The sequence below is a fragment of the Rhizobium sp. IBUN genome, assembly GCF_000510625.1.
Lineage (GTDB): Bacteria > Pseudomonadota > Alphaproteobacteria > Rhizobiales > Rhizobiaceae > Rhizobium > Rhizobium altiplani.
Genome location: NZ_AZNV01000007.1, coordinates 113,506 through 170,935, shown reverse-complemented (window position 1 = coordinate 170,935; position 57,430 = coordinate 113,506). Strand labels below are relative to the sequence as shown.

Sequence of the window (57,430 nt, the reverse complement as noted above, 5' to 3'; positions counted from 1 at the left end):
CTGGAGATATTCCTCCACCCGTTGCATCTTGTCGCGCGTGTATTCGAGACTTGACCCCTGCGGCGTGGTCAGGCGCATCATCACCATCGCGCGGTCTTCGTTCGGCGTCAGCTCGCTTCGAACCGTCTGGAAAGCAAGAACAGCGGCACCGGCAAAAAGCAACGAAGCGACGATGACCACAAGCGGTGCATTCAGGCAGGCGTGCAGCGACCATCGGTAGGCGTCGGCGAACCACGTTCCGAAACGGCCAAGAAGGCCATGGTCCTCAAGCATCTCCTTCGTCAGTATCCGTGAAGCCAACATCGGACATAGCGTCAGGGCAACGATGGATGAGAGGCCAACCGAGAAAGCCAGCACGAAGCCGAATTCGCGGAACAGACCACCCACCTGCCCCGGCAGGAAGGAAAGCGGAATAAAGACCGCTGCAAGCGTCGCGGTCGTGGCGATGACAGCAAAGAACACTTCGCGCGCGCCGAGCACGGCAGCCGCTCGAGGTCCCATGCCTTCCGAACGGCGGCGAACGATGTTTTCGAGAACGACGATCGCGTCGTCAACGACAAGGCCGGTCGCCAACACGATCGCTAGCAGCGTCAGGATGTTGATCGAGAAGCCGACGAGATAGACCGCTGCCAGGGTTCCGATCAGCGCAACCGGCATGCTGACGGCAGGGATGATCGTCGCACGCCAGTCCCGCAGAAAGAGATAGATGACGCCGGTGACGATGACCGCGGCCAGGATGAGCGCCAGCACCACTTCATGGATCGCGCCCTGGATGAAGACGGCGTCATCGCTGGTGATGGCGATCCGCGTGCCTTCGGGAAGCGTTCTTGAAAGCTCGGCCACGGCGTCCTTGATGCCGTTGGAGATGTTCAGCGTATTCGATTGTGCCTGGCGGATGACGCCGAGGCCGATGCCGGGAACGCCGTTCGAGCGCAGCGCCGTCTGCCCGTCGCGCGGTCCGAGGGTAACATTTGCCACATCGCCGAGACGCACGTGGTTCTGCAGGATGACGTTGGAGAAATCCTCCGGCGTCTGCAAACTTGCCATCGCGCGGACAACGATCGTCTGCGTCGGGCTCTTTAGCGATCCGGCCGGCACGTCGAGAGCAGCGCTGGAAAGCGCCTTCGTCAGATCGCCAACGGTCAGCCCGCGACTGGCCAGTTCGCTCTGGTTCACGTCGACGCGGAAGACCTTCTCCTGGTCGCCGTAGGTTTCGACATCGGCAACGCCATCGACCGAGGCAAGCCGGTCGATGACCTGGTTCTCGACGAGAAGCGTCAGATCGTCCATGTTCAGTTTCGACGACGTAACGGCAAGACGCATGATCGGCTGAGAATCGGAATCCGCCTTGACGATCTGCGGCGCATCCGCCTCTTCGGGAAGGCGGTCGGCGATACGGCCGATGGCATCTCGCACGTCGTTTGCCGCTACCGCGAGATCGACGGAGTCAGAGAATTCGAGCGTCACCCGGCTCTGGCCGAACTGAGAACTGGACGAAATGGATTTGAGGCCGCTGACGCGTGCGGCCGCGCCCTCGATCACCTTCGTCAGTTCCTGGTCGATAGTCTGTGGCGAGGCACCGTCGAAAGTCGTGCGCACCGTCACCACGGGTCGGTCGACATCGGGCAGTTCGCGCACTTCGATCCCGGCATAGGCTGCAAGGCCGGCAACGATCATCAGGGCGTTGAAGACAAGCGCAAGGATCGGGCGCCTGACAAACAGCGCGGTGAAGGTCTGTTTGCCGGAAGCCGGCTTCTCCTGCATCTCGGTCACGGTCATTGCGTGACTGGCTCCGAATTCGACGCCACTTCGCCGGCCACCCGTACCGCGCCGCCTTCACGGACACGCTGCAGCCCTTCGGTGACGATTGCATCGCCATCGTCCAGATCGGCCTTGACGAGAATATAATCGGGATTGCGCTGCACGATGCTGACACGCACCTTGCCGGACTTGCGGTCGACGACCTGCCAGACGAACGCGCCTTGCGAATCCCACTGGACTGAGAGCGGATCGACCGCGGGATACTGGTCGCCGCCAAACCTCATCCCGACATTGAACGACATGCCGGCGCGCAGTTCGTCCGATGCGTTGTCGATTCGGGCCCGCACGCGCATTGTCCGGCTGGCGGCGTCAATGCGGTTGTCGATTGCCTCGACCGCGCCCGAGAATACCCGACCTGGCCGTGCCACCGACGTTGCCTCCACGGGCTGGCCGACCGTGATCGTGTTGGCGAAGCGTTCCGGCACCCAGTAGTCGACCAGGATTTCGGTCCGGTCGTCGAGGGTCGCGACCGGCGTCGTCGTCGAAACGTTGTCGCCGACGTTGACCGGGATGATGCCGACAATGCCATCGATCGGCGCGACAATGCTGCGACGCTCGAGATTGAGTTCGGCGGCCTGCAGTTGAAGGCGTGCGCCTTGCTCGGCGATTTCGGCGTCGAAGACATCCATGCGCGACACGCTGGATTTGATGTTGTGGTAGAGGCTGGATTTCTCGACGGCGCTTTTCAGCGCCACATCGGCCTGACCGCGAGCGATGACCTGCTCTTCGCTGTCTAGCTTTGCAAGCACCTGCCCCTTGGTGATCCTGTCGCCCGACTTGATCAGGATCTCGCGAATTGTCCCGCTTGCCTGCGGCATCACCACCACGGAGCGGATGGCGTCGCCCGTGCCGATGGCACTCAGCCGATCATTGACGACACCACGAACGACGGCCTGCGTGGCGACCAGAACGGGCGCGTTTGCTCCGCCGCTGCGACGTCTCGATTGCCCTTCCTCGCTCCCCACCGGCTTCGGTGCAGCCTCACCGGGCGCCAACTTTGAAACCTCTGAAAAGCCGGCCTTCCGTAGCGTCTCGCCAGCCACTGGCACGAAGAAAACCCATCCAGCAAAGCCGGCCGCAATCACGACAAGGCAAACTATAAACTGCTTCCAAAATGGCATTCACGTCTCCAGAGGGACTCGAGGCTAGTCCAGGGTCTATCGAAAGAGGCGTTCGCAGGACAAATTGCCGCGCGTCTGCGACAATATTGTCTCTTTGCCGATCACCAGCAAGCGAATTGCTCCAGCATTACTGAATTGTAATTCAAGACTGAGTAACTCTCGACCGCCGCCTGCCGTGTTGTAGAATTTCATCGTCAACGTCAAATGACGATTTTGTTTTCTGAGTTTCATTGACGATACTTGCGCGCGACCGAGGCCGCCCCTTACAGCGCACATAGGCAATTCCCGGGCAGGCCTGCTCGAATGCACTGCATAAGCTGAGGACAGCGGGTGCGGGGCGGAATGAAAGCAGAACATCTTTTCTGGTCTTTCGATCCCGAATCACTACATTACGCGCCATGAGCAATAGTTTCGACGATATCCCCTTCTTCGATGAAGAGCCGGGCGAGCCGCCGCGCAAGCAGCCAGCCCCTGCCGCTCCCGCCGCCGGAGGGCTCGCCGCCCGTGCCATGGCAGCTCGCGATGGCGGCAGGCGCCCCGATTATCTTTCCGGCCTGAACCCGGAGCAGACCGAAGCCGTCGAGACACTGGAAGGCCCCGTACTCGTGCTCGCCGGTGCAGGCACCGGCAAGACGCGCGTGTTGACGACGCGCATCGCCCATATCCTGAACACTGGACGCGCTTTCCCCTCGCAGATCCTTGCCGTGACCTTCACCAACAAGGCCGCCCGCGAGATGAAGGAACGTATTGCCGTGCTCGTCGGCGGCGCCGTCGAGGGCATGCCCTGGCTCGGCACCTTTCACTCGATCGGCGTCAAGCTTCTGCGCCGCCATGCCGAACTCGTAAACCTGCGCTCCGACTTCACGATCCTCGACACCGATGATGTCGTCCGGCTGATCAAGCAGCTGATCCAGGCGGAAGGCCTCGATGACAAGCGCTGGCCTGCCAAGCAGTTCGCCGGAATGATCGATGGCTGGAAGAACAAGGGCCTCGGCCCTGGCGACATTCCAGAGGGCGACGCCCGCGCCTTTGCCAACGGCAAGGGCCGCGAACTCTACTTTGCCTATCAGCAACGGCTCTCGACGCTGAACGCCTGCGATTTCGGCGATCTCCTGATGCACCCGATCGCGATCTTCCGGAAAAATCCGGATCTTCTCAAGGAGTATCACGGCCGCTTCCGCTACATCCTTGTCGACGAGTATCAGGACACCAACACAGCCCAGTACATGTGGTTGCGGCTGCTTGCCCAGCGCCCGAAGGGCGAGCCGCAGAACGTCTGCTGCGTCGGCGACGACGACCAGTCGATCTATGGCTGGCGCGGTGCCGAGGTGGACAACATCCTCCGCTTCGAGAAGGACTTCCCGGGCGCCAAGGTCATCAAGCTGGAGCGCAACTATCGTTCGACGGCGCATATCCTTGGCGCCGCCGGCCACCTGATCGCTCACAATGAAGGCCGCCTCGGCAAGACGCTTTTCACCGACCGCAGCGACCCCGATGACATCAAGGTCCAGGTGCACGCATCCTGGGATTCAGAGGTGGAAGCCAGGGAAATCGGCGAGGAGATCGAGCAACTTCAACGCGGCGACGCCAATGGAAAGCGGCATTTGCTCAACGACATGGCGATCCTCGTGCGCGCCTCATTCCAGATGCGCGAGTTCGAAGACCGCTTCGTGACGCTCGGCCTCAACTACCGAGTCATCGGCGGCCCGCGCTTCTACGAGCGCCTCGAAATCCGCGATGCCATGGCCTACTTCCGCCTCGTCGCCCAGCCTGCCGACGACCTCGCCTTCGAGCGCATCATCAACACCCCGAAGCGCGGTCTTGGCGATACGACGGTGCGCGCCCTCCACGATTATGCCCGCGCCCGCGACATTCCGATGCTGGCCGCAGCCGCCGACATGATCGAAACCGACGAGCTGAAGCCGAAGGCGCGCAAAGCTCTCTTCGACGTCGTCCAATCATTCCGCCGCTGGCAGGAAATGCTGGAAAACACCCCGCACACTGAGCTTGCCGAGCAGATCCTTGAAGAGTCGGGTTACACCGACATGTGGAAGAACGACAAGTCGGCGGACGCGCCGACCCGTCTCGAAAACCTGAAGGAACTCATTCGCTCGATGGAGAGCTTCGAGTCGATGCGTGGTTTCCTCGAGCACGTCGCGCTTGTCATGGACGCCGAGCAGAACGAAAACCTCGACGCCGTCTCGATCATGACGTTGCATTCCGCCAAGGGCCTGGAGTTCGATACCGTCTTCCTGCCGGGCTGGGAGGAGGGCCTGTTCCCGCACCAACGTTCACTGGACGAAAGCGGCCGCGCCGGCCTCGAGGAAGAACGCCGCCTTGCCTATGTCGGCATCACCCGCGCCAAGCGCCGCTGCCACATCTGGTTCGTCTCCAACCGGCGCATCCACGGTCTCTGGCAGTCGACCATCCCTTCGCGGTTCCTCGACGAACTGCCGGAAATGCATGTCGAGGTGGCGGAAGCCGAGCAGAGCTACGGCGGCTATGGTCGCGGTGGCTACGGCCAGTCCCGTTTCGACAAGGCTGACCCCTTCGCCAACTCCTATTCGACGCCCGGCTGGAAGCGTGCCCAGCAGAACAAGACGGACGCCACCCGCGACAACTGGGGCACACGTTCTGGCCACGCCGTCGAACGCATCGGCTACGGCGAAAGCGGCCCGCGCAGCCGCACCATCGATGGCGAACTCGTGGCGAAATCAACCGCCGCCGAGCCCTCGAAATTCAAGACCGGCGATCGCGTCTTCCACCTCAAATTCGGCAACGGCAACATCGTGGAGATCGAGGGCAACAAGCTGACGATCGAATTCGACCGGGCAGGCCAGAAGCGGGTCTTGGATGGGTTTGTGGAGAGGGTTTCCTGAAGCGGAACCGTCAACTAACTGACCTCGGATAACTCGCCGACTACTGCAGCAAACGACAGCGCGGCTCGCCTCACCCTTTCGTGACTTCGTTTACCGTCCCGCGTCCCGCATACTGAACTCCCGCGCGTACTGACCGCGGGAGAGAAGGAGGACGCAGATGAAACGTTATTCGCTGCCTCTGATCGTAGCCTCGCTCATGATTGCCGTGTTGAGCAGTCCGACCGTCGCATTTGCCTGCAGCAAGATCATCCTAGGGACCTGATCCCGCAGGTACACGAACGACTACCGACAAGCGAGGAAGTCCGAATTCATGGAGCGGGCGTGGCGCCCGCTCATCCCAGGATCGGCATCGATCCCAGCCCCAGTATGTCGTTGAGCAATGCGAGCCCGATCCCGGCGGCGACGACCGCGATTCCGATCAGGAACAGGCGCCTCGCCCGATCGTACTTGGCCGCAATCAGCGAGTCCCTGGCCAGCAGATCGGCGAAGACCTTGACCTGCAAGGCAATCCCTACCGTCAGCAGCAACATCGGCAGGATATCGATCCGGCTCCAGTCGTTCGGATTCGAAGCCCAGCGGCTCATGAAACTCAGGGAAAAACCGAGAATGATGCCGGCTGCCGTCAGTGACCCGTTGCGAAAGGTCGCATCGATCTTCTCCTCTGAACCGGGCTCGGTCGTTGGCTTTCGCTCCAGCTGATCCTCTGCAGCCATCAGGCACAGCCTTCCGCGGCAAATGTCGCACCACGCTCTTCAAGCAGGCGCCGCAACACGCTTCGATGGCAGCGGTTTTCGTTCTCGCAGTAACAGCCGATTGAAAAATGACTGGCATGCGAAAGCGTGGCGAGCAGGTCCAGCACATGGCTCGCCTCCGGCACTTTCATTTCCTTCGTGAAGCTGCGCACGAAGGCCGTCCACTCGGCGTCGGTCGTCGCGGCCTTCGCTTCCGTCACAAGGGCCTGGCTCGGCGAAAGCACCGGCAGCCAGACGTCATAGTAGTTGCGGCTGGAAAACTCTTCCTTCGGCACGCCCCGTGGCGGCCGGCGGACGGTACCGATCCGCACCCCCTCGCCTTCTGCCCGCGGCGAACCCAATTGCACGACCCTGATTGCCACGACGCCCTCCATCGACCTGTCGCGATATTTACCGCAACGGCCGCCGCCTCACCAGCCTCCAGAGGGATGATCCGTCACCAGATCCCAGGCACCAGGCGCCATTGGACCTCGCTGCGGTACTCGGCATAGCCGACCAGATTGCCCACCAAATACCTCTCCTCATCTAGGAGGCGGGCGACCAGACCACCAATGACGGGAGGCAACACAAGCAGACCCCAATAGGAACCCAGCGCCAAGGGCACGCCAAAAAACATCGCCAGCGCCGCGGCATACATCGGATGGCGCACCACGCCGTAGAGGCCGGTCGAAATCACCCGCTGCCCCGCCGTCACGCCGACTGTCGCCGCGGCAAACGAATTCTGCCGGAGCACGAAGAAGCAGCCGATAAAGCCGACCGCGATCAATGCATTGCCGAGAAGCAAGATCGGGGCCGGAACGACTGACCAACCGAACCTGTGGTCGAGCGCCGAAACCACGAAGAGCGCAAGAATTGCGATGCTGTTAAAGGACTGTATGCGCTTCTGCGATGGCTCGCGTTCCGCCTCCGGCCCGACACTCATGCGTTTCCGGACCAACTCCGGGTCGCGCCTGACGAAATAGGCCGTGAGGACTGCGCACCACCCGCAGAAATGCAAGAGAAACACCCAGCCTTGCCAGTAAGACAGGGATCCCGCCGCGAGGAAAATCATGACCAGCATGACGAGACAGAATTTGGCCGTCGCGACTGTCGCCTGTCGCCCGAGACTCTGAACGCTGCTCATCATCATCACTCACTCGCACTGTCGCGGGCACAAGGTCTCCTATCTCTAGATTGGCCTGACTGAGCGCGCGTCAATGGCATGAATCGCACGAGGATCGGGAAACCGATCTTCGCGCATCAAGTGAAGGTTTACGAATCATGCTTAAAAGCCGACGAACAACGCTGCGCCTCCACACATGCGACAACAAACCGAAAGTCTCATCATGAGCGACTCCGATATCTTCGACCTGTCACCGATCGCGATGTGGATCGAGGATTTCAGCGGGGTCAAGGCGCAGTTCGATCGCTGGCGCGCTGAGGGCGTCGAAGACATCCGAGCTTACCTTAGAGAAGACACAACGCGCGTCGCCGCCTGCTCACAGCTCATCCGCGTGCTGCGCGTCAACCGCAAGACACTCGAACTCTTCGGGGCTAACGATCTCGACCACCTGGTCGCCAATCTCGGCCTGGTGTTTCGCGACGAGATGCTCGAAAGCCACGTCAACGAATTGGCCGAACTCTGGGATGGCAAGACCGAATTCGCCAGCAGCGCGGTCAACTATACACTGTCCGGTCGCAGGCTCGATATCCAGCTCCGTGGTTCGGTGCTGCCGGGCCATGAGCAGTCGCTTGCGCAGATAATGCTGACAACGGAAGATGTCACCGCACGCGAGGAAGCGCGCCGCAAGGAGCGCGAAAATCGCCGCTACGCCGAAGGCATCTTCGAGCATTCGCCGGTCTCGCTCTGGGTCGAGGATTTCAGCCAGATCAAACTGCTGCTTGAGAATGTCCGCGATCGCGGCATCGACGATTTCAGGGTTTTCACCGATGTCCATCCCGAGTTCGTGCGTCAGTGCATGAGCGAGATCCGGGTGATCGACGTCAACCAGGCAACCCTCGACCTGTTCTGCGCACCCGACCGGCATACACTTCTGCAGCGCATTGGCGATGTCTTCCGCGACGACATGGAAAAACACTTCCGCGAACAGCTGATCGAGCTTTGGAACGGCCGGCTCTTTCATCAGCGCGAAGTGATCAACTACGCCCTCGACGGCTCCGAGCGCTACGTCCTTCTGCAATTCTCCGTCCTTCCCGGCCACGAAGGCGACTGGGCACTTGTGCAGGTAGCCCTCACCGACATCACAGCGCGCAAGAAGGCCGAAGCTTACCTCGAATATCTCGGCAAGCACGACGTCCTGACCAAGCTTCACAATCGCGCCTTCTACGTGGACGAGCTGAACAGGCTCGAACGCAAGTCGCTGCGGCCGGTCTCGGCTGTCGTCATCGATCTCAACGGCCTGAAGGAGGCCAACGACCAGCTGGGGCACGATGCCGGCGATGCGCTGCTGCGGCGTCTCGGCGAAGTCCTGAATGGCGCTGCCACACAGCCAAACCATGCTGCCCGCATCGGCGGCGACGAGTTTGCGGTGCTGATGCCCGGCGCCGACAAGCAGGCTGTCGCCGCAATGGTCGAGACCATCGGCGAGCTGCTGAAGATCAACAATCAGTTCTACTCCAATGCTCCGCTCAGCATATCGCTCGGTGTCGCGACAAGCGAGCCGGGGGAAACGATGGAAGCCATGGTGCGGCGTGCCGACATTGCGATGTACGCGCAGAAACGCGCCTATCACGCCAGCCGCAAGACAGAAGGACAAGGCAGCGTCGCGGCGGATGAAAAGTCCGCTTCGGCGGCCTGACCATTTCCCCGGCGCAGGAAATCTCTCCACGGTACTGGACACGCCGGCGCAAGAACCGCCCGCGTCAGCACATGTTCGCAGGGGCGAACCACCCGCCGCAACGCACAATAAAAATCGTTTGAATACTACCAATTTGGTTTCAAATGGATATATGAGCCTTGTGGCTTGCTGCATGCCTCCTCCCAAGCGCCTTGCCGAGCCACCGCCGGCCCGCCGTTTCGACGGCTTCAAGAGAAAATTTCCGGCGCAACAAGAACAAGAGGTACAAGACTGTGGCTGGTATCATCACCAACAGTGCCGCGACGACGCGCCCGGCATCGGCTTCCCCGGCAGCGAGCTATCAATTTGCCCTCGTGGCCCTGACATCGTTGTTTTTCATGTGGGGTTTCATCACCTGCCTGAACGACATTCTCATTCCGCACCTGAAGAACGTCTTCCAGCTGAATTACACGCAATCGATGCTGATCCAGCTCTGCTTCTTCGGCGCATACTTCATCGTCTCCCTGCCCGCCGGCGCGCTCGTCAAGCGCATCAGCTACAAGTGGGGGATCGTGACGGGCCTGATCATTTCCGCCATCGGTTGCGCGCTCTTCATTCCGGCCGCAAGCTACCGTGTCTATGCACTCTTCCTCGGCGCCCTCTTCGTGCTGGCAACTGGGATCACCGTGCTTCAGGTCGCGGCAAACCCGTATGTCACGGTCCTCGGTCCACCCGACACTGCCGCAAGCCGCCTGACCTTGACACAGGCCTTCAACTCCCTCGGCACGACACTTGCCCCGATGTTCGGCGCAGTCCTGATCCTGTCTGCGACAGCGGCCGCCGTCGCGGGTGCCACTCCGGAACAACTCGACGCCGTCAGGCTTGCCGAAGCGAGCGCTGTGGAGTTCCCCTATATGCTGCTGGCTGTCGCCTTCCTGTTACTCGCCGCGCTCTTTGCAGCCCTCAAGCTCCCCCAGGTTGAAGGTGCGGAAGATATTGAGCCGATCACCGGCGGCGGCTCGGCCTGGCAGTATCGCCATCTCGTGCTCGGCGCAGTCGGCATCTTCCTCTATGTCGGCGCGGAGGTCAGCATCGGCAGCTTCCTGGTCAACTTCATGAGCCAGCCGGATATCGCAGGCTTTTCGGAAGCCGAGGCCGCCCATCATGTATCCTACTTCTGGGGCGGCGCGATGATCGGCCGGTTCATTGGTGCTATCGTGATGCGCTACGTCGATGACGGCAAGGCCTTGGCCTTCAATGCAGCCGCGGTCATCCTGTTGCTGTTACTCACCGTCTTCTCGGGCGGTCACGTCGCCATGTGGTCGGTCCTCGCAATCGGCCTCTTCAACTCGATCATGTTCCCAACGATCTTCAGTCTCGCACTGTACGGCCTTGGAAAATACACGAGCCAAGGCTCTGGAATCCTTTGCCTGGCAATCGTCGGCGGCGCCTTGCTGCCGCTTTTGCAAGGCGCCCTTGCCGACACGATCGGCATACATCTCGCCTTCCTGATGCCGGTTCTGTGCTATGCTTACATTGCCTTTTATGGGCTGAAGGGGCACCGGCCGACCTGACCATTTCAAGGCCCGCTTCGCCGCCCATGCGGCGAAGCGTTTCGGCGCTTGCGCCGTCCCTCGGCCCTTGGCATGTTGCAGTGCAAATCGAGGGAGTCGCACCGATGAAAGCCTTGCTTCTAGTCGATATTCAGAATGGCTTTTGCCCGGGCGGCAACCTGCCGGTGCCGGATGGCGACCAAGTGGTTCCCATCGCAAACCGCCTGATCGAGAGCGGCAAGTATGACCTGATCGTCGCCTCCCAGGACTGGCATCCTGCCGGCCATGGAAGCTTTGCCTCATCTCATCCCGGCAAGCAGCCGTTCGAATTAGGGACGCTCTCCGGCAAGCCGCAGATGATGTGGCCGGACCATTGCGTTCAAGGAACGGTGGACGCTGAACTGCATCCCGACCTCAAGACGGGCGAGATCGATCTCATCCTCCAGAAAGGCGAGAATCGCGGTGTCGACAGCTACTCGGCATTCCGCGACAACGATCAGGACGCCCTCACCGGGCTCGCCGACTTTCTCGAGGGGCAGGATGTCACGGAACTCGACGTTTGCGGTCTCGCAACCGACTATTGCGTGAAGTTCTCCGTCCTCGATGCGACCGAAATGATGCCCGGAGTGCGGGTTCGCTTTGTCGAGGATGCCAGCCGTGGGATCACGCCCGAAGGTGTTGCGATCGCGGTCAAGGAAATGCGCGAGCACGGCATCGACATCGTCACCAGCGGACAAATTTTGGAAGGCTGATCACTCCGTCGCAGTCCGCTGCAACTGATAGACGTCCTCGGAAAAGTCATCCATGCGTCTGGCAAGCGCGACTTGCGCATCCTCGAGCCCCTTCTTGTAGTAAGCGGCGCCAACTTCCTTCGCGAAAAACTCGAGAACAAACTCCGCTTTCAGGAGGCCGATCGGCTGGTCCAACTCCCTGTTGAAATAGTGCTGGATCCGCGCAATGAGTTCGGCCTTTTCCTCTTTCGATAGTTCGATCCCGGTCATCGTTGGTCCTCGAGAGGCAATCAGTCGCGTGTGCATCGTTCAGCGAAATCGATCGGTCAATCAAGGAAATTTGCTTGCGGCGGATACCGCCCGTCCTTAGACGGGGACAAAATTCCAGAAGGATTATCGCCTATGAGTCGCGCTGATTTTTTCGACGGCTTGCGCGGTGGCTCAGCCATTGCGATGGCCTCGGCCCCGTTCGGGGCATTGTTTGGAGCGCTCGCAGTCGATAACGGCATGTCGCTCGCGGAAGTGACCTTCATGAGCGCCACGGTCTATGCCGGCGCGAGCCAGATGGTCGGCCTCGAACTGTTTGGCCATAACGTCCAGGCGTGGCTGATCGTCGCCTCCATCCTGGCCGTCAACTTTCGCCATGTCCTCTATTCGGCGGCCATCGCCCCTTACATCAAGCACTTCTCGCCGCTCCAGAAATTCTTCACCTTTTTCCTGCTGGTCGATCCGCAGTTTGCCGAAACGCTGAAGCGCGGCGAAGCAGGCAAGCCGGTCACCTTTGTCTGGTACCTCGGGTTCGGCATCATCATCTACATCCCCTGGGTCCTGGTAAGCCTGCTCGGCGGGCTCCTCGGCAACTACATCGGCGACCCGAAGTTGATCGGTCTCGACATCCTGCTGCCGGCCTATTTCCTCGGAATCGTCCTGGATTTCCGCCATCGCGACAACTTTCTGCCGGTCGCCGCAGTCAGTGCGGTCGCCTCCGTTGTCGCCTATCACTATGTGGGCTCGCCTTGGCACGTCAGCCTGGGTGCCGCTGCGGGCATCATCCTTGCCGCCCTGTTCCCGCCGCCGCCCCACGAGCAGGAACTCGAATCCGATCTGCACGAGGTATGACGATGGCCTTCGATCTTCATATGGCACTCGTGATCGTCGCCGCGGCGGTTGCAACCTACGCAACCCGCATCGGCGGCTATATCCTCATCACCACGATGAAGCGCATTCCGCCACGCATGGAGGCGGCACTTGCTGCGGTCCCAGCTGCAGTCTTGACGACGCTTGTCGCGCCGGCCTTCTTCATCGGCGGCTGGGATTCGAAGCTGGCCCTGCTCGTCGCACTCGTCGTTGGCCTGCGGGCCTCGCACACCTGGATGCTGATTGTCGCCTGGCTCTTTGTTCTGGGCTGGCGTCACACGATCGGCATGTGACGCCGTCGGCGGCGAGCAAGGCCGCCTGGCTCAATATTCCAGCGGCAAGGTCGCGTTCTCCAGCCACGCCTTGACGTCGTGGTCGTGGATCAGCGGCATCAGCGCCTCCCGCGTGCGCTCATGATAATTGTTCAGCCAATGCAACTCGTCATGGTTCAGAAGTTCTGGAATGACGAGGCTGCGATCGATCGGGCAGAAGGTCAGCGTCTCGAATCCGAGCATTGGCGTGTCGCCGCCATCGATTGCCTCTGCCTCGCGGACATAGATCAGGTTCTCGATGCGGATGCCGAAAGCGCCAGGACGGTAGTAGCCGGGCTCGTTCGAGAGGATCATCCCCGGCAGTAATTCCTGCGTTGATAACCTGGCGATGCGCTGCGGACCTTCATGCACCGAAAGGTAGGACCCGACACCGTGGCCGGTGCCATGGGCGAAATCGGCCCCCGCCCGCCAGAGCGCGATGCGGGCCAGCGGATCGAGATCGCAGCCGCGCGTGCCTTTCGGAAAACGCGCGGTGCTGATCTGGATCATGCCCTTCAGCACCAGCGTGAAGAAGCGCTTGTGCTCCTCGGTGACCGAACCGATCCCGACGGTGCGGGTAATGTCCGTCGTGCCGTTGATGTACTGGGCGCCGGAGTCGATCAGGAAAAGCTCTCCGGCTTCCAGCTTGCGGTTCGTTTCCGTCGTGACGCGATAGTGCATGATCGCCGCGTGCTCGCCGGCTCCGGAAATCGTATCGAACGAAATGTCCTTCAGCGGGTTCTGCATGCTCTGCCCGACACGGGCGCGCGCTGCTTCCAGCTTCTCCGCCACGTCGATCTCCGTCACGGTCCCGGGCTTGATCTGCGACAGCCAGTAGAGAAACTCGACCATCGCTGCGCCATCCTGCAGATGCGCGGCCGCGGAACCGTTAATCTCGACGTTGTTCTTCACCGCTCGCGGAAGCTTTGCGGGATCGTTCCCTTCCACGACCTCGCCACCTCCCTTGCGAATGATCTCCGCCAGGGCATACGAGGTGAGGTCCGGATCCACGAGGACGCGACCACCGTCCTTTGCGACAGCCGACAGTTTCTTTTCGAGCTCCGACGGCGGAAGCTGCATGCACATCTGAGCGAGATAGGCTTCGGGTTCGATACCGGTCTTGCGCTTGTCGAGGAAGACGTCCGCCTTGCCGTCGGCATAGATGATCGCCCGCGCCAGCGGGTGCGGCGTGTGCGGCACATCGGCACCGCGGATATTGAAGATCCAGGCGACCGAAGACGGATCCGCGATCAGCGCCGCCTTGAGGTTCTTCTTTGCAAGATCGGCCGCGACCGTTGCGATCTTGTCGGTTGCGAGCACGCCCGCCTGGACGATGTTCTGGATTGTCACCTGCCCCAACGGCTCCTGCGGCCGGTCGCTCCAGAGCTTGTCCAGAGGATTGTGAGGCAGGACAACGAGCGAACCGCCAATTTCGGCAAGCGCCTTTTCAAGTCGCCGCACCTCCGCGCCGGAGTGCAGCCAGGGATCGATGCCAAGACGCAAGCCCTTGGAGCCATTCCTTGCAAGCCAGGCATGAGGCGGCTCGTTCACAAGGTCACCACCGGTGAAGACCGCGTTGTCGACTTGCTCGGCAAGTTGCGTCACGTAGCGCCCGTCCACGAAGACAATCGCCTCCGAACGCGTCACCAGCGCGACCCCCGCCGAGCCCGTGAAACCCGTCAGCCACGACAAGCGTTCCGAGCAAGCGGGCACGTATTCGCCGTTGAACTCGTCGGCGCGCGGCACCAGAAAGGCGTCGATGCCAAGCGCATCAAAGCTTGCGCGCAAGGCCGAAACGCGATCGCGGCCGAATTGTGGCGTCGAGGTGACTTCGAAAGACTGGAACATGCTCAATAACCCGTTTTTTTGGACGATCCCCTCAGCGAAGAGATTCGGCTATGTTATCGGAATTTCAGGAGAATACGAGAAATTGCGACGCGATACCTGAGTGAGAGCCGCGCAATAATTCGGCGGAAATGAGGCGCCGATTCGCAAACTGGCACGCTTTATGCATTCTCTGCATGGCTCCCATGAATGAAACCCTCTCCCTCAGCTTTTCTAAATCGCTATATAGGCGCCATCAGAAGGGTTCGAGACGAACCTGAAACGAAACAAAAGGAATTTGGATATGACTGCCCCTCTGTCGCGCTTCGCTTACAGCAGCCCGGTGCAGGCTGGCGAGCGCCAGACTGTGCGTCACATCATCGGCTCGCGCCGTCCGCTGCATGAGGACACCCTCAAGCTGCTCGGCGCCGGCCAAAGGGTTACGCGCCATCAGGTCGCAACCAGCTACGCGTTCTGAGCAACTCGCCGCTCCCTTCTCCTCCTCCCTCACGGGATCGGCGATCAGAACAGTAGAAGCCCGCTCGAGCGCTCCTCCTCCTTCGAGCTCGCGGGCACTGACCGGGAAACTGGTCTCAAGGCGGTGCCATTGGCACCGCCTTTTCTTTTGCCTTCATCTCAAGGGCGGTCGAGATGGATCGTCACCCAACCCTTTCGCCAGATCGTGCGGACATGCCGCAGGTGCGCACCATTATAGGCGGCAAGCACCTTCCAGCGTTGGGCGGCCAGAATGCCGGAGAGGATGACCGAGCCCCCCGGCGCCAGGTGGTTGACGAGCTGCGGCGCCATCTTGATCAGCGGTCGCGCGAGGATGTTGGCGATGATGAGATCGAAGGGACCATGTGTGGAAAAGGCCGTCGAGTGAAAACCCGGCGCTGTTGCCGTCGAGATACCGGACGCAATCCCGTTGCTTCTGATGTTCTCGGCCGCGACCCGAGTTGCGAGCGGGTCGATATCGGTGGCGAGAACGGGAATGTTACGCAGCTTCCTCACGGCAATCGCCAGAACGCCGCTGCCGGTTCCAAGGTCGAGCGCATTCCGCACGGAGCGGGAACGAAGAACGCGATCGATCGTCTCCAGGCAGCCGGCCGTCGTGCCGTGGTGACCGGTACCGAACGCCTGGCCCGCATCGATCTCGATCGCAATGTCGCCGGGCCGCACCTTGTCGCGGTCGTGCGAGCCATGGACGAGGAACCGCCCTGCCCGAACCGGCTTCAGCCCCTCGAGTGACCTGGCGACCCAATCGACGTCAGGGATCACCTCGCGTTCGACCTTTGCGTCGGGAAAGCTCGTCTTCAGAGCGTCCTCGACACGCGCGCGAACCTGCGCCTCGTCTTCACGCATCATGTAGACGGAGGCTTCCCAAATGTCCTTCTTCTCGTCGATTTCAGTCGTCGCGATCGCGAAGTCTTCTTCGCCGAAGACCTCGGACAGCAGGTCCAGAATCTCACCGGCCCGCACTTCGGTCGTCGTCACATAAAGGCGTATTTCACTCACAATCACTCTTTCTTTTATAGGGCACCATCGATCCAGGGCGGCGACTGCGTATCATATCCGGAAACACCGTGAAGCAATTTTTGTCGGAATGCAGGTATCCGCAAAAGCACCGGGACGGCAAGATTGCGGATCGCGATTGCCATCGGATGTTTCATTGTGATCAGCGATGTCAATTGATGGGTCTGCTTCAGCACCGTCGTCACCGCAGGCATCCTGAGCACCGCATACTCCTGCTCCCGCCCCTCCGAGATCAGCCAGGCCAACCAGCATGCGTCTTCGATGCCGAGGTTCATCCCCCGCGCCCCGGCAGGCGAATGGATGTGCGCAGCATCCCCGGCAAGGAAAACGTTGCCCTTAGCCATTACCTCGGCACGGCGAAAGTGAATGCGAAAATCGGACGCCCAGACCCGTTCAGCAATGGGCGCGGGATGCTCGATGCGGCTCTCGAAATCGGGAAGCGTCGAAATGTAGCGGAGAACATCGCGCGTCACAGGCAAGCGCCCGATCATGCCGGGATCGAACAGGCTGATCTCGGCATAGCTGGGATCGACCGGTCCGGCGTAGCGAAAATCCGCCAGGTAAAAGCTGCTCTCCAGCACCTGCCCGGGGAAACCGAGGCCGAGGGCTTCTCGCACCGTTGAATGGGACCCGTCGGCCGCGATCACGATATCGAAATCCGCGGTTTCGACCGAGCCATCCAGCTTCTTTAGCGTCACCTTCGTTTCCGAAAGATCGCCGGAAACCGCCTCCACGACGGTTTGCCACTCCGGAACGATCTCATAGTCGGAAAGCTTGCCGAGCAGCAGCCGCTCGGTATGCCCTTGCGCCAGCGCGTGGATGGCACTGTAGGGACCGGGAACCTCCGTGGTGTCGATGTCGGCAAGGACCTTGCCTTTGGCGGCGATCCGGAAGTGCTGGATCTGCTGCGCTTCTTGCAGGATCGTGTCCGTCACACGCGAAGGTGAAAGCAGCGTCAGCGTTCTGGCATTGATGCCGAGAGCACGGCTTTCCGTTAGGGGCACCGGTCCGGCGTCGCTATCGACGATGCGCGGGAGGTGGCCGCGGCGGGCGAGTTCAAGAGCAGCAGTCAGACCAGTCGCACCGGCTCCGGCGATCAAGATGCTGCGATGCCCTGACGCCATGCCGTCATCCCTTGCTGACGAGGTTCTCCAGTTTCTTTACAGCCGTATCGGGATTTTCGCCATAGGCGATAGTACCTGAGAACCGCCCTTCCGAATCGAGCAGGAAGACAGAAGCCGTGTGATCCATCGTGTAGTCGCCGTTCGGATTGCTTTCGTCCACCGGAACCTTCTTGGCGTAGACGCGATAACCCTTGATGACATCTGCAATCTTGTCGGGCGCGCCTGATATACCGACGATGCGCTTGGACACGTTGGAAACGTATTCGTTCATCACCTCAGGCGTGTCGCGCTCCGGATCGACGGTCACGAAGTAGGCCTGCAGCTTCTTGCCATCCGGATCGACCTTCTCCAGCCAACCGTTCATCTCAAAGAGCGTTGTCGGGCAGACCTCCGGACAATGGGTGAAGCCAAAGAAGAGCGCCGTCGGCTTGCCCCGGAACGCCTGCTCGGTGATCGGCTTGCCGTCCTGGGCAACGAGCGTGAACGGCACGCCGAACGGCCCCTCGGAAACGGCCTCCTTCGTCTTGGTGACATTAAGCGTCAGCCAGCCGAGAATGCCGGCCATCAGCAGCACCGCAACCCACACCGCAATGCGGACAGTCTTCATCGATCGAACCTCAAAGATCGGGATTATTCCCGTTTGTCGGGTGATATCGCCTCCTGCTTCGGGGCGCAATTCAACATCACGTTTCCCAGTGGCGACCGATTGCCCCACCAGCACACGGAAAAGGCGAAATCAGTTTCACAAAAACCAAAATCTTCAAACACTTAGCAGATAAAACAAAGACGGTTGCAATCTTTGAGGGTTAGCAAATACTTAAAAGTACATATCTATATTTAGGAATGGATAGAACATTCTACGTTCTCGTGACATGAGGTCCACCCGGCATTTCAATCCCCGGCTATCCGCGTGAGCGCAAGACGCACACCGCGTTTCATCGCGGAGGGGGATGATCATCAATGACTGATATGAAAGTGCGCAAGAACCTCTCCGTAGGCCAACGGCTGGGGACACTTGCCGGCGCGGCGTTCATTGGCTTCGGCTCGATGCTTGCAGTTGGCTGGTATCAAAATTCGAGCGCCGACGCGGCTTTGAGACAAGCCAACGAAATCCAGGCCAGCGTCGACCAGATTAACGAGATGCGCGCCGCAAACCTCACCCTCATTCTTGCCGCCATGGACACCATCGTTGACCGTGGCGATCGCGCCGTGATGCCCGAACGCCTGAAGCTGATGAACGAGGCGATCGGCGAGCTGCAGAGCAGCTCCAAGGAGATGCACCGCCTGGGCGAAGAGCTGAACGCCGGAAGTCTACTGTCCACGTATGACGCAGACGTGGCGTCTCTGGGGAAAAGTGTCGTCGGAGACTTGAAATCTGCTGTCGAAGCCGGCGCGCCGGACAGTGAATTTGACAAACTGGACGACGCCATCGACGGTGGCGGCGACAAGGTGGGTGCGACGCTGGACAAGCTCGCACGCGAAGGCGGCGAATTGGCCAAGGCGCGGATCGACGAGGCGAACGCAATCTCGGAGCGGGCGATACTGATCCAGCTGGCACTTGGCATCGTCGCCATCCTGACAATGGGCACCCTGCAACACATTCATGGCGGTTCCATCCGTCGCGGTATCGAGGGTGTGCGAAAAAGCATGCAGGGCATCATGCGCGGCGATCTCAATAGCCTTGTCCCCGCCACTGACCGGGGCGATGAGATCGGCGACATGGCACGCGCAGCGGAGAGCTTCCGGCTTGCCGCAATCGAGAAGCAGGAATTGCAGGCGCGTAGCGACAGCGAACGCCAGCAGAGCGACGCCGAGCGCCGCAGCCGTGAAGCAGCGAAGCTCGCGGACGCCGAAGCGCTCAACGATGCAGTCCATGCGTTGGGCGACGGCCTTACGCGGCTCGCGGGCGGCGACGTGACAGTCACCATCAATCAGCCGTTCACGGCAGAGCTTGAGCGCTTGCGCACCGACTTCAATCACACCACGGCGACGCTCCGCCAGACAATGGCCGGGATCGCCCAAAACGGGACTTCCATCCAGGCAAACAGCCAGCAGATGCGCTCGGCAGCAGACGACCTCGCCAAGCGTACGGAACAGCAGGCGGCCTCGCTGGAGGAAACCTCCGCGGCGCTCGACCAGATCACCGCAACGGTTCGCAACGCCACCAACCGTGCCGAGGAAGTCGGCCACATGGTTACCCACACCCGGCAGAATACCGCGAAATCAGATGTGGTCGTGACCGACGCCATGGCCGCGATGGAGCGAATCGCGACCGCCTCGCGCGAGATCGGAACAATCATCAACGTCATCGATGAGATCGCCTTCCAAACCAACCTCCTCGCCCTCAACGCGGGCGTCGAAGCTGCTCGCGCCGGCGAAGCCGGCAAGGGCTTTGCTGTCGTAGCACAGGAAGTACGCGAACTCGCCGGCCGCGCGGCCGGTGCCGCCAAGGATATCAAGGCCTTGATCGGAAAATCCGGCGCCGAGGTGAAGGCCGGCGGCGAACTCGTAACGGCGGCCGGCGAAGCCCTGCGCCAGATCGGCGAAGATGTTTTGCGCATCGACGAGCATGTTAAATCAATCGTAACCTCTGCACGCGAACAATCTACCGGACTGAACGAAATCAATACGGCCATCAGCCAGATGGACCAGGTCACGCAGAAAAACGCGGCCATGGTGGAAGAAACGAACGCAGCAAGTCACGCGCTCGCCACCGATGCCGACAGCCTGATCCACCTGATCCAGACGTTCAAGATCGGCGAAGGCATGAATGCCCGTTCCACGCCGCGGGAAGCCACCGCAGTCTCGCATCCGAAACCATCTCCCGCACGAAGCCTTATCGGCAAGGTCGCGGGCGCATTCAGCGGCGGCGCAACCGCCAGAGCCATGGCCGCACCGGCCGGAGACAACTGGGAAGAATTCTGATCATGAACAATACCGTCATCAACCAGACCGGCTCGCATCTCGAGATCGTTTCCTTCCATCTCGGCGAGCAGGAATTCTGCATCGACATCATGGCGATCCGCGAAATCCGCGGTTGGGCGCCCGTCACGCCGATGCCGCACACGCCGCCCTACGTCCTCGGTCTCATCAACCTTCGTGGCGCGGTGATCCCGGTCATCGACATGGCCTGCCGCCTCGGCATGAAGATGACCGAGCCATCGGAGCGCTCCGCCATTATCGTCACCGACATTGCCGGCAAGCTCGTCGGCCTGCTGGTCGAGCAGGTCTCCGACATGATGACCATCAAGAGCGAAGACTTGCAGCCGGCACCGGAGATCATCCCGGAAGCCCAGCGCGCCTTCTGCCGCGGCATCGTCGCCCTGGAAAAGACCATGGTCTGCTTCCTGAACCTCGACACCGTAATCGCCGACGAATTGGCACAGGCGGCTTGACGCGACCAGCGCAGCATAACCGCGAAGAAATTTTCGAACCGCTCGCATCCAACCGTTGCGAGCTGTTTTTTCTGTACGGTCATTGTTAGGGCCGCATTGCAGGCTATCTCCTCATCGCATTGTCCGACGTGGCTTCGAGTGAACGAAGTGCGCGAACGGGCGTTCGAATGGTTGTCAGAAGAACAACGGGGTACGCAGAATGCGCGAGGCGAAAACCCGTCACACCGGAGGATGCGGCTGCGGTGCGGTCCGATACAGAATTGACGAGGCGCCGCTGGCGAGCGGCATCTGCCACTGCCAGACATGCCGAAAGGTCGCTTCGGCTCCTACGCTTCCGTTCGTCACCTTTCCCGTGCGAACGCTGGTATACGAACAGGGCGCCCCTCGGGCATTTGCCTCCTCGAGAGGCGTTGTCCGGACATTTTGCGGCTCATGCGGTTCCCCGATCGGCTATCAGAACGATGCCGACCCGGACCTGATCGACATCATGACAGTCAGCCTCGACGACCCGGATGAGTACCATCCGACCTTTCACGTCTGGACGTCTGAAAAGGTGTCCTGGGATGTGATCTGCGACGAGCTGCCGGCACATCCCAAGAGCCGCGCCTAGCGCGTCGAGGCGTGTTGCTATTGCGGCTTGCCGTTCTTCCACGTGACATTCTGGCCGTATAGCGGGATGGTCGAAATCGCCATCTTCGCCGAGCCATCAGTCAGTTCGCGGGAGTGGGCGAGATAGACCAGCGTGTCGTTCTTCTTGTCGTAGATCCGGTTGACGACCAGCTTCTTCCAGATCAGCGACATGCCCGTCTTGAACACCTCGTCGCCGCCCTCCGACAGATTGATGTCGCCAATCTCGATCGGCCCCGTCTGCCGGCAGGAGATGGAGTTGTTCGAGGGGTCTTCGAACCAGTTGCCGTTCTTCACGCGATCGATAACGCTGCGGTCGAAATAAGTGACGTGGCAAGTCACGCCCTTCACCTGCGGGTCGGCCACCGCATCGATGATGATGTCGTTGCCAATCCAGTCGACCCCGACCTTGCCGACGACGTCGGCTGAGGCAGCGCCGGCACTAAGGCCGATGAGTGAAGCAGCGGCAAGCGTGATGTAACTCTTTCTGGACATGACGGTTCCCTGATTGCATCCGCATCTTAGGTAAGCGCGCCTGATGCCTTTACAAGGAAGTGTTCACGCCTTCCTGCAGGTGCAGGCCTCATACCCGGTCGACGTCAGCCTGCCAGGCTTCATGCCTATCAGAGCGGGAATGGCGTTCACGGCAGCCGCCCCGACAGCCCTTGCCATCGCGATCGCCGCATGCGCGCAAACGGCGGCGTCCTCGGCGGCATTGTGATGCGCAAAACGCAGGCCGAGATGCTCGGCGATCATGTTGAGCCGGTGCGAGAGGAAATGCGGCCAGATCCGCTGGGCCATCTTCAGGCTGCAGAGATAGGTCAGCTCCGGATAGGACTGCCGATAGAGATCGAGGCTCGCGCGCCAGACGCTGAAATCGAAAGCCGCATTGTGCGCAATCATTGTCGCACCTCGGAAGTCGTCGTGGAATTCGTCCATCACTTCCGGAAACGCCTGCGCGTCCTCGACATGCTCAGGCCGGATGCCGTGAATGGCGATGTTCATTCCGGAGAACCGCATCTCCTTCGGCCGGATCAGACGCTCCTCGACGCGGGTAACCTTGCCGTCCTCAATCCATGCCAGTCCCACCGAACAGGCGCTGCCGCGTTGTTCGTTGGCGGTTTCGAAGTCAATGGCGATGGTTTTCAACGAGGTTTCCGATTCGATAGCATGGATCTGGCATAACCTCCCCACCCTCTCCGCGCAAATCCGGCTGTTGACATCCGCAAGCGGATTGCGAAATCATGGCGCATGACCGGATTGATGACCATTGTACTTACGCGGACGACCACCCTTGCAGGGTTGGCGGGAGCGATGGTGCGTTAGAAGCAGTCCGTCATCCCCTAAACCCTGCCGAGGCGAGCAGGGTTCGGGAACCGGCTCTCCTCAAACTGAGAAGGAGAGTTGCATGCAGAAGAATCCAAACCCCAGAGAAATACCTGCCGGACTGTCGATCCGAGCCATCAGTCCGTCCGACACCGAGGCATTGACGGCGCTGGTCAATCTGCCGGGCTTCCGCGCCGGTACCTTGCGTCCACCCTACCAGCGCATTGAAGAGACCCGCCGCCATGTCGAAAACAGCAATCCGGATGCAATGCGTCTGGTCGCAACTATCGACGAGCAGATCGTCGGCGACATCGGCATGACCCGTTACCACGGCCGCCGCAATCACGTCGCCTGCATCGGCATGGGCGTGCATGACGACTTTACCGGTCGCGGCATCGGCAGCGCGATGCTCGCGGCCGTCATCGATGCCGCCGACAACTGGCTGAACATCATGCGCCTGGAGTTGACTGTTTACACAGACAACGACGCCGCCATCGCCCTTTACAGGAAGTTCGGTTTCGAAGAGGAAGGCATACTCCGTGCTTTCGCCTTCCGCGCCGGCAGCTACGTCGATGCTTACGCGATGGCGCGCATCAAGCGGTAGAGGAACGCTCCGAGGTCGGTGGCAGCCGATCCCTCATCCGCTGATCAGGGCCAGCCACTCGTCCTCGTCCATCGTCTGGACACCGAGTTCACGTGCCTTGTCGAGCTTCGAGCCGGCGCCTGGTCCGGCAACCACGATGTCGGTTTGCTTTGACACCGAGCCTGCGACCTTGGCGCCGAGGCTTTCAGCCCGCGCCTTGGCTTCGTCGCGCGTGAACTTCTCCAGCGAACCGGTGAAGACCACAGTCTTGCCGGCGACTGGGCTGTCTGCAGCAGCAACCTTCTCTGCAGGCAAGGGCGTCCCGTCATTCAGTTCGGCGAGCAGTCGCGAGATCACCTCGACATTGCGTGGTTCCTTGTAGAATTCGACGATCGCGCGCGCGACGATCTCACCGATGCCTTCGATGGCGTTGAGGTCGTTCCAGGGATCGCCCGAGAGCGGCGCGGCAGCTTTCATCGCTGCTTCGAAGTCGGCATAGGTGCCGTAGGAGCGTGCCAGAAGCTTGGCTGTCGTCTCGCCGACGTGCCGGATGCCGAGCGCGTAAATGAACCGGTGCAGCGCGATGCTCCGCCGCTCGTTGATCGCCGTATAGAGCTTTCCGACGCTGACCTTGCCGAAACCTTCGATATTTTCAAGCTTTGTCAGCGAGCCGGCCTGCCGCTTCTCAAGCGTGAAAATATCTGGCGCGGTACGGATCTGCAGCGCCGGATCGTCGCTCTCGAAGAAGAAGTCGACCTGCTTCGATCCCAGGCCCTCGATATCGAAGGCATTGCGCGAAACAAAGTGCTTCAGATGCTCGGTGGCCTGCGCACGGCAAATGAAGCCACCGGTGCAGCGCGTTACGGAGTCGAGCTTGCCTGTCTTTTCGTTCTTCTCCCGCACCGCATGGCTGCTGCAGACCGGGCATTTTTGCGGGAATTCATAGCGGGCGGCATCAGCGGGGCGCTTCTCCATGACAACATCGAGCACCTGCGGGATAACGTCTCCGGCCCGCTGCACGATGACCGTGTCACCGATCCGAATGTCGTGCCCGACGTCGCGGATGCGTTCGCCCGAGTTCCCGATGCCTTCGATGTAATCGGCGTTATGCAGGGTCGCATTGGTTACGACGACGCCGCCGACCGTAATTGGCGTCAGCCGTGCAACTGGCGTCAGGGCGCCGGTGCGACCCACCTGGATATCGATGTTCTCGACAGTCGTGAAAGCCTGCTCGGCCGGGAACTTATGTGCCGTCGCCCAGCGCGGACTGCGGGAGCGGAATCCGAGCCGTTGCTGCAGATCCAGGCTGTCGACCTTGTAGACGACACCGTCGATATCATAGTCCAGGTCCGGTCGCTTCAGGCCGATATCTTCGTAGTGGGCTAAAATATCGGCGACGGAATTTAGCCGCTTCATCAGGGGATTGACCGGAAAGCCCCAGCTCTTGAACACCTCGACCATACCAAACTGTGTGTCGGAGGGCATGTCGGATATCTCACCCCAGGCATAGGCGAAGAACTTCAATTTGCGGCTCGCGGTCACTTTGGCGTCGAGCTGCCGCAGCGATCCGGCTGCCGTGTTGCGCGGATTGACGTAGGTCTGCTTCCCCTCGGCTTCCATCTGCTTGTTGAGCGCCAGGAAGTCGCTCTTGGCCATGTAGACCTCGCCGCGCACCTCGACGACTGCTGGTGCCCCCGCCGGCAGCGTCTGGGGAATTTCCTTGATCGTGCGGATGTTGGCCGTGACGTTTTCGCCGGTCGTGCCGTCGCCGCGCGTTGCAGCGCTCACCATCCTGCCGTTCTCATAGCGAATCGACATAGAGAGGCCGTCGATCTTCGGCTCCGCGGTAAAGGCAATCGACTGGTCCGGCAGACGGCCGAGGAAGCGATAGACACTCGCCACGAAGTCCTGCACATCCTCCTGCGAGAACGTGTTGTCGAGCGATAGCATCGGCCGTGCATGCACAACGGGCGCGAACGTTACCGAAGGCGCGATACCGACACGCCGCGACGGACTGTCCTCGCGAATGAGTTCCGGAAAGCGCGCCTCGATCGCGTCGTTGCGACGCTTCAGTGCATCATATTCGGCATCGGAAATCGCCGGGCGATCCTCGCCGTGATAAAGCTCGTCGTTGCGGGCGATCTCCTTGGCGAGCCGCTCAAGCTCGGCGGCGGCATCTTCGATCGTCAGGGCATCAACGGCTATGGCTTGGGTCGACATACGGCTCTCGCTCCACGGAATCTGGAGTCGGTTTTAGAGCAAAATGAATGGATTGAAAGAGAGCGAGAGGTCCTCGTTCGCCCTCTCCCCAATTCGGTGATTAGGAAATCAGCCGTTCCCGGCCAGCAGCCGGGCCGCTGCCGCCCTCGCCTCTTCCGTCACCGAGGCACCCGCCAGCATGCGTGCGATTTCTTCCGTCCGGTCGCCAGGCGCCATCGTCGCGACGCGAGTCGCGATCTTCTCCGAGCCTTCGGCGGCCGGTCCCTTCGAAATCAGCAGGTGCGTCGCCGCACGCGCGGCGACCTGCGGCGCATGTGTGACCGACAGCACCTGCACCCGGTCGGAGAGCCGCTTCAGCCGCTGACCGATCGCATCCGCAACCGCACCACCGACGCCGGTATCGATTTCGTCGAAGACGAGCGTCGGCGCAGAACCGCGATCGGCAAGCGCAACCTTCAGAGCGAGCAGGAAGCGCGAAAGCTCGCCGCCGGAAGCTACCTTCATGATCGAACCAGGACGTGTGCCCGGGTTGGTCTGAACGTGGAACTCCACCAGGTCGATACCCTCCGAGGTCGCGTCATCAGGATTGGTGGTAATCTCCACCATGAAGCGCGCGCGCTCAAGCTTCAGCGCCGGCAGTTCCGCCATGACGGCAGCAGCCAAGGCGTCTCCGGCATGATGACGCTTGTCGGAAAGCGTGCGCGCCGCTGCGTCGTAGTTTGCCTTGCCAACACCGACCTCGGCTTCAAGCTTGGCAAGCTTTTCCTCGCCGGCATCGACGTCGGCAAGATCGCTGATCATGCGAACCGCCAGCGCTGGCAGTTCGGTCACCGGAACGGAGTATTTGCGGGAGGCAGCGCGCAAGGCAAACAGGCGTTCCTCTACACGCTCCAGCTCCTTCGGATCGTATTCCGTCTTCCTCAGCGCAGCCTCGACTTCCATCTGCGCATTGGAGAGCTGGTCCAGAGCGGCATCCAGAAGCGCCACCGTATCTTCCAGCAAGCCCGGCGCCTCGTGGCTCTTGCGCTCCAGCCTGCGCACCAGCGAGGCGATATGTGGCACGGGGGAAGCATTGCCGTTGAGGAATTCGGAAGCCTCGGCGATATCGCCGGCGATCCGCTCGGCCTTCATCATCTTCTGGCGACGATCGGCGAGCTCGTCCTCTTCTCCGTCTTGCGGTGAAAGCTTCTCGAGCTCCTCTACGGAAGCGCGGAGGTAGTCGGCCTCACGAGCAGCATTCGCCACCTTTTCGCGCTGCTTCTTGAGCGTCCGCTCGGTATCGCGCCAGATGCGGTACAGATTGGAGACTCCGGCAGCATCTTCGTTCACGCCTGCGAAAGCGTCGAGCAGGATCCGGTGCGCATGCGCATCGACCAAGGCACGATCGTCGTGCTGGCCATGGATCTCGACCAGCATCTGCCCGACCTGGCGCATGAGCTGAACGCTGAGCGGCTGGTCGTTGACGTAAGCCTTGGTACGGCCATCAGCGTTCTGGACACGGCGAAAGATAAGATCGCCGTCATCATCGATGCCGTTTTCGCGCAGCAGCTTCCGGGCGCTGTGGTCCGCGCCGACGTCGAACACAGCCGTAACCTGCCCCTTGTCCTCGCCGTGGCGAACAAGACCGCCATCTCCGCGCCCGCCAAGCGCGAGCGACAGGCTATCGAGCAGGATGGATTTGCCAGCGCCGGTCTCCCCGGTCAGCACCGAGAGGCCGGTCTCGAAGGCGAGATCCAGCCGCTCGATCAGGACGATATCGCGGATCGAAAGCTGGATCAGCATTGGCCTCAGGTACCGAGCAGGAGTTTCTTGCCTGCGGCAGCAATCCACGAACCGGGGTTTTCACGCGGCTCGGTGCCACCACTCTTCAGCAGCTTGAAGGAGTCCGCATACCACTGACTGTCAGGATAGTTGTGGCCGAGAACCGCGGCTGCCGTCTGTGCTTCCTCAACGATGCCCATTGCGTAATAGGCTTCGACAAGGCGCGCAAGCGCTTCTTCGATCTGGTTGGTATTCGGATATTTCTCGACAACCGTGCGGAAGCGTGAGATCGCCGCCAGGTATTCCTTGCGCTCCATGTAGTAACGGCCGACCTGCATTTCCTTGCCTGCCATCTGGTCGCGTGCGAAGCGGATTTTCGCCTGCGCGTCGTCGACGTATTCCGAATCCGGATAGTTGTCGATGACGGCCTGCATGGCCTCGACGGTCTTGGCGGCCGCGCGCTGGTCCTGCGTGACGTCCACGATCTGCTTCGAATAGGTCAGACCGATCAGATACTGCACGTAGGGAGCGTCCTTCGACTTCGGATACTGCGCCATATAGCGGTTGCCCGAAGCGAGAGCGTCGTCCAGACGGCCCTGGCGATACTTGACGAAGGTGCTCATCACGAGCGCCTTTCGCGCCCATTCTGAGAACGGGTTTTCGCGGTCGATTGCGTCGAACTTGCGCGCCGCCTCGGCCATGTTGCCGGCCTTCATGTTGGCGAGGCCCTGGGTATAGAGGACATCCGGCGGATCGTTCTCGAGGCCGAGCTTGGTGATATCGATATCGGGGTCCGACTGGCATCCGGAAATTAAGGCACCTGCGCTCAGCACCAAGAGCGATGCGAACAAAGCGCGCGCTGTCTTCATCATACTATCAGACCCTGCATAACCCATCGGAATATCCCAACGCCGCCATCCCTCAACGGCAGCCACGCCTTGCTGGCGTTTCTAGCCACAAATGTGGAGCCAGAGCAACGCAATGATGATGCATTAACGCATTTTTGTGGCGATGCAGGCGATAAACGCCGGTTTTACACTGCGAATGCTGCATCTCGTGCTACTAAGCATCTGCGGCAGCACATCTATCGGGGAATCATCGTCAGCCTGCTCCCCATAAAGAAACCGCCTCCCGAAGGAGGCGGCCCTGGCCTAATAAATGCGATGGAGGTCATGCCGACCAGGGAGCAAATTCCGGCGCGTTGACCCGGATGAAATCCCGAGCCGCAACACGCTGGCGCGGCGCAGAGGTCTCGACCACTTCATAGGCGGTCGGGTCGCTGAGCAACGCCTTGAGAGCATTAGCATTCATCTTGTGACCGCCGCGGTAGGACCGATAGCAGCCGATGAAAGGAGCACCGGCGAGCGCCAAGTCGCCAACCGCATCGAGTGCCTTGTGGCGCACGAACTCGTCCTTGGCGTAGCGCAGGCCTTCGACGTTGATAACGGTATTGTCGTCCGATATGACGACCGAATTCTCAAGCGACGAACCAAGCGCGTGGCCGGAGGCCCAAAGACGCTCGACATCGCGCATGAAGCCGAAGGTACGGGCACGCGACAGCTCGGACTTGAACGTCGCAGCCGTCATGTCGCCTTCCCACTTCTGTCGGCCGATCAGCGGGCAGTCGAAATCGATCTCAACCTCAAAGCGCATGCCGTCATAGGGACGGAACTCGCTCCACGAACCACCATGCTCGATGCGAACCGGCTTGGTGACGCGGATGTAGCGACGCTTGACGCCAAGCGATACCAGGCCAACCTGTTCGATCGCCTCGATAAAGGGCATCGAGCTGCCATCCATGATGGGCATTTCGGAACCGTGAACTTCGATCAGGACGTTGTCGAGACCAAGCGCGTAGACAGCGGCCATGACATGCTCGATCGTCGCGACCGAGCGCGCCGGCGAGAAACCAAGAACGGTGCAGAGATCTGTATTGCCGACCTGAGAAGACACGGCACGATATTCGGAAACCTCACCGTTGTCGTGCATGCGATTGAAGACAACGCCTGTGTCAGCTTCTGCCGGGTTGAAGGTAATCGAAACGTCAGCACCGGAATGAACGCCGATGCCCGAGAGCGTAATCGGGCGCGATACTGTCGTCTGAAAACCCAACATGCCAATAACCATAAATTTTTGCCTTTATTATCCCTGGTGATCCGCATCGGCTAACATGCCGAACCATCCGCCAGGGGTCATTTCACTCCGTCTGAGCCCCGCGATAAAGCGCAAGAAGACGGTTCCTTGAGCACATACATACGTGCGCCCGGGTTCCAATCCAAATCACTGTTTCTTTCGCATTGTTACGAAAGCATGCCTTTGAAATAACAACGCAATTCGTGCCGAATTCAGAGCTTTGAAACGGCAATGCCCGGGAGCGTACTCCCGGGCATCCTTGTGGCGATTCTGTCCCTTGCCTCAGTTCGACTGGCGGCGCAGGAACGCAGGAATTTCAAGCTGATCGTCTTCCTGCATCATGCGAGCTTGCGGAACGCTTCGGCCCTGATCGTCGAGATTTCCGCGACGCGGCGCATAGAGGCTGGCTTCCGGAGAAAGCTGTCGGCGCTGCTGCGATGCCGCAGCCGGAGCCGAGGTCATCTCTGGCGCAACTTCCTCTTCGCGGCGACCAAGTGAGTTGGTGATCCGCTTCAGGAGCCCCATCGGGCCACGCTCTTCGTGGGCGTGAGACGGAGCGGCCGGCTGCGAGCGACGGTCGATCTCGGCCTGCACGACCGGCGGAAAGTCTTCCACCTTCGGCATGCGAACGGCCTGCTGGGCGGCCATCGGCTGCTGCATGACCGGAGCCGGCTGGCTCATGACAGGCTGCGGAGCCGGCTGGCTGATAACAGGCGCGTGAACGGGAGCCTGCTGAACCGGGGCTGGGCGAATGACGGGAGCGGCTTCCGGAGCAGCGAAGATCTTGCTCTGTGGGCGGAAGGTCTCCTGCATTGCCGGCTGCTGCACCGGAGCTGCAGCACGCGGAGCGTGGATCTCGAGCTCGCGCTCCATCTCGGCCTCGGCCATGCGGATTGCCTGTGCAACCGAGTCGACCGGCTTGGGTGCCTGCTGCATGACAGGTGCAGGCTGAACAGCGGCCGGAGCCGAAGCAACGGCCGCGGAAGGACGCACGATCGGCTTGGCTGCCGGCTGGAAGGTCTTTCCTGCCGCGGCATTGATCGCACGATCGATACCGGTAGCAACAACGGAAACGCGGATGATGCCTTCGAGCGACTCGTCGAACGTCGCGCCGAGGATGATGTTTGCGTCCGGATCGACTTCCTCGCGGATGCGGGTCGCAGCTTCGTCGACTTCGAAGAGGGTCAGGTCGCGACCGCCGGTGATCGAGATCAGCAGGCCCTGCGCGCCCTTCATCGACGTTTCGTCGAGCAGTGGGTTGGCGATTGCAGCTTCGGCAGCCTGCATCGCGCGGCCCTGGCCGGATGCTTCGCCGGTGCCCATCATCGCGCGGCCCATTTCGCGCATGACCGAACGGACGTCGGCGAAGTCGAGGTTGATGAGACCTTCCTTCACCATCAGGTCGGTGATGCAGGCAACGCCGGAGTAGAGTACCTGGTCAGCCATCGCGAAAGCGTCGGCAAAGGTCGTCTTGTCGTTGGCAATGCGGAAGAGGTTCTGGTTCGGAATGACGATCAGCGTGTCGACCGACTTTTGCAGCTCTTCGATTCCGGCTTCGGCCAGACGCATGCGGCGACCGCCCTCGAAGTGGAAAGGCTTGGTAACGACGCCGACCGTGAGGATGCCCTTGTTTCGAGCCGCCTGAGCGACAACAGGAGCAGCGCCGGTGCCGGTGCCGCCGCCCATGCCGGCGGTGACGAAGCACATGTGCGTACCGTTCAGGTGATCGATGATTTCATCGATGCACTCTTCGGCTGCGGCACGGCCGACTTCCGGCTGCGAACCAGCACCGAGACCTTCAGTGACGTTGGCGCCGAGCTGGATGATGCGCTCCGCCTTGGTCATCGTCAGGGCCTGAGCATCCGTGTTGGCAACGACGAAGTCGACGCCCTGGAGGCCAGCGGAGATCATGTTGTTGACAGCGTTGCCGCCGCCGCCGCCAACACCGAACACGGTGATACGCGGCTTAAGCTCAGTGATATCCGGCTTTTGCAGCTTGATAGTCATGTTACCGTTCCTTCTCTTTATGGCCGCATCGCCACGCCGGCCAATTCACTCAATTGTCAGAAGCTTTCTTTCAACCACTGCCCCATGCGGGCAAAGCGGCTGGTATTTCCCCCAAGCGACATGAGCAGACCGCTCTGTGACGCATGTGTTTCCTGGTCCGCGACCTGCGGATAGATCATCAGACCGACGGCCGTCGAAAAGGCTGGGCCCTTCGCTGCAGTCGGCAGGCCCGAGACGCCCATCGGACGACCGATTCTGACGTTGCGGGCAAGAATGCGACGCGCAACTTCGGCAAGGCCGGTCAGCTGGCTCGCACCACCCGTCAGCACGACGCGCTTGCCGACGATCGGGCTGAAGCCCGAGCGCTGGATGCGGTCGCGGATCAATTCCATGGTTTCCTCGATACGGGCGCTGACAATGCGCGATACCAAAGCGCGCGGCACTTGCGTCGGCAGGTCGCGTTCGTCTTCGCCGATCGGCGGGATCGAGATCAACTCGCGCTCGTCCGAGGAGTTCGGCATTGCGGAAGCATGAACGACCTTGAGGCGCTCGGCATCTTCGATACGGGTCGAAAGGCCGCGGGCGAGGTCCGTAGTGACGTGATGGCCGCCGAGGCTAACGGCATCCGTGTGCACGAGCTTACCTTCTGCAAAGACCGAAATCGTCGTCGTTCCGCCCCCCATATCGATCGCCGCGCAACCCAGCTCGACTTCATCGTCGACGAGAGCTGCCAGACCGGAAGCATACGGCGTCGCAACGATTCCCTCAACCGAGAGGTGAGCGCGATTGACGCTGAGCTCGAGATTTTTAAGCGCGGTACGCTCAGCGGTGACGACGTGCATGTCGACGCCGAGAACGTCACCGTACATCGACAAGGGATCTCGGATACCGCGTTCGCCGTCGAGCGAGAAGCCGGTTGCCAGCGAATGCAGCACGGCACGATCCTGGCGCAGCGACTGCTGGCAGGCTGCCGACAGAACCTTCTTGAGGTCGTTCAGTTCGACTTCCTGGCCACCGAGATCGATGGTTGCGGTGTAGATGTCGCTCGTCAGACGACCGGCCGTGACGTTAACGATCAGGCTTTCGACCGTCAGGCCGGCCATGCGCTCGGCGGCATCGACAGCAAGGCGAATCACGCTTTCCAGCGCATCGAGGTCGGAAATCGCGCCGGTCTTGATGCCGCGCGAACGCTGGTGGCCAATCCCAATGATTTCAATGTTGTGCGTGCGGCCGGGCAGCACCTGGCTTTCCTCGCGAGGCGTCAGGCGGCCGATCATGCAGACGACCTTCGTCGATCCGATGTCGAGCACCGAAACGACGTGGGACCGCTTCGACGAAAGCGGCTTCAGGCGCGGCAATCCGAAATGGGACGAACCGAACAAGCTCATATATTTTGCCCCGCCTTCTTCAAATCCTTGGTCCGCTGATCAAGCACAAGTTGCCGGCGCGCCATGGCTTCCGGCGTCAACTGAATTGCCGTGCGGTCGGTGAGCCTGAGATCGACCGCAGCGATGTCGCGCTCCAGAAGGTCCTGCTCCTTCATGAACTTCGACAGCCGCGCCAGAGCCAGATCGACATCGTCTTCCGGCAACTTCACCGCAACGCCGTTGTCCATGTGCAGATCCCAGCGGCGACCCGACACCCAGACGTAGGCCTTTACCCGCGCCCTGATCTCCGGCCACTTCGCAAATTCGGTTTCGAGCGAGGTTGCGGCAACTTCAGCACCGCGACCAACCACCAGCGGCAACTGCGAAAACTTGTTGTCACGCAGCGGAGCGATGACCGAGCCACCCTTCTCCACGAGAGAGAGCTCCTGGCCATGCTGCCAGATGGCGTAAGCCTGGCGCTCCGTGAGCTTTACCTCGACCGTCTTCGGATAGACCTTGCGAACTTCGACATTCTCGACCCAGGGAAGCTTCGCGATCTTCTGACGCGCAGCATCGACATCGAGCGCCACGAGCGAGGTCGTACCGTCCAGCCCCAACAACTGCAGGATCTCGATTTCGGAGGTCTCGGAATTGCCGGACACCTTCACGTCATCAATCGCAAAGCCTGCAGCCGTCGTCGTCGCCTGCGCAACCGCTTCGGTGTGACCACCGAGCGACATGCCGTAGAGACCCGTCGCCGCAAAGAATGCCAACGCGGATACCGTCCCAACGTGAGCCGGAATATGGATGCGGCCACTTCCGAGGCTGACAAGAAAGCGCACAACGCGACGCAGCGGGCGCGGCAGAACCAACCGACCATCACCCTCGGGAAACGAGAGCTCCGCCTGATGACTTGGGCGCCCTATTCTTTTGACCGTCACCGAGAACAAGAAGCGTCCTCCACCATCCAACGGAGAAATTCACCAAACGTGTAGCCGGCATGACCGGCCATTTCGGGCACCAGGGAGGTTGGAGTCATGCCTGGCTGAGTATTGATTTCCAGCCAGATGATTTCACCATCTTCGGAGAAGCGATCGTCGTAACGAAAGTCGGAGCGACTCACGCCACGGCAACCAATTGCTTGATGCGCCCTTAACGCCAATGATTGTATTTTTTGGTAAATATTCGGTGAAATTTCCGCCGGAATGACGTGTTTCGATCCACCTGCCACGTACTTGGCATCGTAGTCGTAGAAGCCATGCCCGACCGGCACGATTTCGGTGACGCCGAGCACCTGATCGCCCATCACACCGCAGGTCAGCTCTCGACCGTAGATGTAGCGCTCGACAAGAACCTGCTCGCCATAGCGCCATTCCGGAGAGCTGATGATTTGCGGAGGATGGGATTGATCTTCCTGAACGATCACTACGCCGAAGCTGGAACCCTCGCGCACAGGCTTCACGACGTAGGGAGGCTTCATCGGGTGCTCCGCCGGAAAGGCGAATCGATTGATCACCTCGGATTGAGCAACCGGAATGCCGACAGCGGCTGCAACGCCTTTGGCCTTCTCCTTGTCCATGGCGAGCGCTGATGCAAGCACCCCGGAGTGCGTATAGGGAATCTCGAGATATTCCAGGACGCCCTGGATCGTGCCATCCTCGCCATAGGGGCCATGCAGCGCATTGAAGACGACATCGGGCCGCAAGGCAGCAAGCTTGGCAGACACATCGCGATCGACGTCAATCCGCGTCACCTGGAAGCCCTCAGCCTCGAGAGCGTCCGCGCACGCCGTCCCGGAGGAAAGGCTTACCGGCCTCTCCGAGGAAAACCCGCCCATCAGGACAGCGACATGCTTGCGACTCATCAACACCCCCAAAAATAACCTGCACTCTGAATTTCGACGCTTGCACCAAGCTTGTTTCCGTCCGAATCTCGCTCGGTGACGCAGGTGTATTAGAGCCTGATTATGGTTAATGAAGTGTTTACTTTCGTTAATTTTTGCCTCGAACGCCCCTCCGGAGGAAGGCCGTGCAACGTTCAGAAAACCCCACGACAACGGCGGCTTTCGTGCAGCATCCCATCGGGAATCCGCACCAGTTCGATGGCTTTTCCGCCCGTCAGCTTTGAGGTTCGGCCACCCGGAAGCGCTGAATCGTCGGAAAAATGCAAAGCGTGCTAATTTTTTTTGCGTTTGTTACTCGGTGGGCATTTGCGCCGAATTAAAATTGCGTTAAGAGCCGCCTGCCTCCCAAGGGCAACGGTGTAATCCCAATTGGAATGAAAATGTCAGACGCGATATCAAGATTATCGCCGACGCCCGCTTTATCGAACAATGCGCAAGTCAACTCGCCGGCGCGTGTTCTGATCGCGAGCCTTGTCGGCACCACGATCGAATTCTTCGATTTTTACGTTTACGCCACAGCCGCCGTGCTGATCTTCCCGACGCTGTTCTTCCCGAACAGTGATCCGACGACGGCCCTGCTTGCTTCCTTTGCAACCTTCTCGATCGCCTTCTTCGCCCGTCCACTGGGCGCCGTGGTGTTCGGCCATTTCGGCGACAGGATCGGCCGCAAGACGACGCTCGTCGCCGCCCTGCTCACCATGGGCATTTCGACGGTCGTGATCGGCCTTCTGCCCTCCTACGAGTCGATTGGCGTTCTCGCGCCGCTGCTGCTCGCGCTCTGCCGCTTCGGCCAGGGCTTTGGCCTAGGCGGTGAATGGGGCGGCGCCGTGCTGCTCGCCACCGAGAATGCACCGGAAGGCAAGCGCAGCTGGTACGGCATGTTCCCGCAGCTCGGCGCGCCGGTCGGCCTGTTCCTCTCCTCGGGCATCTTCTGGCTGCTGCTGCAGGTCATGTCGCAGGATGATCTGCTGAGTTGGGGCTGGCGCGTGCCGTTCATCTCTTCGATTCTGCTGATCGCCATCGGTCTCTGGGTTCGTCTCTCGATCACCGAAACGCCGGCGTTCCAGAAGGCGATTGACAAGCAGGAGCGCGTTGCAGTCCCGGTTGCCGAACTCTTCCGCAAGCACAAGCGCAGCCTGTTCCTCGGCACCTTCGTGGCGCTCGCCACTTTTGTGCTGTTCTACATCGGCTCGGCTTACCTTCTGTCTTACAACGTCAAGGTCCTGAAGATTCCGTTCCCGGACGCGCTTAAGATCCAGATCGTCGGTTCCGTCGCCTTCGGTATTTTCATCCCGATATCAGGCAAACTCGCCGAGCGCTTCGGCCGCCGCGAGATGCTGATCCTCACCACCGTGCTGATCGGTATCTTCTCGTTCTTCCTGCCCGGTCTGATGACCGGCGGCGAAGGCAGCATTGTTGTGTTCGCGATCGTCTCCATGGCGCTGATGGGCATGACTTACGGTCTGATCGGCACGGCGCTTGCTGCGCCCTTCCCGACTGCCGTGCGCTATACCGGCTCGTCGATCACCTTCAACCTTGCCGGCATCTTCGGCGCTTCGCTGGCGCCCTACATTGCCACTTGGCTGCAGGCAAACTACGGCATGCAATATGTCGGCTACTATCTCGGTCTTTCTGCCGTCATCACCTTGATCTGCATTCTGGCCTCCGGCCGCAACGAAGTCTGATCACGAAAACAGTCCAGTTCGAAGGGCCGCGACGGGAAACTGCCGCGGCCCTTTTTCATTGTTGCCGGCTAGCGCCTTGCCCCTAGATTCTCGAAAACGGGGAGAGCCGGGATGCTGACACGACGATCACTGCTGGCACAAAGTGTAGGCGCCGGAATCTCGCTGACACTGCCGTCCATTGCGAGGCCGGCCAGCGTCCCGCCGATCAATGTCACCTTCCTTGTCATCAACGACGTCCATGCGTGCCGCTTCGGAGACCGGCTAAGTCCCAACTGCCAGAGTGAAGGCAAGACCGACGCAAACCTGCTCCGTCACATTCTTGCGCTCAACGGCATTTACCACCAGGCATGGCCCACTGAGATCGCAGGGGAGCCGAGCGGCCTTCTGCTCGCCGGTCAGCCGATTGCGAGGCCGCAGGGCATCATCGTGTGTGGCGATGTCACCGATGATGGCGGCGGCCAGACTGCGGAGTTCGCAGAAGGGTCGCAGCTACTGGAGTTTTCTCAACGCTACCAGCAAGGACGCGGTGCCGACCACGTGCACTTTCCCGTCTATGTTGGGCTCGGCAACCACGATCTCGATCAGGACGGGCGCCCGCCGCAAATCGATTGGTATCGCGACGAACTGCGTGATTACGTGCAGATGAACCACAAGCCGAGCGTTTTCTTCAAGCCGCTGGTGCCTGTCGACAACTACGACGAAGCATCGGACAACTACTCCTGGAATTGGGGTGGCCTGCATCTGATTCAGGCGCAGCGTTACGCCGGGGACAACACAAGAGGTTCGGCAAGCAGCCTCGATTGGATGAAACGCGATCTCGAGACCTATGCGTCCGATGGCCGCCCGGTGGTCATCTTCCAGCACTATGGATGGGACCCGTTTTCCCTCGAGCGCTGGAATCCTGAAATGAAGACATTCACGTTAAGAGGAAGCGGTGCGCCCCACTGGTGGGGTGAATCGGAACGTCAGGAACTCCTCGCAACCCTCGAAGGCTACAACGTAATCGGTATTTTCCACGGCCACGAGCACAACACGCCGATGGCCTATCGGGTCGGCAAGCTGGACGTTTTCAAAGCAAAAGCCGCCTTCATGGGCGGCTTCTGCCTTGTCCGGGTGACAAGCAACACGATGGATGTAGCGATCGGCGAAGCCAGTGACGACAGGGGCGGCGTAACTTTCTCCACCGCCTTCAGCAAACGCCTCACGTAACGTTACTCGTTGGTTACTCCCTGGAAAGGACGAACCTCACGTCCTGGCATGAAGACGCCGAGACGCTTGATTTCCCACTCGAGCTTGATGCCGGATTTTTCGAAAACTTCGCGACGGACCTGTTCGCCGAGATATTCCAGATCATATCCCGTCGCCTGCCCCATGTTGATCATGAAATTGCAATGAAGCGACGACATCTGGGCGCCACCGATCACCAGCCCGCGGCATCCCGCTTCGTCGATGAGCTTCCAGGCGGAATGGCCGTCCGGATTCTTGAAGGTCGAGCCGCCCGTCTTCTCGCGGATCGGCTGGACCGTTTCACGATGACTGCGCACGGCATCCATCTCGGCTCGGATCTTGGCGCGGTCCTCGCTATACCCTTCGAAGAGCACCGAGGTGAAAATCAGATCGCTCGGCACCGATGAATGACGGTAGGAATAGCCCATATCCGCGTTCGACAGGACAAGCTTGTTGCCCTTGCGATCAACCGCATTCACCTCGACGAGCCGCTCGCGCGTCTCCCCGCCGTTGGCGCCGGCGTTCATGCGCGCTGCGCCACCAATGCTGCCGGGAATACCGTAGTAGAAATGGAAGCCGCCGATGCCGTTGTCCATAGCCATGGCTGCGACATGCTTATCGGGGCAGATCGCACCAGCGCGGATGCGGTTCTCGCCCGCAAGCTCGACGGCGCCGAAGCCCTTTGCCGAAAGCCGCAACACCACGCCGGGAATGCCGCCGTCACGAACCAGGATGTTCGATCCGACGCCAACGACGGTGACCGGGACTTCCTCCGGCAAAAGCTTGAGGAAAGCAATCAGGTCGTCCTCATCATGCGGCTGGAACATCAACTCGGCCAGACCGCCAGCGTGGAACCACGTGACGCGGTCCATCGGCGCATCCGGCGTGATCCTACCGCGGATGTTCTTTACACCGTCGCCGAGCGACGCAAGAAGCTTTTCCCCATTCACCTGTTTCATGCAGATATTCCCGAAAGGCTTTCCAATTGCTTGGGCAACGCTGCCGCCCAGTATGTGATACTCCCAGCCCCCAACAGAACCACAAAATCCCCCGGCTTTGCAATCTCTGCGACCATTTCAGGCAAAAGCTCTTGGGAAGGCAGGAAGCGGGCATCGCGGTGACCGCCCGATTTGATCCGGGATACGAGTGCCTCGGAATTCACCCCTTCGATCGGATCTTCACCCGCCGCATAGACAGGCGCGAGGAAAATGCTGTCCGCATCGTTGAAGCAAGACGCGAACTCCTCGAAGAGGCTGGATAGCCGCGAATAGCGATGCGGCTGATGAACTGCGATCACGCGACCCTTGCAGGCTTCGCGCGCAGCGCGCAGCACGGCTTTGATCTCGACCGGATGGTGGCCGTAGTCGTCGAAGATCTGGACGCCATTCCATTCGCCGGTCAGCGTGAAGCGGCGCTTGACGCCGCCGAAGGAGGCCAGTCCCTTGGCAATGTCGTCGCTGGACATACCGAGGCGATTGGCAACCGCGATCGCGGCGGTGGCATTGGATATGTTGTGCCGTCCGGGCATCGGCATCACGAGATTGTCGAGCCTGATCACCTGCCCGGTTCTCCGGCGGCGGATCTCTACGTCGAAGATCGAGCGCGGACCATCGACACGGACATTCATGAAACGAACGTCGGCCTGTGGATTCTCGCCATAGGTAACGATCTTGCGGTCCTCGATCCGGCCGACCAGCGCCTGAACTTCCGGATGGTCGAGGCACAGCACGCCGAAGCCGTAGAACGGCACGTTCTCGACGAACTGGCGGAATGCGGCGCGAACCGCATCGAAATTGCCGTAGTGATCCAGATGCTCGGGGTCGATGTTAGTGATGACGGCAACGTCGGCGGGAAGCTTCAGGAACGTGCCGTCGGACTCGTCGGCCTCCACCACCATCCACTCACCCTCACCCATGCGAGCGTTGGTGCCATAGGCATTGATGATACCGCCGTTGATGACGGTAGGGTCGAGACCGCCTGCCTCCAACAGCGTTGCCACCAGCGACGTGGTTGTGGTCTTGCCATGCGTACCGCCGATCGCGATCGCATTGCGGAACCGCATCAATTCGGCAAGCATCTCCGCCCGGCGAACGACCGGCAGCAGCTTTTCACGCGCCGCGACAAGCTCGGGGTTGTTCTTCTTGATCGCAGTCGAGACGACCACCACTTCGGCGTCACCGAGGTTTTCTGCCTTGTGGCCGACGAAGACTTCGATGCCCTTGTCACGCAAGCGTTGCACGTTGGCGCTGTCGGCCTGATCCGATCCCTGCACGCGGTGACCGAGATTGTGGAGCACCTCGGCAATGCCGCTCATGCCGATGCCGCCGATGCCGATGAAATGAACGAGGCCGATGGCCTTCGGCATTTTCATGCGCGTTTCCCCTTGAACTCTGCAATTGTACGTCGTGCCGCAATAGCCTCTACCATGTCGGCAAGCAAGTTCGCAGCGTCGGGTTTACCCGCTTGCGTGGCTGCAGCGGCCATCCGGGCGAGCTTTTCCGGGTCGTTCATCGCATGGGTGAGTATCGAAGCGATCTTCTCCGGCGAAAGCTCGGCCTGCGGAATGACCTTGGCTCCGCCGGTTGCCGCAAGGGCTGCCGCGTTCGCCGCCTGATCGTGGTCCAAAGCATGTGGGTAAGGCACAAGCACTGCCGGCCGCCCGATCACGGAAATCTCCGAAACCGTGGATGCACCGGAACGGCAGATGACGAGATGTGCCGCGGCAAGTCGTTCGGCCATGTCGTTGAAGAACGGCGCCGTATCAGCAGCCATCTTCAATTGAGCGACGCAAGCGCTCAACATGCCCATATCTTCCGGACGCACTTGCTGGGTGATGCGCAGGCGATCGCGAAGCCCGTCCTCGAGCAAGCTGATGGCTGTCGGCATCGCCTTGGAGAAATACTGCGCGCCCTGGCTGCCGCCAAAGACGACGAGATTGAAAGGCTCACCGGGATTGGACTGAGAATACGGCACTTTCGCCGCCTCGATGATGGCCGGTCGCACCGGATTGCCCGTTGTCACCGTCTTGCTCGGAAACTGGCCGCCGCCTTCGGGCAGGAACCCGCCTGCAATCGCCTGCACACGGCTAGCCAGCGCCTTGTTGGCGCGGCCCATCACGGCGTTCTGCTCGTGGATCATCGCAGGCACGCCGAGGCGCGTTGCAGCGAGTAGCGGCGGTACGGTGGGATACCCGCCGAAGCCAACGACCACCACAGGCTTGAGACGCGCGATAAGCTTCTTGGCAGCCCGCATTCCGGTCCACAGCGTCCACAGCGAGCGCGCGACAGCGACCGGATTCTTGGAGCCGATCGTCGACGATGGCACGACATGAATCTCATCGGCCGGGAATTTGCCGGCATAGCGCTCGGCACGGCTATCGGTGACCAGGTGCACGGAATAGCCGCGCTCCTTCAGCTTGTAGGCCAGAGCCTCCGCAGGAAACACATGGCCGCCGGTTCCCCCGGCGGCAAGCAGGACAATGCCTTTACTCATAAGCAATTACTCCGCCGGCATTCCGTGCGCGACGCGGAAGAGGCTCCGATCCTGCGCACGTTTTTCCGGCCTATGACGCGTCAGCGCGAGAATGAACCCGGCGGTAACGCAGATGGCGACCATGGACGAACCGCCGTAGGAAATCAGCGGCAGGGTCATGCCTTTCGCCGGCAGCAGTTCGAGATTAACGCCTACGTTGATGATCGACTGTATGCCGATCTGCAGCACGAGGCCAGCGACGGCAAAGCGGTTGAAGTCGTTCCGCTCCCTGTAGGCATGCGAGAGACCGCGCAGCACGAGGACCGAAAACAGCGCGACGAGCGCCATGCAGAAGACGATACCGAACTCTTCGGCCGCGACCGAGAAGATGAAGTCGGTATGCGCATCCGGGATGATGCGCTTGACGATACCCTCGCCTGGGCCCTGTCCGAACCAGTCCCCGCGGATGATGGCTTCGCGCGCCGTATCGATCTGGAAGGTGTCACCTTCGCCGGTCAGGAACTTGTCGATGCGCAGCGCCACGTGCGGGAAGATGTAGTAGGCGCTGACAAGGCCGCCGACACCGCCTGCGCCGAGCAGGATGATCCAGATCCACGGCATGCCCGCCATGAAGAACATGCCGCCCCAGACGGCGGTCGTCAGGATCGTCTGTCCAAGGTCAGGCTGTGCGACCAGAAGGGCCGCGACAATGCCGAAAAGTATGATGGCAAACAGGTTGCCCGGAATTTCCGGCTGGCGCGCATGCTCGGCGAAGAGCCAGGCGCAGACGACGACGAATGCCGGCTTCATGAACTCGGAGGGCTGGATCGAGATGCCGGCCAAGGTAACCCAGCGGCGGGAACCCTTGACCTCGACGCCGAAGAACAGAGCCAGCAGCATCATGCCAAGGGCGACGATCAACAGGATGATCGCCGTTCGCCGCACCTGGCGGGGCGTAAGAAAGGAGAGACCAACCATCACCGCGAGTGACGGGATCATGAAAGCGGCATGGCGCTTGACGAAGTGGAACGGCTCCAGCCCGATGCGTTCGGCGACGGCGGGCGACGCGGCGAAGGACAGCATGAAGCCGATGCCCATCAGGAAGATGAACATCGCCAGGAAGAAGCGGTCGATGGTCCAAAACCAATCGGCCAGAGGCCCACGTTCCGCGCGGCTTACCATGTCATTTATCTCCTGTTGCCGAATCGATCAGCATGGTGATTCCGTCGAGCGCTGCCACATGGCTGACAAATGCATCGCCCCTGACTTCGAAGTTCTTATATTGATCGAAGCTTGCGCAAGCCGGGGATAGCATCACGGCAAGAGGACCGCTTTCATCTCTTTCGGCATCGGCAGCAGCGTGCGCGACAGCCCACTCCAACGTCCCCGAAATCTCGTAGGGCACTGTCTCGCCAAGCGTCGCGGCAAATTCGGCAGCGGCTTCGCCGATCAGATAAGCCTTGGCGATCCGCGGGAAGAACCCCGTCAGTGAGGTGATGCCTCCGGCTTTCGGCAAGCCGCCGGCGATCCAGTAAATGCGGTCGTAGCTCGACAACGCCGGAGCCGCGGCATCGGCGTTGGTGGCCTTCGAGTCGTTGACGAAGACGACGTTGCCGCGACGCCCGACCGGCTGCATCCGGTGCTTGAGGCCGGGAAAGGATGCGAGCCCGGCGCGTATCTCTTCCTCAGAGACGCCGACGGTCAGGCATGCGGCAACCGCCGCTGCGGCATTCTGTGCGTTGTGGCTGCCGCGCAGCGTCTGGATACCGTCGAGATCGGCAATCGACTTTGTTGCGCCTCCCGAGGCCTGGATGAGCTTCGTTCCATCCGCGTAGATGCCGTAGGGAAGTGCATGACGGCGGGAAATGCGCATGACCTTGCCGCCGGCCCGCTCGATACGATCCGCGATCATCTGGCAGTGGCTGTCGTCCACGCCGATGACGGCGATGTCACTGCCGGCAACCAGCCGCTCCTTGATGTCGGCATAGTGCTGCATCGTGCCATGACGATCGAGATGATCCGGCGTCAGGTTGAGCAGGATGCCGGCGGACGGATTGACCGTCGGCGCGAGGTCGATCTGGTAGGACGAGCATTCGACGACGTAAAAACGTCCATCCTTCGGCGGGTCGAGCGTCAGCACCGCCGTCCCGATATTGCCGCCGAGTTGCGTATCGCGGCCGCTCGACTTCAGGATATGCGCGATCAGCGCTGTCGTCGTCGACTTGCCGTTGGTACCGGTAATGGCAATGAACGGGCAATCGGGCGCATGGGCCCGGCGCTCGCGCACGAAGAGCTCGACGTCGCCGACGACATCGACGCCGGCGGCACGCGCAAGATCAACGGTCCAGTGCGGCTTGGGATGCGTCAGCGGCACACCCGGTGAGAGCACGAAAAGCGACTGCGCGCTCCAGTCGATGGTGCGCAGATCGGCGGTATGGATGCCCTCGGCGGCGGCTTTGGTAACGCTATCCGGATTATCATCCCAGGCGGTCACCTCGGCGCCGCCCAGTTTCAGCGCGCGCGCCGTGGCAAAGCCGGAACCGCCGAGCCCGAACAGCGCGACCTTCTTTCCTGATAGCGTCGTAACGGGAATCATCGCCGCCTCACCGCAGCTTCAGGGTGGAGAGACCAAGCAGGGCAAGACCGACCGCGATGATCCAGAACCGGATCACCACCTGGCTTTCCGTCCAGCCCTTCTTCTCGAAATGGTGATGGATCGGCGCCATCAGGAAGACGCGCCGGCCGGTCATCTTGAAGTAGCCAACCTGGATGATGACCGAGAGCGTTTCCATCACGAACAGGCCACCGATGATCGCCATGACGATCTCATGCTTGGTAGCGACGGCAACCGTGCCGATCGTGCCGCCAAGCGCCAGCGAGCCGGTGTCGCCCATGAAGATTGCGGCGGGCGGCGCGTTGAACCAGAGGAATCCGAGGCCGGCGCCGATGACGGCCCCGAGCACCACCGAGAGCTCGCCGGTGCCCGGTACGAAGTTGATCTGCAGATAGTTTGCAAAGACTGCATTACCCGCGAGATACGCAATCACCCCGAAGGATGCTGCGGCGATCATGACCGGCACGATGGCGAGCCCATCGAGACCATCGGTCAGGTTCACGGCATTGCCGGCACCGACGATCACGAAGCCGCCGAAGAGGACGAACATGATGCCGAGGTTGATCATGAAGTCCTTGAAGAACGGGAACGCGATCGATGAGCCGAAGGTCGAACCCGCGGTTCCGGATGCAAGTGCCGTTCGCATCATGAAGTAAACGGCAATGCCTGCGATCACGAACTCGATGCCGAGTCGCGCCTTGCCGGAGAAGCCCTTGTGGCTTTGCTTGGTGACCTTCAGGTAGTCGTCATAGAAGCCGATCGCGCCGAAACCGAGGGTGACGAGCAGCGTGGCAACCACGTAGACGTTGGAAAGATCAGCCCATAGCAGCGACGACCCGACGATACCCGCGAGGATCATCAGGCCGCCCATGGTCGGCGTACCTGCCTTCTTGAAGTGTGTCTGCGGACCGTCGGCGCGGATCGGCTGCCCCTTGCCTTGGCGGATGCGCAGAGAGTTGATGATCGTCGGACCAAAGAGGAAGACAATGAAGGCGGACGTAAACAGGGAGGCGCCCGTGCGGAAGGTAATGTACCTGAAGAGATTCAAGAATTTCAGGTGTTCCGACAGTTCGACAAGCCAAATCAGCATTCAGGGCCCCTTGTTTACCCGCTCAAAAATCGCGTTGCGTGTCGGCAAATGGCGGGAACTTGTCAAGAAGCGCGGCGACGATCTTTCCGAAACCTATGCCCAGTGACGATTTTACCATCAGCACGTCGCCAGCCACGACGGAGTTCAGTACGTATTCGCTTAGTTCTTCTGTCGTCTCGTAGTGAACGACCTGGACGCTCTCCGGGAGCGATTCCTTCAGCGCAGCCATTTCACGACCGGCCAGCCAGACATGCTCAATGCCGGCAGCAAGCAACGGCCCCGCCAGATCCGAATGGACCCTTTCCGCGTAGTCGCCCATCTCCAGCATGTCGCCGAGTACGGCGATGCGCCGCCCCGCCCCCGTCGGCACCGCGCTCGCAAGCACGGCGATTGCCGCCCTCATAGAGGCGGGATTGGCGTTGTAGCTCTCGTCGATGACCGTGAAGGCGCCGTGGTCGATCATCAGCCGATGACGGCGGCCCCTGCCCTTCTCGGGCTGGAGCGTCGCGAGGGCGCCGATCGCCTGCTGCATGTCCGCACCGACTATCTTCACGACCCCGAGGGCAGCCAGCGCATTCTCCGCGATGTGCCGGCCCGGCGCACCGATTGCCACTTCCTTCGTGTCGCCGTCGATGGTGATCCAGAGCGTCGAACTCTGGTCCGAGCCGTTAAACTCTGCCAGGCGGAAATCCGCTTTCGCGTGCTGACCGAAGGAATGGATGTGGTTGATACCGCAAGCTTGTGCCGTCCGCTCCAGAAAGTTGAACTGGTCGTTGTCTCGATTGAGCACGACCTGCCCACCGGACACGACGCCTTCGAAAATCTCGGCCTTGGCCGTCGCGATCTCACGAATGCTCTTGAAGTTGCCAAGGTGTGCCGGCGCGATTGTCGTGATCACGGCGACATGCGGCTTGATCATCTTGACCAGCGGGCGGATCTCGTCCGGATGGTTCATGCCCACTTCGAAGACACCAAAATACGTGTCGAGCGGCATCCGGGCGAGCGTCAGGGGTACGCCCCAGTGATTGTTGAATGAGGCAACGGAAGCGTGCACCTTGCCCGATGGAGACAAGACCCGGCGCAGCATCTCCTTGGTGGTCGTCTTGCCGACCGAACCGGTGACGGCAATGATCTGGGCGCGCGAACGGGCGCGAGCAGCCTGTCCGAGCTTTCCGAGTGCCGCCAACACATCTTCGACAACGATCACTGGGACGGTGAGCCGCCCCATGGCTGGCAGGCGCGCTTCGCTGACGACGAGAAGAGCGGCTCCGTTTGCCATCGCCATCGACGCGAAGTCGTGGCCATCGACGCGGTCGCCCTTGATGGCGAAGAAGGCTTCGCCGGGCGCAATGGAGCGGCTGTCGATGGAAATCCCGGTAATGCCCTCAGGCAAAGTGCCGAACGGCCGCCCTGCCATGGCGGCAATCATGTCTTCCGTCGTCCAAAGCCAGTTCACGGTTTCAGCTCCTCCAAAGCCTTACGCAATTCGGCGTGATCCGAAAACGGCAGGGTGACGCCCCCTATCGTCTGCCCTTCCTCGTGCCCCTTGCCGGCGACGATCAGCGTGTCGCCGGATGTCAGCATCCCGACCGCCGTTCGGATCGCCTCGGCGCGGTCGCCGATTTCGGTTGCGCAGCCAGCGGCCGCCATGATCTCGGCACGGATGCTCGACGGCTCTTCGGAGCGCGGATTGTCGTCCGTGACAATCACCACATCGGCCAGACGGCAGGCGATTTCGCCCATGATCGGGCGCTTGCCGCGATCGCGGTCGCCACCGCAGCCAAACACGACGATGACGCGGCCCGTAGTAAACGGACGAACGGATTCCAGGACGTTGGCAAGCGCGTCTGGCTTGTGTGCGTAGTCAACATAAGCAAGCGCGCCGTCCCTGGTGTGGCCCACCAGCTCCAGTCGACCCGATGCGCCCTGCAGCTTTTCGAGGGCCGCCATGGCAACCTTCGCCGGCACGCCCGTCGACATGGCGAGACCTGCCGCGACGAGCGCATTGGCCACCTGGAAGTCGCCCGCAAGCGGAATGTCGACCTCGAAGATTTCGTCCTCGGCATGGATTTCAGCCACCTGCTTGTGGCGGAAATGCTCGACGCGCTTCAGCGTCAGGTAGTCACCCTTGCGACCAACGGTGCGGACGTCATGACCCGCGTCGCGCGCCGCTTTGACGGCTTGCTCCGACCACGCATCGTCAGCGAAGATCACCGCCGGTGCGCCCTTTGGCAGCAGCGTATCGAACAGCCGCATCTTCGCGGCCATGTAGCTTTCGATCGTCGGATGATAGTCCATGTGATCGCGGCCTAGATTGGTAAAGGCAGCGGCAGTGAGCCTGACGCCATCCAGACGGCCTTGATCGAGGCCATGGCTGGAGGCTTCCATCGAGGCATGTGTAACGCCCTCCCCAGAGAGCTCAGCCAGTAATTTGTGAAGCGAAACTGGATCGGGCGTCGTCAGCGAGCCATATTCATTGCGTGTCGGAGAGACGACACCAGTCGTACCGATCATCGCCGCCGGATGGCCGGCATAAGCCCAGATCTGCCGCGTAAAGGAGGCAACCGACGTCTTGCCTGCAGTACCGGTCACGGCAACCATCGTTTCCGGCTGCTTGCCATAGAAGTGAGAGGCCGCGATCGAGAGGAAGCGGCGCGGATCGTTCACGACGAGAACAGGTATGGAAGCATCAATGCCATGGGAGGCAATGGCCACGACAGCACCGCGCGTCGCCGCATCGGCGATAAAACCCGCTCCATCTGCCTTCGTCCCGGCGACAGCTACAAACACCATTCCGGGTTCGATCTTGCGGCTGTCGGACGAGATGCCCAAAACCGCCAGCGCCCCGACAGACCCGGCTAATTGATTTTCAAGTTCCGGAAATGCATCTCCGGCGATGTCTCGCAAGTTCATCGAATGTACTTTTCTTTTTCAAGCCGCCGCGCCCCCGTGGCGAATCGGCTCCGACATTCATTCAGACTCAATAAGACACCAACATGGCCGATCCGTCGTCACCGAACTTGGGTTCCACACCGAGAATTGGCGCTGCGCGGGCAATGATGTTCTTCACCATCGGTGCAGCAGTATACGCGGCGATGTTCTGACCCTTCTCGCCATTGTGCGGTTCATCGCAGAACGTCAGCACGACATACTTCGGATCCTCGATCGGAAATGCGGCGAGGAACGCATTGAAGTTGAGGTTCGTCGCATAGCGGCCATTGACCACCTTGTCAGCCGTGCCAGTCTTGCCGCCGACGTTGAAGCCGGGGACGTCAGCATTGCGGCCGGAGCCCTTGATGCCGTTCAGCTTGAAGAGATAACGCACGTCGTCGCTGGTCGACTTCTTGACAACCACTTCAGCAACCTCGTCCGCCTGTTCCCGATTGCGCGGCAGGAAGGTTGGCTCGATGAGCTTGCCGCCGTTAACGAGCGCCGCGCCGGCAACCGCCGTCTGCAGTGGCGTCGTGGAAACGCCGTGGCCGAAGGAAATCGTGATCGAGTTGATCTTCTTCCAAACCTTCGGTTGGCTCGGCATCTTCACTTCCGGCAGTTCGGTCTGCATCTTGGTCAAAAGGCCGAGCTTCGTAAGATAATCCTTCTGAGCATCCATCCCGACAATGTCGATGATGCGAGCTGTGCCGACGTTCGACGAATACTGGAACACCTCAGGCAGCGTCAGCCAACGGCGCTGGCCGTGGAAGTCGTGAATGGTGAAGCCGCCGATGCGGATCGGCTGCGTCGCATCGAAGCTGTCGTTCAGGCTGACCTTGCCCGTGTCGAGCGCCATGGCAAGCGAGAACGTCTTGAAGGTCGAGCCCATTTCGAACGTGCCGTTCGACATGCGGTTCAGCCAGCCCTCCTTGGCGCCCTCCAGCGGGTTATTCGGATCGAAATCCGGGGCCGAGGCCATTCCTAGCACTTCGCCGGTATGAATATCGAGGATGACAGCGCCGGCGCCCTTTGCCTCGTAGTTCTTGACCGCGTTGACGACGACATCGCGCACGATGTTCTGGACGCGGACGTCAATCGACAGGCGAACGGGCTCAAGCGGCTGATCGCTTGTCATGCCGACGGAAGCGAGGTCGGCAAGGCCCTGATCGTCAATGTATTTTTCCATGCCGGCAACGCCGCGGTTGTCGATGTTGACGTAACCGAGAATGTGCGCTGCGGTGGCGCCACCCGGATAAAAGCGGCGCTTCTCAGGGCGGAAGCCGATGCCGGGAATGCCGAGTGCAAGGATCTGGCTCTGCTGCTTCGGCGTCAGCTGGCGACGCAGCCAGGCGAAGTGGGACGTGCGGTTCGCGAGCTTCTTGTAGGTACCCTTCATGTCGAGGTCGGGCATAACGGTGGCGAGTTTCTCCACCGCCTCGTCGGGATCGACAACCTTGTTCGGCTCGGCAAAGAGCGAGACGGTGCGGATATCGGTCGCCAGCACTTCGCCGTTTCTGTCCAGGATATCCGGGCGCGACGCCATCAGACGATCAGGCGGCAGGATGCTGGACACGACATCGGGATCGCGGACTGCGTATTCGACGAGACGCCCGCCGATCACACAATAAACGGCAACGAAGCCGACGATCAGGAGCCCGACGCGGCTCTTGGCCTGTCCCGCCCTCTTCTTTCGCGATCCCTCGATCGGCCTAGTGCCGCCGAGGCGGTTGTGCGTGCCGGCGGAGAAATGCGCCTGGCTCTTCAAGACCATGATGCGTGAAAGAAACGACATCTCTACTCCACCGATCCGGTTGCCATCATGTCTTCTTCTTCGGGTTCAGGCGCCACAGCCTTCGGCTTCGCCTTGGCACCGGCCTTCGCTTCGGTAATGTCGGGAACCGGAACTTGCGACTTCAGCATCGGCAGTTCCTTGGCATGAACCAGCGACGTGGAAGCCGTCGGCTGCAGCTGAAGCTCGCCATTGTAGTTGTTGACGAGCCGCTCGAGCCTGTTCGGCTGGGACAACAGAGCCCAATCGGCCTTCAACAGATCGATGGTATCCTTCTCGAGCTTGATCTCCGCTTCAAGGCGATGAACTTCCTCGAGCTTGAGCTCGGCATGGTGCTTGATCGTGTAGGTGACAGCCGCAGCTGCTGTCATGACACCGACGAGGATGAGGTCCAAGGTTCTCAACATATCAGGCTCCGAGCTTTCCGAGACTCGCCAGATTCGGCAATCCGAAGATGGAAATATCCGCCGCTTCGGCAGGTGCGGCAGTGCGCAGCCCTGCCCGCAGCTTGGCAGATCGCGCCCGCGGGTTTGCCTGCGCCTCCGCCTCGGTCGCAGCAACCATCGGCTTGCCGATCCGCTCAAAGGTCGCCGCACGCTCGTGCGCGACGGGCAGATGACGCGAGCCCGAAGCCTTGCCGGCGCGATCAGAGAAGAAGGTCTTGACGATCCGATCCTCGAGCGAATGGAAGGTAACCACAACGAGACGCCCGCCGGGCTTCAGCACGCGCTCGGCGGCAAACAGCGCCTGCGCCAGCTCGCCAAGCTCGTCGTTGACGAAAATCCGCAACGCCTGGAAGACGCGGGTCGCCGGATGAATCTTGTCCTTCATCTTGCGCGGCGTGACGAGCTCGATCAGACCAGCAAGATCGCGCGTCGTCTCGAACGGCTTTTCAGCCCGCCGTTTTTCAATCGCATGCGCAATGCGCGGCGACTGACTTTCCTCTCCGAGAAAGTGAAAGATGCGAATGAGATCGGCAACCTTGGCGCGATTGACCACATCGGCCGCGGAAACGCCTGCCGCCGACATCCGCATGTCCAGCGGACCATTCTTCTGGAACGAGAAGCCGCGCTCGGCCTCATCGATCTGCATTGAGGACACGCCGATATCGAGCACAACGCCATCCAGCCCGCCCGATGGAGCAGCATCGGCCAATTGGGAAAACTGCGAATGAACGAGCTTCAAGCGGCCTTCGCTTTCAGCGACAAGGGCCTGGCCAGCTTCGATAGCGGTCGGATCGCGATCCAGGGCGATCACATTGGCGCCGGCACCCAGAATGGCAGAAGTATAGCCGCCCGCACCGAAGGTGCCATCGAGAATGATTTTGCCCGGCAACGGCTCGAGCGCGGCAAGCACCTCATTGAGAAGAACCGGAATGTGGCGAACCGGTCCGCCACCGGCATCAGTTGAATCTCCGCCAGGATTCGCCGTCATTCCGTTCCCTCGTACCTTTAGGAACGCCTGCCCGCCAGCCGACGCCCTCCTCGTGCCTGCACCTGAGCAGCCTGAAATGCCTGCGGCTGCCACAGCTGAAAATGATCCGCCCGACCAACGAAGGTCACTTCGTCCGAGATACCAGTGAAGTCGCGGATGAAATCCGTGACCATCAGCCGACCTTCCGCATCGAGCTTCATGAAGATACCGCCCCCGTGGATGAGAAGCGACATCTCGTTCGCGTCCGGCGAAAACGGATCTTCCGCAGAGATTTGACGCTCGAACCTCTCCAGGAGATCCGGACCGCCGACACTGATCGCCGGAAACACAAAGTCCTGGAAGCAATAGAGCTCCTGAACATTGCGCTGCGCCAACACGGATCGAAACGCCGCCGGCACGGAAACCCTGCCCTTGGAATCGATTCTGTTGGTCGCATTTGAAAGGAAGCGGCTCATGACACGAAACATCCGTTCCCGAAAGAGCCCGGACTGAACTCAAAAGCCCGGAACCCTGAAATTCAGGCACAGCTTCGCGAGCCGAATGGGCAAGACCCCATCCGGCGCTTCCGGAACGGAAGACACCTTGGCTTTGCGATTGGTGGGCACCTACTTGCCCTTGCGCAGTGCATGAATGGGATAACATGGGACCATGTGGGCGTCAATGGGAAACGCCCGTCTCACGATGAGCGCCGTATCGAAAATTTATAAGCTGTTAAGTTTAACAAAGGGTTAGGACCGCACTTACCGATGCCGCGAACCAGCCCTGCCAGCGCGCGCCCGAAGGCGACCGATGGCTCAGATCGGCACAACCAAATATGCAATTTCCAACAAAGGCTTAAGGCTTGCTCTTCAACAGTGGCAGGCGCCGATCCGAGGCGCCCCATGAAGAGGTATGCAGCCGCTATCCCCTTTGAAGTAAGCGACCAAGCTATCCGGATATTGCCATGTGCAAAATAATAAGGAGGCGGAGAATTGAATCGGTTCAGCGCTGCCGCATATTAATGCAAGCTAAATAAGTAACCGTGGAGTAATAGTATGACAAACTTCACATTAAAGGGACTTCTTTACGGGCGCTTTGAACCGGAAAAGCGTATTCCACTGTCGCAGTCAGGCATGACGACCGACATCCAATGCGATTCCTGCGGCAAGATATTCAAGCGCTGGTCCATTCTCGCGCGCAGCAGTACCACCTGCGATGAATGCCTGGCAAAGGCACCGACCGCCCACTAGCAATCGACGACATCAACAAGACGCGTCTTAGCAAAGGTAGTTCGCCAGTTGGCCTGTAAGCCGGGTTCTGTATGGCCCCGGCCGAAGCCGGAACGTGGCAGCCATTCCTCTGGGACAGCGTTCGCACACTGCCTCACGCAACCCACCCGGATGACTGACCTGGAAACCAGCCGGAAGGCTTTCGCCTCCCACGTCATCCCTATTCGGTCTTGCTCCCGGTGGGGTTTACCTTGCCATCGCCGTTACCGGAGATGCGGTGGGCTCTTACCCCACCCTTTCACCCTTACCTGCCGAGGCAGGCGGTTTGCTTTCTGTGGCACTTTCCCTGAGGTCGCCCTCGCCGGACGTTATCCGGCACCGTGTTTCCGTGGAGCCCGGACTTTCCTCACCCTACCGCCTTTCGGCATTGGTAAAGCGCGGCTGCCCGGCCAACTGGCACGGCTCCCTTAGCGGAGACGCGAAGCGAATGCCACTGAAATATCTTCGAGCTCTGCGCGTACTCGCAACGGGCGCCCCTCCCCGACCGGATGCGTGCCTAGCGGAAGACCGGCGTCAGCTCCCTGCCGAAGTCCTCGGCGCCGAGCCAGCCTTGCGTCATGACGACCGCGCCCAGTCGGCCGAGCTCATCCGATGATTTCGCGGCAACGAAATTGCCACCGGCCAGAACCGCAATTCGTGGAGAATCCGTATAGCCCACATAGGGATAGGCTGTTGCCGTGAAGGTTGCCACACACGGCGCCGAGGTTGTTGCGCAACCCGCCAATGCGGGCATGTGCTGCAGGGCCGTTGACACCAGCAGGTCGCGCTCCGCCAGATCGCCATCGGAGCGAAACCATGTTCCGACATCCTCAAGCGTCTCGAATGAGCGCGTTTCCAACTCGCCGCCGAGTTTGAGATAGAACTTGCCGTCGGGATAGCACACCGGCGGAAGGATGTAGAGATGGTCCTCGTCGCGGTCGCCGAAGATAATGGCTGAAGGCATTTCGGAAAAAACCGCCATTTCCCGCTCCCCAAGCTCGAAGAAGGCAACGGTGCGCGCAGCGATCCTGACATCGATGGCAGCAGGGAGAAGACCGTTGAAATTACTGAAGCCGCCGGCTGCGACCAGGACGCGCTCGGTGGTGTAGCGCTTGCCGCCGGCATGAACCTCCACGAACGTACCCTCGTCGCGAACAGAGGCAACAGTCGCATCGATAACCGTCACGCCCGCCTGCTCGGCAAGCTTGGCTTGCGCCCGGACCAAAGCGCGCGGGTTGATGTGGCCCGCGCGTTTCGCTTCGAAATAACCATTGAACGACGGGTTGAGATCGAACTGAGGAAAGCGGTCTCGCAACGCCGTCGGCGTCAGCGTTTCGACGTCGAGACCGAGTGTTTCGCTGACCTGCAGCGCCCGTCCGAGATATCGCTCCCCCGGTTGGGCGGGTGGTCCGGCAAAAAGACAACCCGCTTCCGTGAAAAAGGAAATGCCGCTCTTCGCTTCGATTTCGTGGTAGCGGTCGAGCGAGCGTGCCGCCAGCGTCGCCCAAACCGCATTGTCGTCGAAGGACCGCGTGATGCGGGCCTCATCGTAGTGGCTGGCAAAGACGCCATGATGGCTCTTGCGCTCGACTGGCTCACTGGGGCCGATGAGCGCAACACCTTCGATCATCCCGGAGAGATGGCGGGCCGCAGCCGCGCCCATCATTCCGCGCCCGACGATGATCACCTTGAAATCAACTGCCATGTATCACCTCATTTCGGAGGCCAGATAACACAGGCACCATGTTGAATCATATTCTTAAGTGCCCGCTCGAAGTAATTATCAGACAGGCAGTTTCAGGTGATCAGTCGAGCATCGCCAGGACCTTACCGCAATAGGCCTTGGAGACCGGGTTCATGCGGGTTGCACCATGGCCGGCATTGTACTTCAGGATCGTGTCGCAGGTCTCACCACCGCCGAGTTCATGTGCTGCGGCCAGGTATTTCATGCCGAACCTGATGTTGGTCTCCGGATCGAACAACCCCTTGCTCGTCCCCGAGTAACCCATCATCCTTGCTGTCGCCGGCTTGATCTGCATGAGACCGATTTCACCGGCACTACCGCGTGCATTCGGATTGAAATTGCTCTCGACGCGAACGACGGCCTGAGCGAGCTCGGCAGGAACGTTATATTGCTTTGCGTACTTGATAATGAGAGCCGAATATTTGTTGGCCGTGAAGTCCGGCATTGCATAGCCGCTAGTCCGATCAACAGTCTTCAAAGGAACCGTCTGTGCCCTTGCGCCCCACTCACCCGCGAAAGCGCAATTCATGCCCATCAACAGTGCACTTGCGCACACTGTAGCAGAAATAATCCTATTCATTCAGTCTAATTACTCCGACCCAAAGAATTTCCGGACCGCATTTTAAATAACGATCCAGTTTTATGCGGCAGATATTTATTAGAGATACTGCAGCAATTCTTTTTGTTTCAATTGACGACCGCTAAGAACCCCAAACAACACAAGCGGCGCCGTTCGACGTTTGGCGTTAGACCATCGCAATGAGGAGATAATAGGGAAATGATGTGGCGAGCCGACGAACTCTCAAAATCCCGGTAAATCGGCGCGACTCAAAAGTACTACTTATGCGGAGTAGCGCGGAAGCGACGCCAGCAGACGGTGCAGGGTGTCTATCGTCGAGAAATCCGCAATTCCGTCGATTCGGGCCGGCCGAAAATGGCGCTGGAAGGCCTCGACCTCGCCTGCCATCTTGTCGGAGAATTCGCCAGTGATCTCAGTCGCATAGCCGTAGAGCGACAGCATCGACTGCAGGGCTTCGACCGGCTGGCCGCGGTCGCCGCGTTGGAAAAATCTTCCACCGGAGATCGGTGCGGGCTCGACCCAGTGGCCGATACCGCCCCTGAAGAGGTCCGCCCAGGGAAATTTTTCCCCCGGATCGACCTTCCGAATCGGTGCAACGTCCGAATGTCCAAGCACCCTTTCAGGGGCAATTGACCAACGTTGGCCGCAATCGCGACACAATTCGATGACGGCTTGAATTTGTTCTTGGGGATACTCTGGAAGGCCGCCGGGATGACCGGCATTGGCGATCTCGATCCCGATTGACAACGAGTTGATATCGGTCTCGCCCTGCCAGTAACTTTTGCCAGCATGCCAGGCACGGCGCTCCTCGGGCACGAGTTGCAGAACCTCGCCGTCTTCCTGGACAAAGTAGTGGCTGGAGACCTGGCTTTCGTCGCGACAGAGCCACTCCAGCGCTCCGTCGGGCGTTGGCATGCCTGTATAGTGAAGAAGGATCATGTCTGGCTTGCGCCCACCCGCACGCTCGCCGTGATTGGGCGAAGGGCGAACAATTGCCTTCCGGTAGTCGGCCTCGAACGAGGTCATGCTGCGCGGCGTTCCTTCTCGATCGCCTCGTAGGCGGCATTCAGCGCCGCCATGCGCTCATTGGCAATGGCATGGAACTCGGCCGGCACACCACGGGAAATCAGCCGATCCGGATGATGCTCGCTGACAAGACCATGGTAACGGCGACGGATCGTTGTGAAATCATCGGAGGGAGAAACACCGAGCACCTTATAGGGATCACGTCCCACGGAGACATGGCGCGCGGCGATCCTTTCGAAATGCTCGTCATTCATATGGAAGATCTGGCCGACGTGCCGCAGGAACGCCAATTCCTTCTCATGAATGAGCCCGTCAGCCTTGGCGATATGAAAGAGACCATCCAGCACCTCTTCCAGCACGGGGCAATTGGCGGCACATGTCACGCACAGGGACGACAAGCGCTCCGCATAGGCCTCATAGCCGGCCACGTCCTGGCGCGCCAGATTATAAAGACGTGCGACGTTCTTCGCCTGCTCGGGCGGGAATTCGAAGATCTCGCGGAAGGCGTCAACCTCCTTCTCACTGACGATCCCGTCCGCCTTGGCCATTTTTGCCGACAGAGCGATGATCGCGACCGAGAAAGCCACCTTGCGGCGGGTCTCCGGATCGCCTTCGAAAACTGTCCGGATAGCCTCGACCACCGCCGAAAGGACGTTGCCCGCGGTGTTGCCAATGGCATTCAGCAGTTTTTCCCAGAAGGACATAAGAGTCTCTCGCAGTGCAAATAAGGTTAGACACCTTGACCAAATAAAGCCTGCGTTTGCAAGGCGACGATTGGTCATAGGAGCGAATACTGCTTTCACAATTCGGTAATTGTCGCTCCGGTATCCAAGCATACGCCGCATTCGCACGGCGTCATATGACACCAAGGGATAGGCTGTTAACGCATCAGGGAGCAGGCCGTTGCACAGTCGGCTCCACGCGCTCGGGAATTTCCACAAGCCATCTGAACAGCTATCCGTAGCTTGAAACGATTATATCCGCGCTTCCATCTACCTTCGCCTTCGGGGGCGCGATTTTCACAATAACAACACTTTACATGGCCCTTTCCCTGCCGCATCCATGCGTTAGGTAAGCAGACGCGCTTGCACGGATACGAGACACAATGGAGGGATCATGGCCAAACAGAAAGTCGCATTGCTCACGGCCGGAGGCCTGGCGCCCTGTCTCTCCTCCGCAGTCGGCGGATTGATCGAACGCTACAGCGACGTTGCGCCCGACATCGAGCTCGTCGCCTATCGTTCCGGTTACCAGGGCGTACTCCTCGGCGACAGCATCAAGATCACGGCAGACATGCGACAGAAGGCGCCGCTTCTGCATCGCTACGGCGGGTCGCCGATCGGCAACAGCCGCGTCAAGCTCACCAATGCAGCCGATTGCGTGAAGCGCGGTCTCGTCAAGGAAGGCGAAAACCCGCTGCGTGTGGCGGCAGAGCGGCTTGCCAACGATGGCGTCACCATTCTTCACACGATCGGCGGCGACGACACGAACACCACCGCTGCCGATCTTGCGGCATATCTGGCGGCCAACGGCTACAATCTGACGGTCGTCGGACTGCCGAAGACCGTCGACAACGACGTCGTCCCGATCCGCCAGTCGCTTGGCGCGTGGACGGCCGCCGAGGTCGGCGCCCACTTCTTCGACAACGTCAGCAACGAGCAGACCGCGGCACCGCGCACCCTGATCATCCACGAAGTCATGGGGCGT

51 protein-coding genes and 1 other RNA gene (2 of these 52 running past the window's edge) are annotated in these 57,430 nt (G+C 60.5%); 15 read left to right on the top strand and 37 right to left on the bottom strand.

Going from position 1 to position 57,430, the window contains the following annotated elements:
* Together RHIBUN_RS0109530 and RHIBUN_RS0109525 are read right to left on the bottom strand one after the other, a co-directional pair.
* A protein-coding gene (locus RHIBUN_RS0109530) for an efflux RND transporter permease subunit (RefSeq protein ID WP_025659402.1) crosses the window boundary here: on the bottom strand, window positions 1-1,779 show its 5' portion. 1,377 nt of this gene lie to the left of the window's left edge; only the first 1,779 of its 3,156 coding nucleotides appear in the window; the start codon lies at window positions 1,777-1,779; its stop codon lies off the left edge, out of view.
* A complete protein-coding gene (locus RHIBUN_RS0109525; RefSeq protein ID WP_025659401.1) occupies window positions 1,776-2,942 on the bottom strand; it encodes an efflux RND transporter periplasmic adaptor subunit in 1,167 nt (388 codons plus the stop codon). The genes RHIBUN_RS0109530 and RHIBUN_RS0109525 overlap by 4 nt, the downstream gene beginning before the upstream one ends.
* A gap of 398 nt (window positions 2,943-3,340) precedes the next feature.
* Here RHIBUN_RS0109525 and RHIBUN_RS0109520 point away from each other — a divergent pair, with 398 nt between their 5' ends.
* Window positions 3,341-5,821, top strand: coding sequence for a UvrD-helicase domain-containing protein (locus RHIBUN_RS0109520; RefSeq protein ID WP_025659400.1), 2,481 nt, complete (start codon window positions 3,341-3,343; stop codon window positions 5,819-5,821).
* 332 nt (window positions 5,822-6,153) lie between these two features.
* Here RHIBUN_RS0109520 and RHIBUN_RS0109510 read toward each other — a convergent pair whose 3' ends face one another.
* From RHIBUN_RS0109510 to RHIBUN_RS0109500, 3 genes are all read right to left on the bottom strand, one after another.
* Window positions 6,154-6,534, bottom strand: a complete 381-nt coding sequence (locus RHIBUN_RS0109510) for a hypothetical protein (protein ID WP_025659399.1) — start codon at window positions 6,532-6,534, stop codon at window positions 6,154-6,156.
* The gene (locus RHIBUN_RS0109505) at window positions 6,534-6,935 is read right to left on the bottom strand and encodes a DUF488 family protein (protein ID WP_025659398.1); all 402 of its coding nucleotides are present in this window, start codon (window positions 6,933-6,935) and stop codon (window positions 6,534-6,536) included. The genes RHIBUN_RS0109510 and RHIBUN_RS0109505 overlap by 1 nt, the downstream gene beginning before the upstream one ends.
* A 74-nt stretch (window positions 6,936-7,009) precedes the next feature.
* The gene (locus RHIBUN_RS0109500) at window positions 7,010-7,696 is read right to left on the bottom strand and encodes an isoprenylcysteine carboxylmethyltransferase family protein (protein WP_245271650.1); all 687 of its coding nucleotides are present in this window, start codon (window positions 7,694-7,696) and stop codon (window positions 7,010-7,012) included.
* A 202-nt stretch (window positions 7,697-7,898) separates the two neighbouring features.
* Between RHIBUN_RS0109500 and RHIBUN_RS0109495 the strand changes: the two genes are divergently transcribed.
* The 3 genes from RHIBUN_RS0109495 to pncA all read left to right on the top strand — a co-directional run bounded on the left by RHIBUN_RS0109495 (window position 7,899) and on the right by pncA (window position 11,655).
* Window positions 7,899-9,371, top strand: coding sequence for a sensor domain-containing diguanylate cyclase (locus RHIBUN_RS0109495; protein WP_025659396.1), 1,473 nt, complete (start codon window positions 7,899-7,901; stop codon window positions 9,369-9,371).
* Between the two features lie 281 nt (window positions 9,372-9,652).
* Entirely contained in the window at window positions 9,653-10,924 is a 1,272-nt protein-coding gene (locus RHIBUN_RS0109490) for a sugar MFS transporter (RefSeq protein ID WP_198021140.1), read from the top strand.
* Between the two features lie 104 nt (window positions 10,925-11,028).
* Window positions 11,029-11,655: a bifunctional nicotinamidase/pyrazinamidase gene (gene pncA, locus RHIBUN_RS0109485; protein ID WP_025659394.1), complete on the top strand. Its 627-nt coding sequence runs from the start codon at window positions 11,029-11,031 to the stop codon at window positions 11,653-11,655.
* On the opposite strand, the gene RHIBUN_RS0109480 is transcribed toward pncA, so the two are convergent.
* Window positions 11,656-11,904, bottom strand: coding sequence for a DUF2164 domain-containing protein (locus tag RHIBUN_RS0109480; protein WP_025659393.1), 249 nt, complete (start codon window positions 11,902-11,904; stop codon window positions 11,656-11,658).
* Window positions 11,905-12,036: 132 nt separating this feature from the next.
* Between RHIBUN_RS0109480 and RHIBUN_RS0109475 the strand changes: the two genes are divergently transcribed.
* Both RHIBUN_RS0109475 and RHIBUN_RS0109470 read left to right on the top strand, forming a co-directional pair.
* Complete coding sequence (locus RHIBUN_RS0109475; RefSeq protein WP_018858348.1) at window positions 12,037-12,753, top strand: AzlC family ABC transporter permease; 717 nt, start codon at window positions 12,037-12,039, stop codon at window positions 12,751-12,753.
* A gap of 2 nt (window positions 12,754-12,755) precedes the next feature.
* Window positions 12,756-13,064, top strand: a complete 309-nt coding sequence (locus RHIBUN_RS0109470) for an AzlD domain-containing protein (protein ID WP_025659392.1) — start codon at window positions 12,756-12,758, stop codon at window positions 13,062-13,064.
* Between the two features lie 30 nt (window positions 13,065-13,094).
* On the opposite strand, the gene RHIBUN_RS0109465 is transcribed toward RHIBUN_RS0109470, so the two are convergent.
* A complete protein-coding gene (locus tag RHIBUN_RS0109465; RefSeq protein ID WP_025659391.1) occupies window positions 13,095-14,930 on the bottom strand; it encodes an aminopeptidase P family protein in 1,836 nt (611 codons plus the stop codon).
* Window positions 14,931-15,210: 280 nt separating this feature from the next.
* Between RHIBUN_RS0109465 and RHIBUN_RS36785 the strand changes: the two genes are divergently transcribed.
* On the top strand, window positions 15,211-15,384 hold the full coding sequence (locus tag RHIBUN_RS36785; RefSeq protein WP_167354916.1) for a hypothetical protein: 174 nt from the start codon (window positions 15,211-15,213) through the stop codon (window positions 15,382-15,384).
* A gap of 158 nt (window positions 15,385-15,542) precedes the next feature.
* Here RHIBUN_RS36785 and RHIBUN_RS0109455 read toward each other — a convergent pair whose 3' ends face one another.
* Genes RHIBUN_RS0109455 through RHIBUN_RS0109445 form a run of 3 tightly spaced genes read right to left on the bottom strand, consistent with a single transcriptional unit; the run spans window position 15,543 to window position 18,170 of the window.
* The gene (locus RHIBUN_RS0109455; RefSeq protein ID WP_025659390.1) at window positions 15,543-16,421 is read right to left on the bottom strand and encodes a 50S ribosomal protein L11 methyltransferase; all 879 of its coding nucleotides are present in this window, start codon (window positions 16,419-16,421) and stop codon (window positions 15,543-15,545) included.
* 14 nt (window positions 16,422-16,435) lie between these two features.
* Complete coding sequence (locus tag RHIBUN_RS0109450) at window positions 16,436-17,563, bottom strand: NAD(P)/FAD-dependent oxidoreductase (RefSeq protein WP_025659389.1); 1,128 nt, start codon at window positions 17,561-17,563, stop codon at window positions 16,436-16,438.
* 4 nt (window positions 17,564-17,567) lie between these two features.
* Window positions 17,568-18,170, bottom strand: a complete 603-nt coding sequence (locus RHIBUN_RS0109445) for an SCO family protein (RefSeq protein ID WP_018858342.1) — start codon at window positions 18,168-18,170, stop codon at window positions 17,568-17,570.
* Between the two features lie 353 nt (window positions 18,171-18,523).
* Here RHIBUN_RS0109445 and RHIBUN_RS0109440 point away from each other — a divergent pair, with 353 nt between their 5' ends.
* The 3 genes from RHIBUN_RS0109440 (at window position 18,524) to RHIBUN_RS0109430 (ending at window position 21,568) form a co-directional block, all read left to right on the top strand.
* Entirely contained in the window at window positions 18,524-20,488 is a 1,965-nt protein-coding gene (locus RHIBUN_RS0109440) for a methyl-accepting chemotaxis protein (protein ID WP_025659388.1), read from the top strand.
* 2 nt (window positions 20,489-20,490) lie between these two features.
* Window positions 20,491-20,958: a chemotaxis protein CheW gene (locus RHIBUN_RS0109435; protein WP_018858340.1), complete on the top strand. Its 468-nt coding sequence runs from the start codon at window positions 20,491-20,493 to the stop codon at window positions 20,956-20,958.
* Between the two features lie 199 nt (window positions 20,959-21,157).
* A complete protein-coding gene (locus tag RHIBUN_RS0109430) occupies window positions 21,158-21,568 on the top strand; it encodes a GFA family protein (RefSeq protein WP_018858339.1) in 411 nt (136 codons plus the stop codon).
* 17 nt (window positions 21,569-21,585) lie between these two features.
* Here RHIBUN_RS0109430 and RHIBUN_RS0109425 read toward each other — a convergent pair whose 3' ends face one another.
* Window positions 21,586-22,080, bottom strand: coding sequence for a CreA family protein (locus RHIBUN_RS0109425; RefSeq protein WP_025659387.1), 495 nt, complete (start codon window positions 22,078-22,080; stop codon window positions 21,586-21,588).
* 63 nt (window positions 22,081-22,143) lie between these two features.
* Window positions 22,144-22,734, bottom strand: coding sequence for a 3'-5' exonuclease (locus RHIBUN_RS0109420; RefSeq protein ID WP_025659386.1), 591 nt, complete (start codon window positions 22,732-22,734; stop codon window positions 22,144-22,146).
* A 259-nt stretch (window positions 22,735-22,993) separates the two neighbouring features.
* Between RHIBUN_RS0109420 and RHIBUN_RS0109415 the strand changes: the two genes are divergently transcribed.
* Window positions 22,994-23,515 (top strand): GNAT family N-acetyltransferase, encoded by a 522-nt coding sequence (locus RHIBUN_RS0109415; protein WP_025659385.1) that lies wholly within the window; start codon window positions 22,994-22,996, stop codon window positions 23,513-23,515.
* 33 nt (window positions 23,516-23,548) lie between these two features.
* On the opposite strand, the gene ligA is transcribed toward RHIBUN_RS0109415, so the two are convergent.
* The 8 genes from ligA to RHIBUN_RS0109375 all read right to left on the bottom strand — a co-directional run bounded on the left by ligA (window position 23,549) and on the right by RHIBUN_RS0109375 (window position 34,846).
* Window positions 23,549-25,714 carry an NAD-dependent DNA ligase LigA gene (gene ligA, locus RHIBUN_RS0109410; RefSeq protein ID WP_025659384.1) on the bottom strand — a complete coding sequence of 722 codons (2,166 nt, stop codon included), beginning with the start codon at window positions 25,712-25,714 and terminating at the stop codon, window positions 23,549-23,551.
* A gap of 108 nt (window positions 25,715-25,822) precedes the next feature.
* Window positions 25,823-27,496: a DNA repair protein RecN gene (recN, locus tag RHIBUN_RS0109405; protein ID WP_025659383.1), complete on the bottom strand. Its 1,674-nt coding sequence runs from the start codon at window positions 27,494-27,496 to the stop codon at window positions 25,823-25,825.
* Window positions 27,497-27,501: 5 nt separating this feature from the next.
* Window positions 27,502-28,371 (bottom strand): outer membrane protein assembly factor BamD, encoded by an 870-nt coding sequence (locus RHIBUN_RS0109400; protein ID WP_025659382.1) that lies wholly within the window; start codon window positions 28,369-28,371, stop codon window positions 27,502-27,504.
* A gap of 274 nt (window positions 28,372-28,645) precedes the next feature.
* Window positions 28,646-29,602, bottom strand: coding sequence for a UDP-3-O-acyl-N-acetylglucosamine deacetylase (gene lpxC / locus RHIBUN_RS0109395; protein ID WP_018858332.1), 957 nt, complete (start codon window positions 29,600-29,602; stop codon window positions 28,646-28,648).
* Window positions 29,603-29,890: 288 nt separating this feature from the next.
* Entirely contained in the window at window positions 29,891-31,615 is a 1,725-nt protein-coding gene (gene ftsZ / locus RHIBUN_RS0109390) for a cell division protein FtsZ (protein WP_025659381.1), read from the bottom strand.
* A gap of 56 nt (window positions 31,616-31,671) precedes the next feature.
* A complete protein-coding gene (ftsA, locus tag RHIBUN_RS0109385) occupies window positions 31,672-33,003 on the bottom strand; it encodes a cell division protein FtsA (RefSeq protein WP_018858330.1) in 1,332 nt (443 codons plus the stop codon).
* Window positions 33,000-33,932, bottom strand: coding sequence for a cell division protein FtsQ/DivIB (locus tag RHIBUN_RS0109380; protein WP_025659380.1), 933 nt, complete (start codon window positions 33,930-33,932; stop codon window positions 33,000-33,002). Before RHIBUN_RS0109380 ends, ftsA begins: the two co-directional genes overlap by 4 nt.
* Window positions 33,920-34,846 (bottom strand): D-alanine--D-alanine ligase, encoded by a 927-nt coding sequence (locus RHIBUN_RS0109375; RefSeq protein WP_018858328.1) that lies wholly within the window; start codon window positions 34,844-34,846, stop codon window positions 33,920-33,922. The genes RHIBUN_RS0109380 and RHIBUN_RS0109375 overlap by 13 nt, the downstream gene beginning before the upstream one ends.
* A gap of 419 nt (window positions 34,847-35,265) precedes the next feature.
* On the opposite strand from RHIBUN_RS0109375, the gene RHIBUN_RS0109370 reads away from it, so the two are divergent.
* On the top strand, window positions 35,266-36,570 hold the full coding sequence (locus tag RHIBUN_RS0109370) for an MFS transporter (RefSeq protein WP_025659379.1): 1,305 nt from the start codon (window positions 35,266-35,268) through the stop codon (window positions 36,568-36,570).
* Between the two features lie 111 nt (window positions 36,571-36,681).
* Complete coding sequence (locus tag RHIBUN_RS0109365; protein ID WP_025659378.1) at window positions 36,682-37,779, top strand: metallophosphoesterase; 1,098 nt, start codon at window positions 36,682-36,684, stop codon at window positions 37,777-37,779.
* 2 nt (window positions 37,780-37,781) lie between these two features.
* Here the strand turns inward: RHIBUN_RS0109365 and murB are convergent, their stop codons facing one another.
* The 12 genes from murB to mraZ form a co-directional block, all read right to left on the bottom strand.
* Window positions 37,782-38,756: a UDP-N-acetylmuramate dehydrogenase gene (gene murB / locus RHIBUN_RS0109360; protein ID WP_018858326.1), complete on the bottom strand. Its 975-nt coding sequence runs from the start codon at window positions 38,754-38,756 to the stop codon at window positions 37,782-37,784.
* A complete protein-coding gene (gene murC, locus RHIBUN_RS0109355) occupies window positions 38,753-40,168 on the bottom strand; it encodes a UDP-N-acetylmuramate--L-alanine ligase (RefSeq protein ID WP_025659377.1) in 1,416 nt (471 codons plus the stop codon). Before murC ends, murB begins: the two co-directional genes overlap by 4 nt.
* The gene (gene murG, locus RHIBUN_RS0109350) at window positions 40,165-41,289 is read right to left on the bottom strand and encodes an undecaprenyldiphospho-muramoylpentapeptide beta-N-acetylglucosaminyltransferase (RefSeq protein WP_025659376.1); all 1,125 of its coding nucleotides are present in this window, start codon (window positions 41,287-41,289) and stop codon (window positions 40,165-40,167) included. The genes murC and murG overlap by 4 nt, the downstream gene beginning before the upstream one ends.
* 6 nt (window positions 41,290-41,295) lie before the next feature.
* On the bottom strand, window positions 41,296-42,450 hold the full coding sequence (gene ftsW / locus RHIBUN_RS0109345) for a putative lipid II flippase FtsW (RefSeq protein ID WP_025659375.1): 1,155 nt from the start codon (window positions 42,448-42,450) through the stop codon (window positions 41,296-41,298).
* Window position 42,451: 1 nt separating this feature from the next.
* Window positions 42,452-43,864, bottom strand: coding sequence for a UDP-N-acetylmuramoyl-L-alanine--D-glutamate ligase (gene murD / locus RHIBUN_RS0109340; RefSeq protein WP_025659374.1), 1,413 nt, complete (start codon window positions 43,862-43,864; stop codon window positions 42,452-42,454).
* A 7-nt stretch (window positions 43,865-43,871) separates the two neighbouring features.
* Entirely contained in the window at window positions 43,872-44,972 is a 1,101-nt protein-coding gene (mraY, locus tag RHIBUN_RS0109335) for a phospho-N-acetylmuramoyl-pentapeptide-transferase (RefSeq protein ID WP_018858321.1), read from the bottom strand.
* A 22-nt stretch (window positions 44,973-44,994) separates the two neighbouring features.
* Complete coding sequence (locus RHIBUN_RS0109330) at window positions 44,995-46,428, bottom strand: UDP-N-acetylmuramoylalanyl-D-glutamyl-2,6-diaminopimelate--D-alanyl-D-alanine ligase (RefSeq protein ID WP_025659373.1); 1,434 nt, start codon at window positions 46,426-46,428, stop codon at window positions 44,995-44,997.
* Window positions 46,425-47,885 (bottom strand): UDP-N-acetylmuramoyl-L-alanyl-D-glutamate--2,6-diaminopimelate ligase, encoded by a 1,461-nt coding sequence (locus RHIBUN_RS33220; RefSeq protein WP_037215441.1) that lies wholly within the window; start codon window positions 47,883-47,885, stop codon window positions 46,425-46,427. The genes RHIBUN_RS0109330 and RHIBUN_RS33220 overlap by 4 nt, the downstream gene beginning before the upstream one ends.
* 67 nt (window positions 47,886-47,952) lie before the next feature.
* A complete protein-coding gene (locus RHIBUN_RS0109320; RefSeq protein ID WP_025659372.1) occupies window positions 47,953-49,695 on the bottom strand; it encodes a penicillin-binding protein 2 in 1,743 nt (580 codons plus the stop codon).
* A gap of 2 nt (window positions 49,696-49,697) precedes the next feature.
* The gene (locus RHIBUN_RS0109315) at window positions 49,698-50,099 is read right to left on the bottom strand and encodes a hypothetical protein (RefSeq protein WP_018858317.1); all 402 of its coding nucleotides are present in this window, start codon (window positions 50,097-50,099) and stop codon (window positions 49,698-49,700) included.
* A 1-nt stretch (window position 50,100) separates the two neighbouring features.
* Complete coding sequence (gene rsmH / locus RHIBUN_RS0109310; protein ID WP_025659371.1) at window positions 50,101-51,126, bottom strand: 16S rRNA (cytosine(1402)-N(4))-methyltransferase RsmH; 1,026 nt, start codon at window positions 51,124-51,126, stop codon at window positions 50,101-50,103.
* Window positions 51,127-51,143: 17 nt separating this feature from the next.
* Window positions 51,144-51,581 carry a division/cell wall cluster transcriptional repressor MraZ gene (gene mraZ, locus RHIBUN_RS0109305; protein WP_025659370.1) on the bottom strand — a complete coding sequence of 146 codons (438 nt, stop codon included), beginning with the start codon at window positions 51,579-51,581 and terminating at the stop codon, window positions 51,144-51,146.
* Between the two features lie 579 nt (window positions 51,582-52,160).
* Here mraZ and RHIBUN_RS0109300 point away from each other — a divergent pair.
* Window positions 52,161-52,355: a hypothetical protein gene (locus RHIBUN_RS0109300; RefSeq protein ID WP_018858314.1), complete on the top strand. Its 195-nt coding sequence runs from the start codon at window positions 52,161-52,163 to the stop codon at window positions 52,353-52,355.
* Between the two features lie 40 nt (window positions 52,356-52,395).
* Here RHIBUN_RS0109300 and rnpB read toward each other — a convergent pair.
* The 5 genes from rnpB to RHIBUN_RS0109280 all read right to left on the bottom strand — a co-directional run bounded on the left by rnpB (window position 52,396) and on the right by RHIBUN_RS0109280 (window position 56,427).
* An RNA gene (gene rnpB / locus RHIBUN_RS34720) (RNase P RNA component class A) lies at window positions 52,396-52,791 on the bottom strand.
* Between the two features lie 99 nt (window positions 52,792-52,890).
* Window positions 52,891-54,078, bottom strand: a complete 1,188-nt coding sequence (locus RHIBUN_RS0109295; RefSeq protein WP_025659369.1) for an FAD-dependent oxidoreductase — start codon at window positions 54,076-54,078, stop codon at window positions 52,891-52,893.
* Between the two features lie 100 nt (window positions 54,079-54,178).
* Window positions 54,179-54,697 carry a lytic transglycosylase domain-containing protein gene (locus tag RHIBUN_RS0109290; RefSeq protein ID WP_025659368.1) on the bottom strand — a complete coding sequence of 173 codons (519 nt, stop codon included), beginning with the start codon at window positions 54,695-54,697 and terminating at the stop codon, window positions 54,179-54,181.
* 261 nt (window positions 54,698-54,958) lie between these two features.
* Entirely contained in the window at window positions 54,959-55,723 is a 765-nt protein-coding gene (locus RHIBUN_RS0109285; protein ID WP_025659367.1) for an N-acetylmuramoyl-L-alanine amidase, read from the bottom strand.
* On the bottom strand, window positions 55,720-56,427 hold the full coding sequence (locus RHIBUN_RS0109280) for a DnaJ family molecular chaperone (RefSeq protein WP_018858310.1): 708 nt from the start codon (window positions 56,425-56,427) through the stop codon (window positions 55,720-55,722). Before RHIBUN_RS0109280 ends, RHIBUN_RS0109285 begins: the two co-directional genes overlap by 4 nt.
* 412 nt (window positions 56,428-56,839) lie before the next feature.
* On the opposite strand from RHIBUN_RS0109280, the gene RHIBUN_RS0109275 reads away from it, so the two are divergent.
* Window positions 56,840-57,430 carry the start of a pyrophosphate--fructose-6-phosphate 1-phosphotransferase gene (locus RHIBUN_RS0109275; protein ID WP_025659366.1) on the top strand. The gene runs 621 nt beyond the window's last position, so only the first 591 of its 1,212 coding nucleotides appear in the window; it begins with the start codon at window positions 56,840-56,842; its stop codon lies beyond the right edge, outside the window.

Coding starts and splice junctions, on each gene's coding strand:
- RHIBUN_RS0109430 (WP_018858339.1), top strand. CDS start 21,158: ATGCGCGAGGCGAAAACCCGTCACACCGGAGGATGCGGCTGCGGTGCG.
- murB (WP_018858326.1), bottom strand. CDS start 38,756: ATGAAACAGGTGAATGGGGAAAAGCTTCTTGCGTCGCTCGGCGACGGT.
- ftsW (WP_025659375.1), bottom strand. CDS start 42,450: ATGGTAAGCCGCGCGGAACGTGGGCCTCTGGCCGATTGGTTTTGGACC.
- RHIBUN_RS0109320 (WP_025659372.1), bottom strand. CDS start 49,695: ATGTCGTTTCTTTCACGCATCATGGTCTTGAAGAGCCAGGCGCATTTC.
- lpxC (WP_018858332.1), bottom strand. CDS start 29,602: ATGGTTATTGGCATGTTGGGTTTTCAGACGACAGTATCGCGCCCGATT.
- recN (WP_025659383.1), bottom strand. CDS start 27,496: ATGCTGATCCAGCTTTCGATCCGCGATATCGTCCTGATCGAGCGGCTG.
- RHIBUN_RS0109375 (WP_018858328.1), bottom strand. CDS start 34,846: ATGAGTCGCAAGCATGTCGCTGTCCTGATGGGCGGGTTTTCCTCGGAG.
- mraZ (WP_025659370.1), bottom strand. CDS start 51,581: ATGAGCCGCTTCCTTTCAAATGCGACCAACAGAATCGATTCCAAGGGC.
- RHIBUN_RS0109370 (WP_025659379.1), top strand. CDS start 35,266: ATGTCAGACGCGATATCAAGATTATCGCCGACGCCCGCTTTATCGAAC.
- murD (WP_025659374.1), bottom strand. CDS start 43,864: ATGATTCCCGTTACGACGCTATCAGGAAAGAAGGTCGCGCTGTTCGGG.
- RHIBUN_RS0109285 (WP_025659367.1), bottom strand. CDS start 55,723: ATGACCTCGTTCGAGGCCGACTACCGGAAGGCAATTGTTCGCCCTTCG.
- RHIBUN_RS0109495 (WP_025659396.1), top strand. CDS start 7,899: ATGAGCGACTCCGATATCTTCGACCTGTCACCGATCGCGATGTGGATC.
- RHIBUN_RS0109500 (WP_245271650.1), bottom strand. CDS start 7,696: ATGAGCAGCGTTCAGAGTCTCGGGCGACAGGCGACAGTCGCGACGGCC.
- RHIBUN_RS0109520 (WP_025659400.1), top strand. CDS start 3,341: ATGAGCAATAGTTTCGACGATATCCCCTTCTTCGATGAAGAGCCGGGC.
- RHIBUN_RS0109415 (WP_025659385.1), top strand. CDS start 22,994: ATGCAGAAGAATCCAAACCCCAGAGAAATACCTGCCGGACTGTCGATC.
- RHIBUN_RS0109465 (WP_025659391.1), bottom strand. CDS start 14,930: ATGTTCCAGTCTTTCGAAGTCACCTCGACGCCACAATTCGGCCGCGAT.
- RHIBUN_RS33220 (WP_037215441.1), bottom strand. CDS start 47,885: ATGAACTTGCGAGACATCGCCGGAGATGCATTTCCGGAACTTGAAAAT.
- RHIBUN_RS0109295 (WP_025659369.1), bottom strand. CDS start 54,078: ATGGCAGTTGATTTCAAGGTGATCATCGTCGGGCGCGGAATGATGGGC.
- RHIBUN_RS0109475 (WP_018858348.1), top strand. CDS start 12,037: ATGAGTCGCGCTGATTTTTTCGACGGCTTGCGCGGTGGCTCAGCCATT.
- murG (WP_025659376.1), bottom strand. CDS start 41,289: ATGAGTAAAGGCATTGTCCTGCTTGCCGCCGGGGGAACCGGCGGCCAT.
- RHIBUN_RS0109480 (WP_025659393.1), bottom strand. CDS start 11,904: ATGACCGGGATCGAACTATCGAAAGAGGAAAAGGCCGAACTCATTGCG.
- RHIBUN_RS0109435 (WP_018858340.1), top strand. CDS start 20,491: ATGAACAATACCGTCATCAACCAGACCGGCTCGCATCTCGAGATCGTT.
- RHIBUN_RS0109280 (WP_018858310.1), bottom strand. CDS start 56,427: ATGTCCTTCTGGGAAAAACTGCTGAATGCCATTGGCAACACCGCGGGC.
- RHIBUN_RS0109445 (WP_018858342.1), bottom strand. CDS start 18,170: ATGAAGACTGTCCGCATTGCGGTGTGGGTTGCGGTGCTGCTGATGGCC.
- RHIBUN_RS36785 (WP_167354916.1), top strand. CDS start 15,211: ATGACTGCCCCTCTGTCGCGCTTCGCTTACAGCAGCCCGGTGCAGGCT.
- RHIBUN_RS0109510 (WP_025659399.1), bottom strand. CDS start 6,534: ATGGCTGCAGAGGATCAGCTGGAGCGAAAGCCAACGACCGAGCCCGGT.
- ligA (WP_025659384.1), bottom strand. CDS start 25,714: ATGTCGACCCAAGCCATAGCCGTTGATGCCCTGACGATCGAAGATGCC.
- RHIBUN_RS0109300 (WP_018858314.1), top strand. CDS start 52,161: ATGACAAACTTCACATTAAAGGGACTTCTTTACGGGCGCTTTGAACCG.
- RHIBUN_RS0109290 (WP_025659368.1), bottom strand. CDS start 54,697: ATGAATAGGATTATTTCTGCTACAGTGTGCGCAAGTGCACTGTTGATG.
- pncA (WP_025659394.1), top strand. CDS start 11,029: ATGAAAGCCTTGCTTCTAGTCGATATTCAGAATGGCTTTTGCCCGGGC.
- murC (WP_025659377.1), bottom strand. CDS start 40,168: ATGAAAATGCCGAAGGCCATCGGCCTCGTTCATTTCATCGGCATCGGC.
- RHIBUN_RS0109450 (WP_025659389.1), bottom strand. CDS start 17,563: ATGGCGTCAGGGCATCGCAGCATCTTGATCGCCGGAGCCGGTGCGACT.
- rsmH (WP_025659371.1), bottom strand. CDS start 51,126: ATGACGGCGAATCCTGGCGGAGATTCAACTGATGCCGGTGGCGGACCG.
- RHIBUN_RS0109425 (WP_025659387.1), bottom strand. CDS start 22,080: ATGTCCAGAAAGAGTTACATCACGCTTGCCGCTGCTTCACTCATCGGC.
- RHIBUN_RS0109400 (WP_025659382.1), bottom strand. CDS start 28,371: ATGGGTTATGCAGGGTCTGATAGTATGATGAAGACAGCGCGCGCTTTG.
- RHIBUN_RS0109525 (WP_025659401.1), bottom strand. CDS start 2,942: ATGCCATTTTGGAAGCAGTTTATAGTTTGCCTTGTCGTGATTGCGGCC.
- RHIBUN_RS0109440 (WP_025659388.1), top strand. CDS start 18,524: ATGACTGATATGAAAGTGCGCAAGAACCTCTCCGTAGGCCAACGGCTG.
- RHIBUN_RS0109470 (WP_025659392.1), top strand. CDS start 12,756: ATGGCCTTCGATCTTCATATGGCACTCGTGATCGTCGCCGCGGCGGTT.
- ftsZ (WP_025659381.1), bottom strand. CDS start 31,615: ATGACTATCAAGCTGCAAAAGCCGGATATCACTGAGCTTAAGCCGCGT.
- mraY (WP_018858321.1), bottom strand. CDS start 44,972: ATGCTGATTTGGCTTGTCGAACTGTCGGAACACCTGAAATTCTTGAAT.
- RHIBUN_RS0109315 (WP_018858317.1), bottom strand. CDS start 50,099: ATGTTGAGAACCTTGGACCTCATCCTCGTCGGTGTCATGACAGCAGCT.
- RHIBUN_RS0109365 (WP_025659378.1), top strand. CDS start 36,682: ATGCTGACACGACGATCACTGCTGGCACAAAGTGTAGGCGCCGGAATC.
- ftsA (WP_018858330.1), bottom strand. CDS start 33,003: ATGAGCTTGTTCGGTTCGTCCCATTTCGGATTGCCGCGCCTGAAGCCG.